This window comes from Pedobacter sp. KBW06 (assembly GCF_003852525.1).
Classification (GTDB): Bacteria; Bacteroidota; Bacteroidia; order Sphingobacteriales; family Sphingobacteriaceae; genus Pedobacter.
In genome coordinates this window covers 329,538-387,208 of record NZ_QAJL01000005.1, presented here as the reverse complement: position 1 = coordinate 387,208, position 57,671 = coordinate 329,538, and the positions used below count along the sequence as shown (strand labels likewise).

The following is a 57,671-nucleotide window of genomic DNA, read 5'->3' as shown; positions in this document are numbered from 1 at the left end:
AGCGATTCCAGGCGCTCAATGATGACCGGGGTTTGCGGGGATTTCTTTAAGCTCAGCGCATAAATGTTATTCATGGTATTGAATAAGAAGTGCGGGTTGATCTGTGATTTTAAAAAGCTGCCCTCCAATGCAATTTTCTGGGTTTTGTATTGCTCCAGTCGCCGGATTTCTTCCTGATGGCCGTAAATGTCAACAAAGTAATAAAAAGCGATGAATGCGGTAGAGAAAAAAATGTACATCATTGCTTTTCTCTTCATGTGTACCAAAATCTCAAATTCAGGTCTGGAACTCATGACCGGGATATTGCTGATCAGCAATTTTGTCAGCAGGATATAGGCCATAAAACCAATCAGGAGCGCGATAAAAAGGCGGGCCCAAAAAATATATTTAGGTTTTTTTTGATATTGGGGAAATACCCAAAACAGCATCGTATAAGATTGAAACAATACCGTAAACATAAAAATAGCGAGCGTAAACTGGGCATAGGGATCAGGAAACAGCGGATTGTTAAAAATTTCTCCCTGAACCATCCTGTAATAGTTGAGGGCAAAGAAAAGCCCCCAGAATAGCAAATGAAATATCCACTTGTAATTAGAAAATATTTGAGAAAACTGTTGCTTAAAAGCAGGGGTCATCTAGTATCGGATTAGTTTCGGCCGGGTAAAGTTATAATAAATTTACTTCCTTCATTCTCCTTACTTTCAACAATAATACTTCCTTCGTGCTTTTCAATGAAATCTTTGCACAAAACGAGACCTAAACCGGTACCTGTCTCATTGTTTGTTCCCAAACCGATCATCTTTTTTTCAATGCGGAAAAGATTAGTCAGGGTTTTATGACTCATGCCCACGCCATAATCAATCACAGAAACGCGGACAGATTCCTCGCCATTACGCTCATTAACCAGGAGCTCTGAATGAACTTCCACGCTTCCAAAATTCGGGGTAAACTTGATCGCATTGGACAAGAGGTTCCGGAATACGGTATGGATCATATCAGCATCGGCAGAGATCGTCAGGTGTTTTGGAATAAGATTGATGATTTCGATGTGCTTATGGGCCGCCACGATTTTTAATACATCAACACTCGTTTGCACCGTATCATGTACATTGAGCAGCATGGGCTTGAAATTCAGCACGCCTGCCTGATTGGTAGACCATAACAAAACGTTTTCCAGCAATTTAGAGCTGTTGTTGAGGCTGTTCTGCAATAAAGAGTACATCTGCTGACGCTCTTCCAGATCGGCCTCAAACAGGCCTTCTTCCAGGAATTTGGTCAACGCGATTGCCGAATTAAGCGGCCCCCTGAGGTCATGCGCAAGAATCGAAAAGAACTGGTCTTTACTTGCATTGGACTCTTCCAGTTTCAGGTTTGATTTAGAGAGTTTTTCATATTGATGCGCCAATACCAGTTTTTGGGATTTGATCAGGCGGTCCTGTCTGAAACGCGTCATGCTGTTGTTCCAGAAGATATAGCCAATGGCATAAGCGACTGCAATCACACAAAGTCCGTCTATTGCGGTGAGCACGATTTCATTTTGGTCTGGCTGGGTGAGGAATACACCGTAACAAAAACAAATATAAATGCCCAGCAGGTAAAAGAAGAGGTATACAGGACGGATCAGTAAAGTCGCTGCATTTAAAAGGCAGGCGAGTAAAAAGGTGATGATGGTTTTGTCTAAGGCCTGATCATACACCGAGCAAAGTGCGCCGCCGCTGGCAAAAATAAAAAATACCAGGTGAGGGTACAGGATCGTTAAAAGCTGATGTTCTTTCTTGGTATGTTTTAACCATATCCCGCTAAGGAACAATACCAGGCTGGCCAGTCCCATATAAACGTTAACGAGAAAGAAGCCATTGATGGGGCCCGTCGATACTGGTTTAATGCTGAAATTTCCGTAGCTGAAATATAAATGGATGATAATGGCAATGGGAATAAATAATCCGGTAATTAAGATTCCCCTGCTGAGATTAGCGGTTCTAACCTCGTCTTCAATGATCATCTGTTCAAGAGCGGGTGTTTTAAAACTGTAAAAAAAGGAGAGGAGAGTCTTTGCCATTGGATACTGCTAGCAAATTTATTCTTTTATTTGACAAATCGCTAATCTTTTGAAAATGAGTTATTCACAGATTTTATTTCCATATTTTGCAAAAGGCACCATTCGCTATTTTATCTAGAAATATTTAAATATAAATAAAATATTTGCCTTAAATAATGCAGATTCTGATTACTTAAGGCAATCCTATGTCTTTTTAAATTAACTTGTCTATTGAATTCCAAATAATTCTCAGGCTGGATAGTATGACAATCACAGCAACACCGATAAACATTTTCTTAATCGGAAGCTTTCCAACCAGACGGGCAGCGATGGGCGCAGCAACAACACCACCGATGATTAAGCCCAATATAGATTGCCAGTGACTCACACCGAGAATAAAGAAAAAGGTAATCGCACTCGCCATGGTGACAAAAAATTCCGTTAAGCTCACCGAGCCGATCACATACTTGGGTGTCCGTCCTTTAGAAATCAGCGTAGAGGTTACCAAAGGGCCCCAGCCGCCACCACCAAAGGAGTCCAGAAAACCTCCCGCACCGGCCAGCCAGCCTGCACGTTTTACTTTTTGAGGCTTTGGTTTTTCCTTAAAGGCATTGCTTAAAATTCGAATGCCCAGTGCAAGGGTATATATAGAGATCACAGGTCTGATGTACTGAGAAAAAGCTTCGCCGGCATAACCCAGCAACAATGCCCCTGCAATTGCCCCCAATACGCCGGGAATCAGCAGGGTCTTGAATAGTTTTTTATTTACATTCCCGAAACGATAATGACTAAAACCGGATGCACCACTGGAGAACATTTCTGCGGTATGGATACTGCCCGAGATAACGGCAGGGTTTAGACCTCCGGATAACAGCAAAGTGGTAGATACCACACCATAGCCCATTCCAAGAGCGCCATCTACCATCTGAGCAAGAAAACCAACCAGGAGCATCCAAAGGAACTTTTCGTCCATCTCTGCATAGACCTCTTTTCCGAAAGCCACTACAGTTTCATAACTGAGGTAGGTGCTGATGGCAAATCCGATAAATAAAGCCGCAAGAAGGAAGAGGCAGAAGTAAGCGATGCGTTTCCACTTTTTTTCCTGAGATCTGCTTTGCGATAAGGTCAGGCCAATATCGTTGTCTTTTAAACTCATTGTTGTTGTTCTTTTGAAAATTTGTTTTAGCTCAGGAAGTTTATAGGTTAGCTGTGGCGTCTGTTAACACGCTACAATTAATGTCTATAGAATTAGTAGGCAATATTATATTAACTTTCTGAATAAACAAAATTATTTAGAAAGATTCTCCCGCATTTCTTTGATAATGCCCCGATTGTCCCTTATCATTGCTTTTTAATCTGCCTGTTTTTATGATAAAATCAATTTGTTCCATCGGCATTACCCTGGCCATCTGCCTGTTGTTTTCCGGAATTTCTTATGCGCAAAGCAATGATCCGACCTTAGCCTTCCACCGGAAAAAGATCGATTCTCTGGATCAGAAATTGATAGCGGTTTTAGCGGAGCGGGAGCGGGTGGTAAAAGAGGTGGGCATTTATAAAATGAAAAATAACATCCCTGCACTTCAGAAAGGGCGGTTCAAACAAATCCTGGAAAAGAACATCAAAATGGGAGCAGAGGGAGGCCTTTCCGCAAAACTGATCACCAAAGTGATGAACGCCATTCATGAAGAGAGTTTAAGAATTGAACGTGCAGTAAAAAAAGAGGAAACACCATGAAAAGAATCAGTGTATTAGCAGGAGTACTGTTGTTTAATCTCGCAGTTCATGCACAAAAAAGTGCATTTCCGGGTCGTTATAACGGCTCTAAGATGGAGATTGCACAGGAAATCATGATTTTGCCGGATGGCCGTTTTTTGTTTTCCCTGAGCTATGGCTCTGTAGACCGCATGATCGTAGGAAAGTGGACGGAAGCGGGAGGGAAGCTGAGTTTAAAAGAGGAAAAAGCAGTCTCCGAGCCTTTTCTGATCTTCGGCAGGCACAACGACAAAGCAGAAAAAGGGAAACTTTTCACCTTTAAAGGTTATGCGGAAAATACTTCGGTTGCGCTGAGCTTTGAGGATGCTTTTGATGCAAATGCCTTCCAGCTTTTACACCTCAGGGATCAGTCGACTTTTAGCAGGAGCAATTCCCTGAACATAACTTCCAGACCCGTAAATAAATTCTTCCTTTCTAAAGGCGTTTACGGCCCCTCAGAAGAAGACAACAATGTGGTTTACACCTTTGTACCCGCTGCCAGCTGGAACGATTTTATCTCGTATTATAATCCTCAGGCAGAAGTGCCTCCGGTTAACTTTCAGGCCGTGTTAAAAAACGACAGTCTGTTTTTAGCGGAAGAAGGTAACGGAGAAAGCTATTTTGGAGTAAAAAAAGAATTGTCCAAAGAGATCAACCTCAAAGAATTTGACCGCTATTTTTTAAATGCAGGAGTACCCGATTCCTTGTCTTTACCCGATAGTACCGGTGACCGCCATAGCTATCACCAGCTGAAATCGACGGAAAACTTTAAGTCAAAATTGAATATTCCTGACCATGACGCTTATTTTAAAAGAGAAGATGAAGCCGGAGATCCGGTAACTGATCAGGTGCAGACAACCACTGTTCCGGAGGTATCCATACCTGCCCCGCCAAAAGCGACCGTTCCCAAGAAAAAGACGATAAAAAAAACAGTTAAGAAAAAGGCCCTTTAAAGGGCCTTTCGTTTATGGTTAAGATGCTTTGGAAATCAGCAGCCGGGTTTTATTCTGAAACCTGAAAAACAACAGGATCGAAGCCGTCAGCAGGCCAAAAGTAAGGCCATACCAGATTCCATTGACACCTAAATCAAGCTTAATGCCCAACAGGTATCCCAATGGGATTCCAATCACCCAGTAAGCAACAAAGGTGATAAAGGTGGGAACATTGACATCGCCAATTCCCCTTAAAATGCCCAGTCCAACCACCTGAGTCCCATCAAACAATTGAAAGAACCCGGCGATAATCAGCAATTGCGCGGCAATATTGATCACGGCACGATCCTCAGTATAAATGTAAGGAAGCAGGTTATTGGCCACAATAAATAAAATGGCCGTCACACTCATAAAGAGAATGATCACATGATAACTCGCTATGGCGGATTGTCTGAGGTCATTGAAGTTTTTCTTCCCAAAGTTGTTGCCTGTTTTTATGGTGGCTGCTGAAGCAATTCCACTGGCCATCATATAGGTCACAGAAGCCAGGTTAATCGCCACCTGGTGCGCGGCCTGTTCTACCGCACCAATCGTTCCGATCAGGATGGCCGCACCACTAAATGCACTGATCTCGAAGGAATATTGCAGGGCAACAGGTGCACCGATTTTGACAATTTTAAGTGCCCTTACTTTATCAAAGAAGGTCAGCTTAAAGCTTTTGATATAGGCCTTGAAATAAGGGGACTTCATCACATAGATGGACATCACTGTGGCCATCAGGCAACGGTCGATCAGCGTACTTAAACCTACTCCATTAACACCCATTGGCGCAATTCCAAACATTCCTTTCACGAAGATGATTCCGAGAATGATGTTCAGCAGGTTTCCCCAGATGGAAACAAACATGGCCTGTTTCGTGAATCCCAATCCTTCGGCAAACTGCTTGAAAGTCTGGAAAATCATCAGCGGGATAATGGAGATGGCAAGGTAACCCAAATAAGGTTTGGCATAGGCCACCACTTCAGGAGATTGTCCGATATGGTCAATCACGAGCAAGGTTCCCAAATGGACGAAACCATAGAGCAGAAGCGAGGTCAGGAAATTGATAATCAGACTGTTTGACAGGAGTTTCCCGCATTCCTCGTAGTTTTTCCTTCCATTTTCCTGGGCCATCAATGGCGTTAAACCATAAGAGATTCCCATTCCGATCACGAGGATGAGCATGAAAAGACTGTTTACCAGCGATACTGCCGCGAGTTGGATCGTTCCGGCAAAATGCCCAACGATTACACTATCAGCTAAATGGACAAGTGTATGCCCCAATTGTGAAACCACAATAGGCATAGCCAGACGTAGGTTGTCTGAATAATAAGGTTTATATTTTGAATAAAGTTTACTAAGCATTTTTGCAAAAGTCGGCATTTCCGACTTCATTTTTAGGGGATGTAAAATAATTTTACATCCAGTTGTTATTGTATTGACGTGAAATATTCTTCTTTTTCAGAGGAATGAGGCTGGATGACACCGCTAATGATCAGGCTAACCAGTACTTTCTGTGCTTTTTTATAGGAACTCCGGGTGATCTTGCTGAACTCCTTCAGGGTGATGCGTCCTTGCTGACCAAGGTATTCAAAGAGTTTCTTTTCATCATCCCGGTAAGTGATCAGCTGTCCGTTGGGATCGCCGCTTTTCTTGATCACATCGACAATGATTTTACTGGCCAGTAAGCTCTTGTCCTGCACCCTGAAATAGACCCACCATTTCTTATTTTCATCTAAGGCATAATGGGGTTTCGTATCACTTGGATGAATGGTCACCACGAGTACCAGTTTATCGTCTACATAGATCTCCTCGAACTCGGGTTCTATCGCCGGCCGGCAAAACTGATGCGCAGATTTGGTAATCATGTACCGCTCTTCATCTTCGGATTTTACCCCTTTGATGCTGCCGTCGTCGGCCACGCCAATGAGCAGCTGTCCTCCTTTATTATTGGCAAAAGCAACGAGGCTTTTCGCGATTTTTTCATTGCTGTTAATGGTTTTCTTGAAATCCAGGGTAGTTCCTTCGCCTTGCAGGATGAGTTTCTTGATATTCATTGGACTGTGACTTAAACATACAATTTAATAAGCAATGCGTGGTTCTTCCCCCTGATGCAGGTTCCGGACATACACTTCATTCATGACCGTTGCGCAAAGCTCGCCCTGCGCATTGGTAATCTCCATCGGATAAGCTTTTACAAATTTACCCGCAGTATTTAACGCTTCAATGGCCTCATTCAGCATATCGTCGCTAACGGTAATGGTAAAAAATAAATCTCCCCGTCCTGGCTTCAGGTATTGGATAGAAGCACTTTTTAACCAGACCCGTACTTTAAATCCCTCACGTTGAAGCAACTGATCAAACAACAGGGCGTAAAAAGGATCTGTAGCGGCATAAATGGTCCCTCCAAAGATGGAACCGTTATAATTTTTATTGAAAAGGCTCTTATTGATCTTTACATCCACTCCCCGAAAACCTTTATGGAATTTCTTTACCCATATACGCTGGAATAACAAAGGAGGGTAAAAACAAAGGCCCCATTTAAGGGTTTTTTCTGATACAACCATGATGCTTAAATATCAGAAAGTTTATTGAACTATGAAATTTTAATGTGGTTAGTAAAGTAATTTTTTAGTAAATTAGAGCTATGTATGTATATGACACCGTTACTGCCGCTGTTTCAGATCTCGAAAAAAGAGGTTATGAATATGATTTCACTTTAGGCCCTGATTATATCGAATGTAAGGCCATCGATATGCAGCTGATGCCGGAAGAGTTTGAGATCGATGAATTCTATCGTTTTGAAGGAATGAACGATCCTGCAGACAGCGCGGTGATCTATGCGATTTCCTCGCCGGTGGGCAACCTGAAAGGGGTAATGATCGATGCTTATGGGGCCTATGCGGAAAATGTCTCTCCCGAACTGCTGGATAAACTGAAAATGCACCACGATTAAACAGCAATAAAAGATACTTAAAAAGGTTTTATAAAGAGTGGCCAGGTCTGATGATCCGGCCATTTTTCATTTAAATCAGAATATTTTTCATGGGTAATTAAATTTGTTTGTACTTTCAGTCCACCAACAAACCTCCAAATGACTACTGAAAACAATAACAAAAGCGTATTTCTCCTGGTACTGGTCGCAGCTCTCGGTTATTTTGTCGACATCTACGACCTTCTTTTATTCCTGATCATAAAAAACAAAAGCCTGGCTGCGCTGGGCGTTCCTGCTGATAAAATTACCGAAACCGGACTGAGCCTGATGAACTGGCAAATGGCAGGTTTGCTGATCGGAGGGTTTTTCTGGGGAATCCTGGGTGATAAGAAAGGCCGTTTATCTGTACTTTTTGGTTCTATTCTGATGTATTCCATTGCCAATATTGCCAATGGCTTTGTCACCAGTATCCCAATGTATGCGGCATTACGTTTTATTGCCGGTATTGGACTTGCCGGGGAACTGGGAGCGGGCATCACCCTGGTCTCAGAGAGCATGAGCAAAGAAAAGCGTGGCTATGGAACGATGCTGGTGGCAGGAGTGGGCCTTAGTGGTGCTGTTGCAGCCTATGTTGTCGGTGATCTTTTTGAATGGCGCAATGCTTTTTTTATTGGTGGCGGACTGGGCATCGTGCTTTTATTACTGAGGATCGGTGTTTTTGAATCCGGAATGTTTAAGAACATGGCAAAAAAGGAAGTTTCCAAGGGCAATTTCATGATGCTGCTGACGAGGAAAAGAGGATTCAAATACCTGAACTGTATCCTGATCGCCGTGCCGGTCTGGTTCGTCGTAGGGATCCTGATCGGAATTGCCCCGGAATTTGGAAAGGCTTTACATGCAAAAGAAATCTTTGACAATGGGAAAGGGGTGATGTTTGCCTATATCGGGATTTCTCTCGGAGATTTCCTGACGGGTGCCCTGAGCCAGGTTTTTAAAACGCGTAAGAAAATTGTCTTTATATTTTTGACCCTGACCTTTGGCAGCATGCTTTTATACCTGCTGAGCAGCGGATGGACGGCTACAAAATTCTATATTTTCTGTTTAAGTACGGGGATCTTTACCGGATACTGGGTGGTATTTGTGACCATGGCCGCTGAACAGTTCGGCACCAACCTGCGGGCTACGGTAACCACTACTGCCCCAAATATGGTGCGGGGCTCACTGATCCTGGTGACGATGCTGTTTCAATGGCTGGCAGGAAGCATGGGAATTGTAAATGCAGCGCTATGCGTGGCGGTGATTACCGTGGGCATGGCTTACATCGCGCTTTATCACCTGGAGGAAACTTATGGACGGGACCTTAATTTCATCGAGGAATAGTGTCAAAAAAATGTACTATCTCAACTTTTGGGCGGAAGGCGCTTTTTTAAAGGTTAACTTTGAGCTTAAGTTTTAAAGAAAATGGGGTTTAAAGATAAAGTAGTTGCCGCTTACCAGAAAATTCAGGATACGATTTGCGAAGGTCTGGAACAGGCCGACGGAAAAGGACGTTTCGAAGAAGAATTATGGAGCCGCGACGGTGGTGGTGGCGGCAGAACCAGGATTCTGCAGAATGGAAATGTAATTGAAAAAGGCGGCGTGAATTTTTCCGCTGTACATGGTAAATTACCAGATGCCATTAAAAAGGCTTTTAAGATCGAGAGCGATGATTTCTTCGCTACGGGCGTATCTATTGTTATGCACCCGAATAATCCTTTCGTGCCTATCATACATATGAATATCCGCTATTTTGAGATGGATGATCAGACGAGGTGGTTTGGCGGGGGAATAGACCTGACACCGCATTATGTAATTGATACGGATGCACGGTTTTTCCACCATTTGCTGAAACAAACCTGTGATGAATTTGACAGTGGTTTTTATCCTAAGTTTAAAACGCATGCGGACGATTATTTCTTCATCAAACACAGAGAAGAAACCAGGGGCGTAGGTGGCATCTTTTATGATAAACTGAAGCCTGAAAATACCGGGATGGATTTTGACAGGTTACTGGAATTCTCGGAGGCTGTAGGAAATACTTTCCTGCCGGCTTATACCGAGCTGATCGACAGAAACCGGGATACAGACTTCAGCGCGGAAGAACAGGAATGGCAATACCTGAGAAGATCGAGGTATGCCGAGTTTAATCTGGTCTACGATGCAGGAACAAAATTTGGCCTGGAAACCAACGGGAGGATTGAATCCATCCTGATGAGCCTTCCTCCAATGGCGAAATGGGTGTATAATTATCAGCCAATTCCCGACAGCCCTGAAGCTTACACCCTGAGTAAGCTGAAAAAAGGCATTGAATGGGCTTAATTCGCCTTTTTATACCCGAAATTTATACGACAAAATTTTTCCACAATGCGCCTTAATGGCGCATTTTTTATTAAATTCGCAAGGTTATAAGAATACCACGTTTAAATCGTTCTTAGGGAACATTACTATTTATGGCAGAAGATTTAGAAAATCAAGAAAACGACAAAATAATTAAAATCAATATTGACGAGCAGATGAAGTCTGCTTACATCGATTATTCGATGTCGGTTATTGTATCAAGGGCTTTACCCGATGTTCGTGATGGATTAAAACCAGTACACCGCCGTGTTTTATACGGTATGCTTGACCTGGGGCTTGCAAATAATAAACCTTATAAAAAATCTGCCCGTATTGTTGGGGAGGTATTGGGTAAGTATCACCCGCATGGTGACTCCTCTGTTTACAATACCATGGTTAGGATGGCTCAGGAATGGAGCTTAAGGTACCTGATGGTAGAAGGACAGGGTAACTTTGGATCGATCGATGGTGACTCTCCGGCAGCAATGCGTTATACGGAGGCCCGTTTCCAGAAGATCGCAGAAGATATGCTTGCGGACATCAACAAAGATACGGTAGATTTCCAGTTAAACTTTGATGATTCCCTGCAGGAACCAACGGTTCTTCCATCAAAAGTTCCAAACTTACTGATCAACGGATCTTCAGGTATTGCAGTAGGTATGGCCACGAATATGCCGCCACACAACATCACTGAAACCATCAATGCAACGATCGCTTACATCGAGAATAACGAGATCACGATCCCGGAACTGATGAAACACATCAAAGCACCGGATTTCCCTACAGGAGCCATCATTTATGGTTATACAGGAGTTCAGGAAGCTTTTGAAACTGGCAGAGGCCGTATCGTAATGCGTGCGAAAGCAGAGATCGAAACCAATAAAGACCGCGAAACTATTATCGTTACTGAAATCCCTTATCAGGTAAATAAAGCAATGATGATCGAACGTACCGCTGAACTGGTAGGTGAGAAAAAACTGGAAGGAATTTCTAACATTAAAGATGAGTCAAATAAGGATGGTATCCGGATCGTTTACGAAATTAAACGTGATGCGAATGCCTCGATTGTATTGAATAACTTATTCAAACAAACCGCCTTACAGACCTCATTCAGTGTGAATAATATTGCGCTTGTCAATGGCAGGCCGCAAATGTTAAACCTAAAAGACCTGATCCGTCATTTCGTTGACCACAGGCATGATGTAGTGGTCCGCAGAACCAAATTCGAATTGGCAGAAGCGAACAAAAGAGCACACATCTTAGAAGGTTTGCTGATCGCTTTAGATCATTTAGATGAGGTAATTAAATTAATCCGTAGTTCTGAGACTCCTGAGGAGGCAAGAACAGGTTTAATGGAGAAATTTGGTTTGAGTGATATTCAGGCCAGAGCCATCTTAGACATGACCTTACGTAGGTTAACAGGACTGGAACGCGATAAGATCAAGGATGAATACAATGAGTTGATGAAACTAATTGAACATTTACAGGCGATCCTGGATTCAGAAGAGCTAAGAATGCAAATCATTAAAGATGAGCTGGTAGAGATGATGGAGAAATACGGAGATGAGCGTAGAACTCAGATCGTACATTCTGCAGAAGACATGAGCATGGAAGACTTTATCGAAGATGAAGACGTAGTGATCACGATCTCTCATGAAGGCTATATCAAACGTACTCCGGCTACAGAATACCGTACCCAGGGCAGAGGTGGTAAAGGTTCTAAAGGAAGTGATTCGAGAAATGAAGATTTTATCGAGCATTTACTGGTAGCTTCCAACCACAACTATATGTTGTTCTTTACAGAATCAGGACGTTGTTTCTGGTTAAGGGTTTATGAAATTCCTGAAGGATCAAGATTGAGCAAAGGTAGAGCAATCCAGAACATCATCAACATTCCTAAGGAAGAGAAAATCAAAGCATACATTAAGGTAAAGAACTTGAAAGACCAGGAGTACCTGGAAAACAATTACATTATCATGTGTACTAAAAAGGGAACGATTAAGAAAACCTCTTTAGAAGCATATTCAAGACCTCGTGTAAACGGTATCAATGCCATTAACATCAACGAAGGAGATCAGTTATTAGAGGCGAGCTTAACGACCGGTTCAAGTGAAATCGTGATGGCTTTACGTTCCGGAAGGGCAATTCGCTTCAATGAGGAGAAGGTTAGACCAATGGGCAGAACGGCTACAGGTGTAAGGGGAGTTACCCTTGCGCATGAGCAGGATGAAGTAGTTGGCATGATTGCTGTTGATGATCCTAATGTAACGATCCTGGTAGTTTCAGAAAAAGGTTACGGTAAACGTACTGATATCGAAGATTACCGCGTTACTAACAGAGGTGGTAAAGGTGTTAAAACCATTAGCGTGACTGAGAAAACAGGTGCTTTGGTAGCCATCAAGAACGTAACGGATGCAGATGATTTAATGATCATCAATAAATCCGGTATTGTTATCCGAATCGTTGTAAGTCAGTTGAGGGTAATGGGAAGAGCAACTCAGGGTGTTCGTCTGATCAACCTGAAAGGAAACGATGAAATCGCTTCAGTAGCTAAGATTGAGCATGAAGATGAAGAAGTGGAAGAAACGTTGGAACTGGACCTTAATGGCGAAAGCGTAGTGGTAACTGATGCCCTGGCAACAGAAGAACTTGCTGCTGAAGGAGAAGAAGAGGAAGAAGAGGCGGAGGAAGAAGACGATGACACCGAAGAAGAAGAAGAAAATTAAATTTTTGACCATAAATTAACAAGATGAAAAAAGTACTTTTTAGTATGTTATTGGTAGGTGTAGCCACCTATGCAAATGCGCAAAAAAGTGAAGTAAACGAAGCGAAGAAAGCATGGGCTCTTTTGGCAATTGCGAAGTCAGAGACTTTAGCTGATAACCTTAAAACGCTCAATACAGGCTTGGCGCACACCGACAAGGCGATTGCGCATGAGAAATCTAAAGGAATGCCTGAGGCATGGTCTTACAGGGCTTTGTTCGCGTCCAGAATTGCATTGGTAGACTCAGTAGATATCAATAATGCTAAAGCAAATCAGAAAATTGCGGAAGAAGCAATTGTTCAGGCTAAAGCGGTAGATACTAAAGGTGATGAGAAAGACAACATTCAGCAAGCTGAAGTAAACGTGAGCAACGCGTTGAGAAACAGAGCGATCTTTGCTTTTAACAAAAAAGATTTCGCTTCTGCTTTAGATGCTTTCAATGAAATCACAGCTAAAAATCCTCAGGATACTTCTATGTATGTAAATGCTGGAGTAACGGCTAAGGAATTGCAAAACTATCCTGAAGTTGTTAAAAACTTCAAGAAAGCAATTGATTTGGGTTACAAAGATTCTAAAGTGCTTTACTCTGAAATCGTGAATGTTACTTTCGATAAAATGAAAGACAGCGTAGCAGGTTTGGCAATTTTGAAAGAAGCAGGAAGCAAATTCCCTGATGATTCTTATTTTATCGGTTTGGAGACTGACCTTTACATTAAGTCGGGCGATATCGCTAAATCTCAGGAGATGTTAAACAAACTGATTGCTAAAGATCCTAAGAATGCAATCTATCAGTATTTAATGGGTGATACTTATTACAAACAAGCTTTGGCGATACAAACGCAAAGAAATGCTTTAGATCCTAAGAAAACTAAAGAATTCAATGCACTTGGTACAAAAATGACTGGCCTTATTGACCAATCAGTTCCATTCTATAAAGCAGCTTTGGCATTAGATCCAAAAAATGAAAACGCATTGGAAAACCTAAAGATCATTTATGCATTTAAAGATGACAAAGTGAACTATGAGGCTACCAAGAAAAAAATAGATGAATTAAAAGCAGCAGCGAAACCTTAACCGGTCTAATTGCGATTAAAAAGGAGGGGTAATTTTTATCCCTCCTTTTTTTTTATAAGTTTGTAAGCAGAACACGTTTTTATATGAGGAAGATCTATTTATTTAATGCTGCATTTCTGATTTTATGGAGTGCCAACCCTGTTTTTTCACAGACCAGTCAATTGCAGATCGCCAGAAACAGCGTAGGAAAACTGCAAATTGCGATCGGTAATAAGGAGGATGCAAAAAAGCAGTTAAGTATATTAGGAGAAGGGATTAAAGCTGCAGAATCAGCTCAGAATGATAAAAAGACAAAGAAATGGCCGGAAACATGGGCCATCAAAGCTTACCTAAGCTCTTACGTTTCTATCATTGACACAGATGTACCTAATTCCGACAGGTACTATAACCTGGCCATCGAAGCCATAGACTCGGCAAAAAGACTGGACAAATTTCAGGCAAATTCCCAGTTAATATCCGCTTCAGTTTACAATGTCAACATCAAGAAACAGGAAAAAGGCAATATAGCCTATGCGAATAATGATTTCTTAACCGCTTATGAGCTGTTAAAGGAAGTCAGCGATTTTTTTCCAAAGGATACCACATTAGCCATCAATACCGGACTGGCAGCCCAAAATATTCAATCTTTTGATAAAGCCCTGGCTTATTTTAAAAGAGCAAAAGACAATGGCATCAAAAATCCGGTCGTATTTCAAAAACTGACGGGCATCTATGCTTCGAAATTTGAAAATGAACTGGCCATAAAAACACTGGAAGATGGGATAAAAGCCAATCCTTACAATGTTTTCCTGACCAACGACTATATCAACCTGCTGTTGGATACGGAAAAATACAGCGAAGCCATCAAGGTTATAGAATCAACTTTAAAAGTCGAAACCAATAACAAACTGTTGTATTTCCTTTACGGATACCTGTATCAGAACAATGGGAACAATAGTACTGCAGAGCTTGCCTATAAGAGAGCATTAAAGATAGACGAGAATTATTTTGATGCGCTTTATCAGCTGGGGCTTGCTTATGTCAACTCGGCCAACGAAGCATTGAAATCCCGGAAAAGCGAAGGAGCTCCAACATTCAGTTCTTATATCAACAGAGCAGAAGTAGCCTTGTTACAAGCGCATGAAATTAATCAGAATGACAAATCCACCGTGCAGCTGCTGATTGACATTTATACCCGAAAAAACAGACTGGATAAAGTTCAGGAGCTAAAAAGTAAACTGGAAGAATTCTAAGCTTTCCAGGCTCCGGATATAAATATTTTTTGTTCGCACTTAAAATATTTATATCTTGATTGCATTCTATTGAAACGTTTTAGCATTACATAACTTAGCTGATTTCATTATGCAATTCAACCGCTGTACCGCATTTTTATGCCTGATTACGCTGTGGTGTCTAACCATGGCCCAGGCTTTCGCTCAAACCCATAAGACGGAGCCTGCTGCTGCGCTTTCCGGACCTTCCAAACAACAATATGAGTTAAACAGCGGCTGGTTGTGCAGGAATGTAAAAGAAACCAGTGGGACCGGAGCGGAATTGTCCCGCCCGGATTTTTCCGTTAAAAACTGGATGCCTGCTACGGTTCCGGGCACCATATTGACCACCTTACTGAATAACAACAAAATTCCTGATCCTTTTTATGGAATGAACAATACAAAGATCCCGGATGTATACCATACCGGAAATGATCACTATACGTATTGGTTCGTCAAGGATTTTGAGGAAAAAGCCATGGGCAATGAACAGGTATGGCTGGAATTCAGAGGTATAAATTATAAAGCAGAATTGTTCCTTAACGGCAAGAAAATAAACAGGGAAAAACTGGAAGGAATGCATTTGCGCCACCAGTATAACATTACGGCTTTGCTGGCTGCCAATGGACGTAACCGCCTGGCAGTGATCGTATCCCCACCGGATTTTCCCGGGGCACCTAACGGAGGGCAAGGTGGAGATGGAACAATTGCCCGTGGGCTGACCACACAATATACCGCCGGCTGGGACTGGATTCAGCCAATCCGGGACCGGAACACGGGAATCTGGGATAAAGTAAGCATCGAAAAGACCAGGGTGGTAAACCTGAAAAACCCGCACATCGTCACACTAGTACCGGGAAAGCGTCTTCCGGAAGGACCGCAACAGCCTGCAGTAATTAAGGTTTCTGCGGAGCTGGAAAATCCGACATCCGGAACCGTGACCGGCTTTCTGCAATATAAACTCGCCGGTCAGCTGATTCGTAAAGCCGCAACTTTACTGCCCAATCAGACAACGACGGTGTCCTTACCAGATTTCATCCTGCAAAATCCAAAGCTCTGGTGGCCAAATGGCTATGGAAAACAGGATCTATATGCAGTCAAACTGAGCTTTGTATCCAATTCCAGCGAATTGATGGATGAAGAAAGTGTCAATGTGGGTGTCCGTCAGATCGACAACATCTGGAATGAGCATACCCGAAGCATGGGGGCCTATGTTAACGGACAAAAGATTTTTATCAAGGGTGGAAACTGGATCATTTCGGATGCCATGCTTCGTTTCAGCGATGCGCGTTATGATGCAGAGATCCGCTATCACAAAGACATGAACCTGAACCTGATCAGGATCTGGGGTGGTGCAATTACGGAAAGACCTGAATTTTACAATGCCTGCGACAAATATGGTTTACTCGTATTTCAGGATTTCTGGTTCAGTGGAGATTGCAACGGACGTTGGGTAGACCCAATGAAAAAAGACGATCAGTGGACCAGAAGAAACTATCCGGACAACCATAAGCTTGTGCTCACAGCCGCCGAAGATCAGATAAAGATGATCAGAAACCATCCTTCACTGGCATTCTGGTGTGGAGGAAATGAAATTACACCTCCGGATGATATCCTGCTTCCATTAAGAGATGAGATCCTGCCAAGACTGGACGGCACAAGGAAGTTTTTCGATTTCTCAAACAGTGATGAAATGTCATTTAATGACCTTGGAGGAAATGGAGACGGACCTTATGGCATTCAGGACCCGAAGAGTTTCTGGGGAAACAGGACCTTTCCCTATAATTCGGAAGTGGGCTCAGTGGGCGTTGGAGATTATGTTTCCCTTCAGCGGTTTATCCCTGAAGAAAACCTGAACGCCCCACAGTTTAAAGGTAAAGTGGATTCCGTTTGGAATTACCATAGATATATTGGATATGATGAACACATTGATCCTTATGGAAAGCCTAAAAATGCCAAAGATTTTGCGATGAAAGCGCAACTGGTAAATTATGAGCAGTACAGGGCCTTGATGGAAGGTTATTCTTCACATATGTGGGATTGGTATACAGGTTCCATCATTTGGAAAACGCAAAACCCATGGACTGCACTTCGCGGACAGATGTACGATTATTACCTGGACGTAAATGCCTGTTTATATGGTTTAAGAAAAGGAGCTGCACCTTTACACATCATGATGAACCCTCTGGACAGCATGATCAGTGTGGTTAACAATGGTTTTAGCACCCGTCGTAACCTGATGGTGCAGGCGAGTGTATATGACATGGAAGGGAAGGATTATTTTTACAGTCAGGCTTTTAATGAGGTAGGTGCATCTTCAGTAAGAAAACTCTTCAAGATGGACGATTTTCTGAAAAAGCTGGATAAAAAGGAGGGGGTCTTTGTTTTGTTGCGTATTTTGGATGGTCAGAAAGCCATTCTCAGTGAAAATATTTATTGGCTTCCGGGAAAAGATGGAAACTACAGTGGTTTACAACACCTGAAAAATGCGGCACTGGAGGTGAAAGCAACAGTCCTTGCGAAAGGTAAAATAACGGTGAGCCTGAGCAATGCAGCCGGAAATCCGGTAGCCTTTTTTAACCGTATTGCCCTATTGAACAAGGAAACAGGCAAGCGGATTTTACCGGCTTTTTTTGATGACAATTACGTAAGCGTTTTACCCGGGGAAACGAAAAAGATAACAATAGAGTATACAGATGAACCTGGCCTGAAGAAAGCGCTGGAAATTTACGGATGGAATGTACAGGAACAAAAAATAGACGTTAATTAAGCATGACAGATTATAAATTAATAGCAGCAGAAGCTTGTTTACAATTTCTTAAACCAGGACAAACCATAGGAGTGGGGGCTGGAAGCAGTATTTCCCATCTGATCGGATTCATCAGTCAGCATCCCGAATTCTCTGAAAGCCTGGTTTTTGTTTCTTCGTCTTTTAAAACGAGAAGTTTATTGCAGGAAAAAGGACTCAAAGTAACGTTGTCGTCGATGATCAATGAACCTCTGGACATTTATTTTGACGGCTGTGATCAGTTTGATGAAGAGCTGAATGCACTGAAAAGCGGTGGTGGCATCCATACAAGCGAAAAGATTCTGGCCGCTATGGCGGAAGAGTTTATTTTAGTCGGTGACGATTCAAAAATGGTGTCAAAACTGGATCATACGTACCCTGTAGTGGTAGAATTGCTTCCTGAAGCCCTTACAGCGGTGCTAAACCGCTTAAAATCAGCTTATCCGGGCGCAAGTATAAAACTCCGGACAAGTGAGCAAAAAGACGGCTTAGTGATTTCTGACAATGGAAATCTGCTGGCCGATGTGCTTTTTGAAGAATTACCGGAGATTGCTGGGCTCAATTCGAACATCAAAATGATTCCAGGAGTTGTAGAACATTCTTTATTCTACAAGATGGCAACTAAAGCTGTCGTGGCTGGTAAACAAGGAATCAGGATTATAAATCGCTAAAAAAGATCAGGCTGTACAATTTGCCTAAATAATAAAGCCAGCTAAGTAGTTTAGCTGGCTTTATTATTTTATCTAATGTCCAACAGGATTCTTAAATACGCGTATACATGAAGAGGGTTAGATTAAAGTAATTAATGCGTTCTGAAAATGGATAGATTAAAGCATAGGGTAGGTATTCAATAATACTACTTAACATAATATTAATTATGAGACAATAGTCATATTACTAATTCAGAGGGGGATTTACCTTGAAAACACCAAACTAGACTTGCGAATATGGTGTGGGAACCAAAAACGTATTGCTGATTTTAGATATGGTATTTGCATACTGAGGATCTGACACCAATTTTTTCCATTCAGGATCTGCTACAAAAGCCGACCATCCTTTATCACGTTCTTCCATACTGTTACAGGTGATCAGATATGTGAGTCTGGGCAATTTGTCGCCGGCGATCACTTCGCCACAGAATACAGGATTTAATTTCGCTCTTTTAAAAATTGGAAATTCTCCATCATGGAACATTTTAATTTTTCTCCTTACAGCATCTTCACTATAGCCTTCGTAGGTTCTCAATTCAAATATCCGGGATTTACCTGCAGGAACAACGATTTTAGGCCAGCCGTCAAAAGCCAGCATCAGAGATGTCGTAAAACGGCTGTATAAGGATTTATCAGCAGAGATGCTGTTGTATGTAGCACTATTTCTATTGTAATCTGAGTCGGCTTTGACTTTTGTATTCACCGAAAGGTAATTTTCAAATGAAGAATACGTGATCAGCAGATAAAATTTTGCAGGTTCAGACGGCGTCCAGTCCTTAAAAACACCGACTTTTTTTACGCCAAATTTATTCAATGCAGGAATGAGTGCGGTCTTAAAATAGTTTTCCAGCTGTCCCTGGTCGGCCCCAAACCGCATTTCATATTCACGCCACTCATATACTTCTTTTGCTGTGGTTTGCCTATCCCCTGCCGCTATTACAGGGTTACCGGCTACTGCTATACCTGCGGTAACTAACATGGAGGATTGGAGGAATTTCCTGCGTTGCATAGTGATTATGGTTTTGAAAAGTAAATTGATTCGTATGACAATGTTTTCAGAACAAAGGACTTAGATGTAATAAATATATATATAATATTCCATTTCAGAAACTTTAGATTTACAGACATTTGATTATTTTCCTGTTAAACTGCAACGAAACGTTTTAAATGGTGTCTTAATACATAGATTCAATAATTAGGTACTACGCAACCCTTAAAAAAAATGATAAATTTCCGATCCCTTTTCAGTATCTGCCTGCTTCTGATCAGTTTTTGCGCTAATGCTCAGCAAAACTTCGAAAAACTGCTAAAAAACACAAACTGGATACAGGATGGTTATGACAGGTGCTTAAAGATCGGTGATTCGACCCGCTACACTTATTACAACATCAACAGTGTAGCTTGTAAAGCTTTAGTTGAAGGCAAACTGAGTGAAAGGTTCAAAATCATTTCATTAAAGAAAAATGAACTGATTATGAATCCCGGAGGGATTGTAAACTATGTTTTTAGGCGGGTTAAAGCTTTACCTTCTATGTGTAGTCGTCCTTCCGCTCCTGCAAATTCCTACGAAAAGAACTTTAAGGTATTCTGGGAAACCTTTGATCATAACTATGCTTTTTTCAAAGAACGAAACCTGAATTGGAAACAGGTGTACGACGAATACCTGCCAAGGGTAAAGAAAATAGGCACTCAGAAAGAATTCGCTGATATGCTGGTAGAAATTCTCAAAAAAATCGGCGACGGTCATATCAGGATGGAAATTCCGGATGCGCTGAAAACGAAAGCAGTTGCAGCAGCAGCTTCCGAAATCAAGCCCGTTGCCCCGGTTGTAAAACATACGTTGAATGATGTGCTCAAAGACCTGCAGGATGGATATTTGGATGATGCCCATTCCTATAATAACGGCGTCATCAGCTGGGGAAAGTTAAAAGACACACAAATGGGATATATCCTTATTAAGGACATGAACGGTTTCGCCAACTATATTTCTGAAACAGAACAACAGCTTCCAGGTTTTGCCAAAAATTACGACAAAATCAAGGCATCCAGACCAGCACTCGATCAATTTGATGATGAAGACCGGGGCGTCAAAATGATCATGGAAAAAATCTTAGCTGACATTGGACAATCTGATTCCCTGGTGATCGACCTTCGTTTCAATGGTGGCGGGTTGGAAACGGTAGCCTTGAAGTTGCTGAGCTATTTTGTGACGGAAAGTAAGCATGTGCTCTCTGTAAAAGCAAAAACTGCACAAGGCAGTACAGCGATACAAAAATACTTTTTGCAGCCGGCAAATGCCGGTTATAAAGGTAAAGTCTACCTGATCACCGGTCCCAATACCGCAAGTGCGGCAGAAATTTTCAGCCTGGCCGCCAGTCAATACCCGAACATCAAAACCATAGGTTCGAGAACTGCCGGGATCTTTTCAGAAATCTTATGGAAAGAACTTCCCAATGGATGGGAATTTAGCCTGTCTAATGAAACTTATATGGATCCAAAAGGAAAAACTTATGAAGCAACAGGCATTCCGGTAAGTTATGAAATGAACTACCCAGGAAACCGGCGGGATTTCTACAACGGTTTCTATACCGGAAATCACTTTGCCGACCTTGCACTGGACAAAATCTCCGAAAAATGAGCTAAAAAAGGCCTGATTTTATTGACTCAAAATCAGGCCTTTAGCGCCCCTATTCCAAATCCTCAACCTATAGCCCCTACTCTACGCAAAACACGCTTAAATCTGATGTTTACAAATTGTTAACTTTTTGACAAAATTTCTATATTTATTGACATAATTTATATTATTTATTTTTATTAAATAATTAATTATATTAATATCATATTATTTAGTATTTTGCGTTTTTATTAGAAAATAAGTAAATCATCCACCTTCCCCTATGAAAAATCATTATTTTCTCTTTTTTATGTTGACAGCGATGTTTATCGCATGTAAAAAAGCGCCAAAGCTGGCAGAAAAGACAGACCCTCCAGTGGTGGTTGTCCCAAAAGATACCACTAAAATTGTTTCCACTAAGACGATGAAAATCGACTCCATCCGTAAAGCTTTTGCACTTAGAAGCAGCAAAAGCATTTTTAATACCATTTCAGACAGCGTTTGGAAGGATAGCACCGGAATCACCTTCCTCGTAGAATTGAGGGATGGCGAGACCTCTTCTACCTTCAGTTTAGGTCCGGTTGTTGATGAACGTCAGCTCTTTCCCGGCTCATTGATCAAAGGAAAATCATTAGATGACTTTAGCTTTACCCCATTAACAGGATATGTCCTGGCACCAGTAACGATATATTCAAGTGATTACAGTTTTGATATTCTCGAAAATGTAAATGCCTCAAAGAAAGTAATCGATGATTATATCAAAAAACAACTGGAACGTGCCGGATCCAAACAAATCAATTCAGCCCAATACAGCAGTGGACAGCCTTTCGGAAATTATGGCGAAATATCTTTGTTCTCCTACTATAGCTGGGACTTCTCCAGCCTCCTGAACCTTAAACCCGGAGAGCACAGGAAGATCAAAAAGAAAAACGGCCTCTATTCTACGGTGACCCTGTCCTTATTCAGTGTTACGGCAGAAACACCTATGACCGGGCATTTCTTTGGTCCGGGAGTTAACCCCGCCAGCGTTCCGGATCATCCTCTGATGATCATAGATGTTACCTATGGCAGATCCGCACTGATTGCCTTTGAATCCGATGCCCCATATAACGACATCCAATCGGCATTTAACCGGATGATGAATAAAACGGCAACAGCGAATGACCTTAGCTTATTTCAAAATGCAACCATCACAACTTTTGCACGTGGTTTTAAACCTGATGATATGAACCAGCTTAAAAATGCGAAAGGCGCGGAGCTGGTGGAACGATATCGGATAATGGTCGAAGCCGGAGGCAACAGATCCGCTAATGAATACGGCGTTCCAATACAATTAATTCTAGGTAAAGCGTCGGAGATTAGTGCCCCGTTTTTTAAGCACAAATCTAAACACCGCCTTGATTACCCGATCAACTAATCTTAAATGTAGAAAAACATTCGTATTCCCCGGGTAATCATTATCCGGGGAATACTTTTTTTAGATCAGAAGCAAACTCAGTTAATATTCTGACAGGTTTTTGTTATTTTGCATCAAACAAAGTTTTATGCAGATTTTACAAATCATGGCATAGTTGATGATTATACCACTAATTTTACGCTATGTTTAATCGTCCAATCAGGAGTATTCAGGATTTCTTATTAAGTACATATTTTGCGGATGGGCTTCGGATTACCTTTGGGGTGCTCTGCCCCTCCCTCATTCTCGCTCAATTTGGAATGCTTCAGTATGGAATGACCTTATCCTTAGGGGCTTTGTGTGCCAGCATCGTAGATACTCCCGGGCCGATTGTCCACCGGAGAAATGCAATGCTCATCACCACTGTCCTGATTGCAATGATGTCTATTTTGGTAGGCCTGACAAATGCTAACGTCTATTTCATTGGAACCCTGCTGTTTATCCTCAGCTTTGTCTTTTCCATGTTTTTCGTCTATGGATTGAGGTCGGCGGCAATTGGAACGGCTGCATTGCTGGTTATGGTGCTAAGTATTGACGACATCAGGCCCTGGAAAGAGGTTTTAGTCTTTGCTTTACTCATTTTTACCGGCAGTATCTGGTACACCCTGCTGAGCTATTTTGTCTACAGGATCCGTCCATTCCGATTGGTGCAGCAGACACTCAGCGATTCCATACATGAAATCAGTGAATTTCTACGTGCCAAAGCTAAATTTTATCATCAGAATACCGATTACGACGAAAACTATGCAGACCTGCTGCAGTTGCAGGTCCTGGTTCACGAAAAACAGGATGCCGTTAGAGAAGTATTGTTTAAAACCAGGGAGATTGTCAGAGAATCAACGCCGGAAGGACGTTTTCTTTTATTGGTCTTTGTGGATATGGTGGACCTGTTTGAACAGGTCATGTCTACTTATTATAATTACCAGCAATTGCATGACCAGTTTGATGAGTCCGGAATTTTAGTCCACTACGAGGCAGTGATCAGAAAGATTGCGGCAGAGCTGGATGAAATTGCATTTGCGCTTAAGACAGGTGGCACGCCCAGTCCGCCTGCCGCCCTGATCGAGGATGTCTCTAAACTGAGAAAAGAAATCACCGATCTGGAAAGCAAAAACATCGATGGCAAATACAATACTTTAGGCATTATTGCCCTTAAAAATATTGAAGTCAATATTGAGAACATCCTTTCCAGGGTAAGGACCATCAATGGTTATTTCAATAAGAAAGAAAAGAAAAATCTTAAACCCAGGGAGATTGATGTGGAGCGTTTCATCACGAGACAGCCCATCGATTTAAAAATCCTGCTGGAGAATTTGACCTTTAGCTCTTCTATTTTCAGGCACTCACTGAGGGTGGCAATTGTGATGCTGATCGGCTTTGTGGTGGCAAGGATGCTGAACTTTTCCCACAGCTACTGGATCTTGCTGACCATTCTCGTGATCTCCAAACCCGGCTTTAGCCTCACTAAAAAGAGGAATTACGAAAGGCTGATTGGAACCGTTGTCGGTGCATTTATCGGGATGGGCATCCTGGTCTATATCCATGATAAAAATACGCTCTTTATCATTCTGCTGTTTTGTATGATCGGCTGTTATAGCTTCCAGCGGAAAAATTATGTGGTCAGTGTCTTGTTCATGACGCCCTATATTCTGGTGCTGTTTGATTTCCTGGGCATGGGAGGATTGTCTGTGGCGAGGGAAAGAATTTATGATACCCTGATCGGCTCAGGAATTGCGCTGCTCGCCAGTTATTCTTTATTCCCCAACTGGGAACATCAGAAACTGAAAGAAGCCATGCTCGATACACTGAAGGCAAACATGAACTACTTTGAACAGGTGACCTTCCTGTATGCAGACCAGGTGCATAACCTGACCAATTACAAGGTGGCGAGAAAAGAAGTCTATGTGACGACCGCCAATCTGGCTTCTCTTTTTCAACGCATGTTTTCCGAGCCGAAGAGCAAGCAGTTGCTGATGGCAGAGCTTCATCAGTTTACGGCTTTAAATCACCTGCTGTCTTCCTATGTCGCAACCTTATCCTTATACAATAAGGAACATTCCTATCTGATCAAAGATTTTGAAGACCTGAAACCGGTGGTCAACAATACCACCTATCTGATGAACCTTTCAATAGAAGTGCTGTCCAACCATACCAGTACGATCAGCAATGTTCCTTTGATCAGGCAGAATATCGACAGTGAGCAGAAAGCCCAGGGCAATGAAATGATCATTCATGAGCAGTTCGACCTGATTCAGAAAGTGGCTTACGACATCTTTAAGCTCTGCGAAAAAATTAAAATCTAAAACTTTAATTCCATCAGGATTGTTGTTCTTCTATTAACAGCATTTTAAATTATGGAAAAAATATATACCGCATCCGTTACCGCAAAAGGTGGACGTGATGGTCATATCAAATCAAGCGACGGAACGATAGAATTCGATTTAAGAAAACCAAGAGAAATGGGCGGACAAGGTGGGGCCACCAATCCGGAGCAATTGTTTGCAGCAGCCTGGGGTCCCTGTTACCTGGGTGCACTGGGCGCAGTAGCGGCACATGATGGTGTCGACGTTTCGGAAGCTACAGTAGAAGTACATGTATCCTTCAATAAAGATGACAATGCCTTTGCATTGTCTGCGGACCTGGATGTACACATTCCCGGAATCACCACAGATGAAGCACAGAAACTGGCAGACAAAGCACATCGTGCCTGTCCTTATTCCAAAGCAACAAGGGGGAATATTGAAACCCGTGTAACCGCGATATAGAAAAGCGGATATAAAAAAAGAGCCCGGATTTTGATCCGGGCTCTTTTTTTATGCTGTAGTTTCTACAGGTTTCTGGAGTGTATTTGCAGGTCTGCCATTTTTAAAAGCTTCCCTGGTTTTCAGTCCGAGTATTTCAAACATCTTCATGTCGTCGGCAAAGTGCGGATTTGGTGTCGTCAGCAATTTATCACCGGCAAAAATAGAATTTGCTCCGGCCATGAAACAGAATGCCTGCTCTACCGTGCTCATTTCATTTCTTCCTGCGGATAAACGTACCACCGATTTAGGCATGATGATCCTTGCGGTAGCAATCATCCTGACCATCTCCCAGATTGGAATTCTGGGTTGGTTTTCCAGCGGGGTTCCTGCTACAGGAACCAAAGCATTGATCGGTACGGACTCCGGATGTTTAGGCAGGTTGGCCAATGTGCGCAACATCGAAACGCGGTCTTCATCCGTTTCACCAAGTCCCACAATTCCGCCACTGCAAACCGTTAATTTCGCTTTGCGGACGTTGTGTAAAGTGTTTAGTCGATCGTCATAAGTTCTGGTAGAAATGATCCTTTTATAGTCATCTTCAGAAGTATCCAGGTTGTGGTTGTACGCGTATAATCCGGCATCAGCAAGGCGTTGTGCCTGTGATTCAGTTAACATACCTAAAGTACAGCAAACTTCCATATCCAGTTCATTTACAGCTTTCACCATGTCAATTACACGGTCAAAATCCCTGTTGTCGCGTACTTCGCGCCATGCAGCGCCCATACACAAACGTGAAGCGCCTCCGGCTTTCGCCCTTTCTGCAGCTTCAACTACCTGATCTACTTTCATTAGAGCCTGAACTTCCAGACCGGTATTGTATCTTGCAGCCTGAGGACAATATGCGCAGTCTTCGGCGCATCCGCCTGTCTTTATAGATATCAATGAGCTGATCTGAACTTCAGAATAATCCTGATTTTCACGATGTATGGTGGCAGCTTCGTAAACCAGGTCCAGAAAAGGTTTGTGATATATTTCTGATATCTCCTCTTTGGTCCAGTTGTGTTTTGTTGGTTGCATATAGATTGTAAAAAATTAAAGTAATAGTTTGCTTGCTAATCCCAGCAAGAGCAAAAATCCGAAAACATCTGTAAATGTTGTAATAATTATTGAAGAAGCAATGGCCGGATCTATTCCAACCCTTTTTAATACCAGGGGAATGCCCGCTCCGGTAACCCCTGCAATCAGCAAATTACCCGTCATAGCCAGGAAAATAACGACGCCAAGCAAGGGATTGCTGTCAAAAAAAATGGCAAAAAGAAATACAATTAATCCGGTAACAGCCCCGTTGATCAGGCCTACGGTAAACTCTTTTAATACCGTGCGGTAAGCCTGGCTGTCGGTCAGGTCATATAAGGAAATCCTTCTTACCGTAACGGCGAGTGCCTGTGTGGCTGCGTTACCACCCATTCCGGCAATGATGGTCATGTAAGCAGAAAGCACCGCGATTTTCTCAATCGTAGAGCCAAAATGACGCACTACGGCAGAGGCCAGAAATGCAGTACCCAGATTGATGATCAGCCAGGGCAAACGGGATTTTACCGCTTCCACCCAGTTACCACTCAGTTCCTCATCTTCAGAAACCCCGGATATTTTCAGGATGTCCTCCGTATTTTCATCCTCCATAACGTCGATCACGTCATCAAAGGTGACCCTTCCGAGTAACTTCATGTCGTTATCCACTACGGGAATACTCGTAATGTTGTATTGGGAAATCAATCTCGCTACTTCCTCCTGATCGGTATCAGGGTGAACCCATGCGACTTCTGCCTTTACCAGCTCAGTGATGTGTACGTTTCCCTTCGCCTTGATGATGTCCTTTAAGGAAACGATTCCCTGAAATACATTCTGGTCATCAATAACAAATATGGTATAGAATTCTTCGATCTCTTCACTCTGGCGAATGATCTCATCGATTGCATCCTTTTTAGTTAAATTCAGGTTTACCCGGATAAACTCCGTGTTCATCAAACCACCCGCAGTCTTTTCGTCGTAGCTTAACAGGTTCCGGATATTCGAGGCATCATCCTCGCTCAGGTCTTCTAAGATTTCCTTTTGCTCGTGTTCCTCCAGCTGGGAAATGATGTCTGTTGCATCATCATAATCCAGCTCTTCCACGATCTCCGTCCGTTTATCCGGGTGGAGTTGTAAGAGCAGTTCCTCCGGATGGGATTCTTCATGCATTTCCGAGATGACCTCGGAAGCAATCTCAACCGACAGCAGGTTGATGATTCTCTGCCTGTCTTCACTTGTGAGGCTTTCAAACAGTATTGCTATTTCCGAGGCATGGTATTCCTCAAGAATAACTTTAAGTTGTTCATCATCACTATTTAAGGCGTTCTTGATTTTAGATACGTCTGTTTTGTCCAGGTCGAAAGATTGCATGCGTAGCCAAAGTTACAATAATCACACTTATTTAAACCATCCTTTGCGCCAGAAATATATGATTTGTAAAACCGCAATTGCAGCCATTACGATCATCGTATACAAATAGCCATGCTCCTGATAGAGCTCCGGCATATTCTTTGGCAGTAATTTATGGGTTACCGGATCTTCAATTGCAAAGTTCATTCCATAAATCCCTGCGATAAAAGTGAGCGGAATAAATATGGAAGAAATAATGGTCAGCACTTTCATGATTTCGTTCATCCTGTTGCTGATGATCGAAAGATACATGTCTATATTACTGGCAGAAATCTCTTTTAAAGATTCGACAATGTCGATGATCTGGATACAGTGGTCATAAGCATCGCGGATATAGATTTTCGTGTGGTCCGGAATCAAATGGGTATCACTTCTCAGGATATCGTTCAGCTTGTCGCGCTCTGGCCAGGCTACCCTCCTGATGTTGATCAGGTTTCTTTTGATCAGCTGTGTATCAAACATCACCGTCTTATCCGGTTTATCAAATAAGCGGTCTTCGATATTGTCCAGTTCGTCGCCCCAGGCACCCAGGATTTCGAAATAAGTATCAATGATCATGTCCATCAGCACATACATGAGGTAACTGCTGCCACCGGTCCGGATATTGCCCTTTCCTATTTTCAGGCGGGAACGTACCGGCTCCAGGCAATCTTCATAGTGCTCCTGGAAGGTGAAAAGTGCATTGTCGGTCAGCAGGAAGGAATATTGCTGGTTGTCCAGGTTCTGATGTTCATCCAGCTGCAGCATCCTGCTCACGGCAAAAACATGGTTGTCGTATTCTTCCTGCTTTGGCCGCTGATAGGTTCTGGTGATGTCTTCCAGAATCAATTTGTTGACTCCAAAGTCCTTAGATAACGTCTCGAATAAGGTCAGCGACTTAAATCCTTTGATCTCCACCCAAAAAGTGTAATTTTTGTCGGTAAGGATCTGTTTAAGGTTGCTGATGTCATTTAACTCCTGAACTTTATAACTTTCCGCATTGTACTGATAAAGATTGATGACCGGCTTTACCGCCTTCTCATCAATATAGATCATCCCCGGACTGGATCCGGCATGTGGTAAGGCATAATGCTGACGTTTTTTCTTGTGCTTTGGAGGTTTAGCCATACTTTATATATAGTTTTTAGCTTGAGGGCCCTGGTTAAACAACAAGTCTACGATGCTTAAGTTTGGCTTAAATCCTTCCCTGTCGTCAAAGACCTGGAAGTAAGGCTTAAACTCTCCTTCCGCCTTTTTAAACAAGGTTCTGCCACGGAAATCAAGCTCCGCAGGGATTTCATGGTATTCTGTGGTCATTTCAAAGCTGGCTGTGGTCTTTAACTGTTTAAACAGCCATTGAAGTACCTCCAGGTTATAATCGAAAAGGAAGTCGAATTTCTGATGGTAAAATTTAGAAAACTCGTCTTCATAGTATTCAAAATAGGCAGAATTGCGGTAACAACTCTCCAGACTTTTCCAGTGAAGGCGCTGCCAGTTAAAGTCATTACTGATTTTTACATCTTTAATTTTGGTATGTACTTTTTCTCCGCGGATCACCGGAACAATCAGGTCCAGGCTCCCGTTCGGGGAGTAAATTGTTGCCCTGTTCCTGAAAGTCTGTTTCGGGAAGTGCTCCTCTTTTTCCATCAGGAACTCATTTCCTGAACGCTTTAGTTCCTTAAAATAGCTGACTGGCGGAAGATAAAAAAGGGGGAATATAGCTAAACTTTGCATCTGATAATTTATGTTTGCATTCTTAATCCGCCAAAATAATGATAAAAAAAAGCTTTTCTCATATAGGAGTAGTTTTTTTAAACATTTTATCCCTTCTTCCTATGCCGCTGTTATACCTGATATCGGCCATGGGCTACTATATCCTGTATTATGTGGCGGGCTACAGAAAAAAGGTGGTGCGGGAGAACCTGATCAACTCCTTTCCTGAAAAGCCACTGAAAGAGATCATTGCGATCGAAAAAGAGTTTTTCAGGTACCTGTCTGACCTGACTTTTGAAATCATTAAAATGGCTTCGATCTCTGAGGAAGAGCTCAAAAAGCGGCTTAAATTCACCAACCTGCATCTGATTGAGGCCTATTTTGAAAAGGGCGAAAGTGTTTTGGCCTGCACCGGGCATTACGGCAATTGGGAATGGGGAATGATGTCTTTAGGATTAAACCTCTCGGAAAAGGCTTATGTAATTTATAAACCCCTAAATAACGGTATTTTTGACGATTGGTTTCTTAAAATGCGCAGCAGGTTTGGCAATACCGGAGTTCCGATGCGGCAAACGCTGAGGGTGCTCAGCACAGCGAAGGAACAGCCGAGCATATTTTGTTTTGCAAGTGACCAGAGCCCTGTTCGTGGGGAATCGCATTATTGGATTGACTTTTTAAACCAGGATACAGCCGCATTGCTGGGATTGGAAAAGATTGCGATACAAACCAAAAGACCCATCTTTTATTTTAAGTTAAAGTACATTAAAAGAGGATATTATGAAGTGGATTGTGTGCCGATCTGCCCTAAACCGGAAGAAACAGAAAAGCACGAGATTACCGATACACATTTCGAATTTTTAGAAGATATTATTAAAGAGAAACCGTCATACTGGCTATGGAGCCACAGACGATGGAAAAACAAACGAGAATACGTATAATGACAGACGCAAGTGTAGCAGTAGTGATTTTAAATTGGAATGGAAAGCTTCTGCTGGAGAAATTTTTACCCGGTGTAATTCAATCAGAGTACCCGAATTTACAAATTGTAGTAGGCGACAATGCTTCTACAGACGACTCAGTAGCCTTTGTAAAGGCCAATTACCCAGGAATTCGCGTCATTGTGAACGATAAAAACTATGGTTTTGCCGAAGGATACCGCAAACTGCTGGAACAGGTAGAGGCCGATTATTATGTATTGTTGAATTCTGATGTTGAAGTGCCCGCAAACTGGATTATACCGGTGATTGAGCTGATGGAAAAGGACGATAAAATTGCGGCTGCACAACCTAAAATAAAATGGCAAAAGGACAAATCAAAATTTGAATATGCCGGAGCAGCAGGCGGTTACCTGGACCTGCATTGTTTTCCATTTTGTCGCGGGCGGTTGTTTGACACCGTTGAAGATGACCATGGACAATATAATGATGTAAAAGAGATCTTTTGGGCAAGCGGTGCGGCTTTATTTATCAAAAGCAAATGCTGGAAAGAAGCAGGCGGACTGGATCCTGATTTCTTTGCACATATGGAAGAGATCGACCTCTGCTGGCGACTCAAGAATCTCGGTTATAAAGTGATGTATTGCCCGGATGCGGAAGTTTACCATGTTGGCGGAGGAACTTTGAATGCAAACAACCCCTATAAAACCTACCTGAATTTCAGGAACAACCTGATCATTATGCAGAAGAACCTTCCTTTAGGTGACGCTTATTTCAGGATCTTCATCCGGTTTTTCATCGACTTTGTTGCCCTGATACATTTCCTGCTGCAGGGAAAAGTAGATTTTGCAATGGCCGTGAGTAAAGCTCATTTCCATTTTTTCAAATACTTCTCCGCAAATGCGAAGAAAAGAACGAACAGACAGGTCAATTACCAGGAACATACCGGACATTATTCTTCCAGTATTGTCTATGCCTATTTCATTAAGAAAATCAGGTTTTTCAGCGGACTGGGAATTTAAATCCGGCTTGTTTTTTACAGGTTTGGTACTGTTTCTCATTGGATAAACAGTACTAAACCCATCCATTCTTCTTTTGAAGAACTTTAGTTTTTCTTTTCCGGAACAAACAAGATCGCTCCGCTCCTGTTTGCTACCGTCACCAGTGCCTTATAGATGTAATCGCATACCAGCTTTTCTCCGGCAATATTGATCAGTTTTCTATCGTCTTCAGGGGTATGGTATTGTGGATGTCCACCGGTATGAAAGCCCAAAACAGGGATGTTCTTCTTGTAAAAGGAAACATGGTCCGAGCCTCCTACATCATAGGCATTTACAATCGGGTTGATGCCGATCTCCGGCCCAAGGCTTTTCATCAGTTCCATTCCCCCGTCAAAAGTAGCTGCGCCACCCATGTACAAATGTTTCTCGCTATTCATCCTGCCCACCATGTCCATATTGATCATCAGTTTAATCTGCGACAATGGCACCAGGGGATGTTCTGTAAAATACTTTGAGCCCAGCAAACCTTGTTCTTCTGCTCCAAATGCAATGATCAGAATGCTGCGTTTCAGGTTTGCTTTATTTGCAGCGAGTTTTTCTGCGATCTCTAAAAGTGCAGCCGTTCCGCTTGCATTGTCGTCGGCACCATAATGAATGGCAGTGGTATCTGGTTTTTTGGAAGAAGCCCCTCCCATTCCCAGGTGATCATAATGGGCTCCTATCACTATAAATTCGTTTTTTAACTGCGGGTCGTTCCCTTCAATATAGCCGATCACATTTTGAGTTTTGGCATATGGGGTATCTGTGACTCCTTTTTTAACCCTTATTTTCGCGGTAAATTCCTGCAGGTAACTGCCCTGATATGGCGCAATACCTGATTTTTTAAATTGTTTGGTCAGGTATTCCACGACTTTTTTATTCTCTGCCGTTCCCGGGAAACGTCCCTTCATCTTTGGTGATGCCAGGGTCCAGAGGTGTTCTTTAAGTTCTTTTTCGGTAATGTCGGCTTGCGCAAAAGCAGATGCACTTATGGCAGAGCATAAGGCAAACAAAATAATTTTTCTCATGATCTCTTTAGCTTTTCAACAGACTTTCTATGGCCAAACGATAGCCATCAAGGCCAAATCCGGTCAATACCCCTTTACAGTTTTTACCAGTCAGCGATACATGTCTGTATTCTTCTCTCGCATAGATATTAGATACATGAACCTCGATTACCGGCGTATTGATCGCTGCAATGGCATCGGCAAGTGCCACAGAAGTATGGGTATACCCACCTGCATTGATCACAATTCCATCATATGTAAAACCAACTTCATGTAATTTATTGATCAGCTCTCCTTCTACATTGCTTTGAAAATAATCGATTTCCAGAATGCTGTACATCGCCCTTAATTGTTCGATATACTCGTCAAAACCTAAACTTCCGTAGATTCCCGGCTCACGAATACCTAAAAGGTTTAAATTTGGGCCGTTAATAATTTGTATCTTCATTAGCTCAAACTTAAAGTTAAAAAGTTACAGTAGAAAATTTTTGTGTGATTAATAACCCTTACTTCCCTTCTTTTAAAGCGTATTTGAAACTGGAACGATCCCTTTCATCGAACTCCATTGAGGCCTATCTGAATGATGTTCAAAAGCTGTTTCAATACTTCGAATCCGTCAATAAAACACCTCATGTTAAGGAGATTACTGCGGGCGACCTGAAGTTGTTCATCTCCTGGATCAATGAGCTGGGAATGCAGGCTTCCACACAGGCAAGAGTGCTTTCGGGGATCAAATCTTTCTTTGGTTTTCTTTTACTGGAACAGATCATTGCAGAAGATCCTTCGGCATTGATCGAGACCCCAAGGCTGAGCAGAAAGCTTCCGGATGTCCTGAACATCGAAGAGATCAACGGATTAATTGCCGCCATAGATGCGGCAAAACCCGAAGGAATGCGAAACAAGGCCATTCTGGAAGTGCTTTACAGTTGCGGTCTGCGGGTAACGGAATTGATAAACCTGAGGATTTCCAATGTTTTTCCCGATGCAGAGTTTATCAAAGTTATTGGAAAAGGAAATAAAGAAAGGATTGTCCCCATCGGACAGTCGGCCCTGAAATACATCAAAATCTATCTGGAAGAAAGCAGGGTTCATGTTCCTGTACAAAAAGGACAGGAAGATTTTATCTTCTTAAACCGTCGTGGAAGCGGATTGTCCAGGATTTCAGTCTTTACACTGATCAAAGACCTCGCTTTAAAATCCGGTTTGAAGAAAAGCATCAGCCCACATACCTTCAGACATTCCTTTGCAACGCATTTGATTGAGGGTGGCGCAGATCTGCGTGCAGTACAGGAAATGCTTGGGCATTCCAGCATTACCACTACAGAGATTTATACCCACCTGGACCGCGATTACCTGAAAGGCATCATCACAGAATTTCATTCCAGAACTTAAACAGCAACCTGCTATAAGCGGGCACGAATCATGCGGTCTTTTCCCTGCATATCTTTTCTCAATTCAATGGAAATAAAAGATTTATCCTTTAACATCTGAATGGTTTCCTTAGCTAAATACTCATTGATCTCGAAGTACAAAGCACCATTTTTCTTTAAGTTGCGCAGGGCAAAATCAGCCACTGCTTCATAGAACAGCAAGGGCCTTTCGTCGGTAACGAACAAAGCCAGGTGCGGTTCATGAGCAAGAACATTCTGATGCATTGCTGCCCTTTCCTTTTCTGTAATGTAAGGCGGATTGCTCACAATAATGTCAAACTCAGTCCTGCTTTGAAAAGTTAAAATGTCGGCATGAATAAAGCTGACCTCGGTTTGATTGATCAATGCATTTTCTGAGGCGATCCGGAGCGCTTCTTCAGAAATATCAACCGCAGTTACGCTGGCATCTTTCAGGTGTTTCTTTAAGCTGATGGCAATACAACCCGTCCCCGTACCAAAGTCGACCACTACCTGCCCCTCTGCTTTTTCTTCCAGAATCCAGTCTACCAGCTCCTCTGTTTCAGGTCTTGGAATCAAAACCGCCTCGTTGACCTTAAAGACTGCCCCGTAGAAAAAAGCTTCTCCCAGCAGGTACTGAATCGGCTTCTGCGCCTTTAAACCTTCCAAAATGCTGATAAATGAACGGAGTATTTCCGGCCCCGGTTGTTTTTCCCAGTTTAACATCAGCTGGCTTCTCCTGAGTTGTAACAAGTGTTCTACGCTGATGGAAAAAATAGACTTAACTTCCTCTTCCTCATAAACATCCTTCAATTCTTCCTTAAAATGATGTAATAACTGGCTTAAATTCATGCCCTGCAAAAGTAAGTAAATCGAACAATATACCTTACTTTTGCTTCAATGACCGATGAATTATATATGCAAAGATGCCTGGAACTGGCTAGCCTGGGAATGGGTAATGTAAGCCCAAACCCAATGGTAGGTTGTGTCATCGTAAGCGAAGGGAAAATTATAGGTGAAGGATACCACCAGAAAATTGGGGAGGCCCATGCCGAAGTAAATGCGGTAAAAGCAGTATTTGAAAGGTACGGAAACGAAGCAGCGGCATTGTTGTTAAAAAACGCGACTGCCTATGTCTCTCTGGAGCCCTGTGCCCATTTTGGCAAAACCCCTCCCTGTGCCGACCTCCTGATCAGGCATGAGCTTAAGCGCGTCGTTATAGGAAACCGGGACCCCTTTGAAGCTGTAGACGGCAAAGGTATCGGGAAACTAAAAAATGCAGGAATTGAAGTCATTTCCGGTGTGCTTGAAAAGGAATGTTCCTGGTTAAACCGTCGCTTTTTCACCAGAATTCTACAAAAAAGACCGTACATCATCCTGAAATGGGCCAGAACGGCCAATGGTTTTTTTGCTCCTGTAGGAGACGAACAGCGCTGGATCAGTTCCCCGCTTGCTAAACGCCTGGTCCACAAATGGAGAACGGAAGAGGATGCAGTGCTTGTTGGAAAAAGAACGGCCATGGTAGACAACCCCCAGCTCAATGCACGCGAGTGGCCAGGCAGAAATCCTGTCCGCCTGCTGATCGACCGGAACCTTGAGGTTCCATCTGAACATCATCTTTATGATGATGCTGCTAAAACAATTATATTCAACGAAGTAAAGACAGATGTTGTTGGCAGTGTCCACTTCGTCCAAATGGAAGATATGCAGTATTACCTGCCTCAAAAGATTGCTTTTCAACTGTACCTGATGGACATTCAGTCTGTGATTATCGATGGCGGGGCGAACCTTCTGGATCAGTTTATCAGCGCAGGATTATGGGATGAAGCAAGGGTATTTACCGCTTCCATTTCCTGGCCGGATGGTGTGTTGTCGCCACAAATCAATGGAATGATCACAGAGACACAGCAAATTGGAAAAGACCAGCTGAGCATTTATCAAAATAAGCGTTAAACATGATCTATTTAATTATCAGTATCTGTTGCAGCGTAACCGTTGCCGTATTGTTAAAACTTGCCCGCAGGTATAAAATAAACATTCTACAGGCGGTGACCTGGAACTACCTCTTTGCCATTGCAATGAGCTGTTTCTTTTTTAAACCTTCTTTAAAAGAGCTATCCGGTGCTTCCTTCTCTCCTGTTTACCTGGGCCTTGGCGTTTTACTACCCGTAGTTTTCTGGTTTCTAGCTGCTTCGGTCAGAAATATTGGCATTGTAAAAACGGACATTGCACAGCGTTTATCCTTGTTTATTTCTATCCTTGCTGCCTATTTTCTGTTTGGAGACCATTTTAACACCCTAAAAGTCCTGGGCCTGATCCTGGGATTTCTGGCCATTATCCTCACCTTGTACCGGAAAACGAAATCCTCTGCCAATGCGGGCAGCTGGATCTATCCATTGCTGGTATTTGTGGGCTTTGGCGCAATAGATATCCTCTTTAAACAGGTTTCCCAGCTGAAACAAATCCCTTATACCAGTTCATTGATCCTGATCTTCGGTCTTTCCTTTATCATTTCCCTGATCGCCATTCTTTATCTTTCTGTGGTTAAAAAACAGAAACTGCAATTGGTGAACTTTCTTTGTGGCTGTATCCTTGGATTTTTCAATTTCGGAAACATTCTCTTTTACCTGAAAGCACACCAGGCCATGGCCAAGAGCCCATCTACGGTATTTGCCGCCATGAACATTGGGGTGATCATTTTAGGAAGCCTGATCGGCATTCTCATTTTTAAAGAAAAAATGAACAAGTACAATTATGCAGGCCTGGCACTTGCATTAATGGCCATCATTTTAATACGACTATCCCAGATATATGCTTTTTGACGATACCTACAGAACCATCACCAGTCCTTCCGAAGGCCTCTTTAAAGACCGTGGAAGTAAATTTCTCGGCTTTGCTTACCCGATCCGGTCAGAAGATGAAGTAAAAGCACTTCTTGCCCATCTTCGCTCGGAACATGGAAAAGCAAGGCATTTCTGCTGGGCTTTACGCCTCAGTCCGGACCGTGGCGTATTTAGGATTCAGGACGATGGAGAGCCTTCGGGGACTGCAGGAAGACCCATTTTAAATGCTTTACTCTCTGCCGACGTCACCAATATCCTCGTGGTGGTGGTCCGTTATTTTGGCGGAACCTTACTCGGTGTTCCGGGCTTGATCAATGCCTACAAAACTGCGGCTGTGGAAGCGATCCAGGCTGCGGAGGTGGTGGAAAGAACAGTGAACGATATTTATGAGGTTACTTTTGATTACCTGATGATGAACGATGTGATGCGCCTTTTCAAAGAGGAGCAGCTGAACATCCTGTCCCAGAATTTTGACAATTCCTGTACGATCAGGTTTGAAGTACGGAAAGCCAGTTTGAATGTCGTTTTAGGCAAGCTGGAAAAGATCGAAGGCCTGAAAACGGCCTACCTTTTTACTTCCTGATCGATAAATTCTAGGTAAACTCATCGTCGTTTCATAGGTTTGTGAGATCAATCTCCAAATTATGGGAAATAAATTATCTGAAGCAGATTTAATCATCAATCAGGACGGTACCATTTACCACCTGAACTTATTACCTGAAGACCTTGCCCATACGGTAATTACCGTGGGTGATCCGGACCGGGTTTCTGAAATATCCAAACATTTTGACCGCATAGAACTCAAAAAGGGAAAGCGTGAATTTCTGACACATACCGGTTATCTTGGCCAGAAGCGGATTACCGTGATCTCTACAGGGATCGGAACAGACAATATCGACATTGTCTTTAATGAACTAGATGCCCTGGTAAATGTTGATTTTGAAACCAGGGAAGTGAAAAAAGACCTGGTATCCCTGGACATCATTCGCGTGGGAACTTCCGGTGCCATACAGGCAGACCTGCCCATGGGCACCATTCTCGCCTCTTCTTTCGGCCTGGGGCTGGATGCTTTAATGAAGTATTACATCCATGAATTGTCTGTGGACGAGCGTCCGATTCTGGAAGCCTTCCATTCCCACGCCTCACACATCAAAGGAATTCATCCTTACCTGACTGCCGCTGACCCTGGTTTGTTAAACCGGATCGGAGGAGAAATGGTACAGGGAATTACCGTGACTGCCCCTGGATTTTATGCGCCTCAGGGCAGACAGGTCCGTGCAAAGAATGCGATTCCTAATTTCATCGAATTGCTGAATACTTTCCAGTATGGCAAATACAGGATCACCAATCTGGAGATGGAAACCGCCGGCATTTATGCACTGGCAAAAGCCCTCGGACATAAGGCGCTTTCGGTGAATGCCATTCTTGCAAGCAGGGTAAATTTTGAATTTAGTAAAACACCCGATCAGGTCGTGGATAAAGCCATCCGGATGGTCCTTGATAAATTGAGCTAAACTAGGGCTCATGGTAACGATTTGTGTTTGAGTCATTTTCAGAATTTTCAAACAAAACGTTGCTGATCGTGTTGATTTGGTAATATAGAACGAAGAATTATGTTTGGAATATTAAAGAATAAATTAGGGATTATAGCAGCAAAATCATTGTTAAGTGCATACGATACGGAAGAATTAGACGCAGGCAAAAGAATAGTTTCTATCATCGCGGGTGCTTATATCTTTCAAAGAGGCATAAGGGCCATTTCAAAACACCCTTTTCTTGGCATACAAGAGACTTTATTAGGTGGAATATTATTGTATAACGGTGCAGTAGGCATCAATAAAAAGATCATTAGAAAACCAACAGAGCTTTCTGATATCAGGAGAAATCAAATTCAGGGAAATGATCCGGACAGTGCTGTTCCGGCTTTCGTTTAAGGAATAGATAGGGCCGGAGGACCCGGCCGTATCAAACCTAAATTTTATACGACAAACGCCTGTCTATGAGCGATTATTGATCGTAACATGAATATCTGCATTATTTTTATAAAAACCATGAAATCCGCTAAAATTCTTAATTGATTTTAGCGGATTTTATGGTTTTATTCCTGTTGGTTGTAAATTATCAGCTTTTGGTTGATTAATTATAACCTATTTTGAATTTTTAGTCGGTTTTGAAGACATATAGAATGTTAATTTGCCACCTTTTACAATATCTTGATGTTTAATCATATTTCCCGTTAAGATATTTCCATTTAACAGTACTTTTTGTACATAAACATTTTTATCACTCTGGTTAATGGCATCAATACTAAAGGTCTTCCCTCCTTCCAGTTGTAAACTGGCAGACTTTACGGCCGGGCTTCCCAGTGCATACTCATCTGAGCCCGGAGAAACCGGATAGAAGCCTAAAGAAGAAAACATATACCAGGCGCTCATCTGGCCACAATCGTCATTTCCTCCCAATCCGTCCGGTGTCGGTTTGTATTGCATTTTTAAAATCATGCGGACCCTTTGCTGCGTTTTCCAGGGTTGACCCGCCCAGTTGTACAAATATGCCACATGGTGGGCAGGTTCATTGCCATGCACATATCCGCCAATAATCCCTTCTCTGGTAATGTCTTCGGTATCGGCAAAAAATTCGTCCGGAAGGTGCATGTTGAATAAGCTGTCTATCCGGGCGCCAAACTTCTGTTTTCCTCCCATTGCAGCCATTAAGGATTCCGGATCATGAGGTACAAAAAAGCTGTAGTTCCAGGTATTTCCTTCTATAAATCCTTGTCCGTGGGTGCTCAGTACATCAAAATCCTTTTTAAAAGTACCGTCGGCCAGTCTCGGGCGCATAAAGCCAATGCTTTTATCATATACGTTTTTCCAGTTCCCAGAGCGTTTCAAAAAGCTTTCATAAATGTCCTGCTTACCCAGTTTTTTAGCGATCTGCGCGATACACCAATCGTCGTAAGCATATTCCAGGGTATTCGAAACCGAGGTTCCGCTGCTCTCTGCGGGAATGTATCCCATATCAATGTATTTTCCTATGCCCTCATAATTACGGTGATTAGCAGTCGTAATACAGGCCTCCAGTGCTTTTCCGGCATCACCATCGTATACGCCTTTGATAATTGCATCAGCAAGGACAGAAACACTATGGTAACCGCTCATGCACCAGTTGTCGTTTGCATAATGCGACCAGATTGGCAGCATTTTCAAGGCACTCTGATCGTAATGGGCCATCATCGACTTCACCATATCGTTGTTTCTGGATGGCTGAATGAGGTTAAAGAAAGGATGCAAGGCCCTGTAAGTATCCCAAAGCGAGAAGGTGGTGTAATTGGTAAAACCATTAGCCTGATGTACGTTCTGGTCCAGTCCTTTGTATTGTCCGTTTACATCCCCATAGGTAGTCGGGTTGATAAAGGCATGGTACATTGCAGTATAAAAATTCACCTTATCATCTTCCGAAGCGTTGATACTGATCTTGTTCAGTTCTTTGTTCCATTCTGCCTGTGCCTGTGTTTTAACCTGATCAAAGTCCCAGCCCGGAATCTCTGTGCGCATGTTCTCCAGGGCATTGTCCTGACTTACCGGAGAGAGGGCGAATTTGATCTTAACCTGCTCCTGCTCATTGGTATTGAAGTCAAAATGCATTCTGATCCTTCTTCCTGCAATTTCAGGAAAGTTGTTGTTCTGGTCAAATTTCCGCCAGAAACCGCCATACACCTGTTTCTTATCAAAGTTTTTCTGTCCGTAGCTTTTGAAAGGCTTTGAAAAGGACATGGCAAAATAAACCGTTCTGGTTCTGGCCCAGCCATTCGTTTGACGGTATCCGGTGATCAGGCTGTCGTTGACCACCCTTACATACGTCCATACCGTTTTCTCATCATAATTGTAAATGCCCGACATCAGGTCGAGGATGATGTGCGACTCCGCCGATTTTGGAAAAGTATAGCGGTGCATCCCTACCCTTTTGCTGGCTGTTAGCTCGGCCTGGATCTGATGATCATCCAGTTTTACTTTATAATACCCTGCTTCTGCGGTTTCATTCTGATGGGAAAAAGCAGAGCGAAAGCCGCTTTTAGGAACATCGGCTGTTCCAGGGTTCATTTTTAAGGCACCTTGAGTAGGCATGATCAGGAAATCTCCGAGATCGGAATGCCCCGTTCCGCTAAAATGCGTATGGCTAAAACCGACAATCGTCTTGTCTTCATATTTATAACCTGCACAATATTTATAGACATCGCCATTGTACTTCCCGTTGAGTTCATAGGAAAGTGTGTCTGTATCCGGGCTCAGCTGTACCGATCCGAATGGAAGTGTTGCGCCAGGATAGGTATGGCCCATCTTCTGGGTGCCAATGATCGGTTTTACGTACTTTACCAGGCCCTGTTGTGCCTGAGTAGAAAGTGCGGGAAACAGTAAACAAAACAATAAAGCTTTCTTCATTTTCTGATTTGAAATTTTTTATGATAATCCTAAGATATAAATAATATGGAAAGAATCAGCTTTATTAAGTTGCTATAACGTTTAATCAGCACTTTAATCATTTCTCCTTTTTACAAGTAACTGACGGCAGAAATGAGAATGTATCAGTAAAAACCTTTATTTTTGCGTCAGAATAAATTATAATGAGTAAACTCGGTAGAATATTGGTAGCCATGAGTGGCGGGGTAGATAGTTCAGTAGCGGCAGTAATGTTACACGAACAAGGATATGAAGTTATCGGATTGACCATGAAGACATGGGACTATGCGACCTCAGGTACCAGCGGTAAGGAAACCGGATGTTGCAGCCTGGACAGCATCAACGATGCGCGTACTTTGGCGGTAAATTACGGATTCCCACACTATATATTAGACATCAGGGATGAGTTCGGTGATTATGTAATTGATAACTTCGTTGATGAATATCTTGCAGGCCGGACGCCAAACCCTTGTGTTTTATGTAACACCCATATCAAATGGGAAGCTTTATTGAAACGTGCCAACAAACTGGATTGCGAGTTTATCGCTACCGGTCACTATGCCAACGTAAGGCAACACGACAATGGCCGTCATGTGATCTCCAAGGGTCTGGACGAAAATAAGGATCAGTCTTATGTACTTTGGGGTGTTTCTCAGGAAAACCTGGCGCGTACAAAATTCCCTCTGGGATCTTTTGCGAAGGCAGATATCCGTCAGATGGCTTTAGACATGGGACAGGAAGAACTGGCTAAGAAAAGCGAAAGCTATGAAATCTGCTTTGTTCCGGACAATGATTACCGTGCTTTCTTAAAGCATAAAGTTGGCGATCTGGAAGACCGTGTTGCAGGTGGTAACTTCATTACCAGCAATGGAATGGTGGTTGGACAACATAAAGGATATCCTTTCTACACCATCGGACAGAGAAAAGGTTTGGGCATTGCCTTTGGCGAACCCATGTTTGTAACCCAGATCCTTCCGGAAAGCAATACTGTTGTTCTGGGAAGAGCAGATGAGCTGGAACGCAGAGAAGCTATGGTTAGAAATGTAAACCTGATTAAATATGAGCACATTTTAGAACCTATGGATAACGTGGTGACTAAAATCAGGTATAAAGATGCAGGAACCCTAAGTACTATTGTTCAGGAGAAAGATAAAATGCGCGTGGTATTTGATCATTCTGTATCTGCAATAGCACCGGGCCAGTCCGCAGTATTCTATGAAGGAAACGACCTTCTTGGAGGCGGTTTCCTTTGCTAATAGTTATGAATTTCCGGTTAGGCTCAGCTTAACCATCTAAATGATCTGAAATGGTATAAGGTGCGGCAGTTTGAATACGCTTGCCCTTATATCTTTCAAAATAATAATCCAGTCGGCCGAGGTTAATCCCGGCAAATCCTACCTGATTGATCGTCGTGATCTTTCCATCCAGATTCTGAATGTCTTCCGGCTGATCCATAAAAGTATGGGTATGCCCTCCAATGATCAAATCAATATTCCTCGTATTTCTGGCCAGGACCTGATCAGAATCCCTATTGCTGTCGTACCGGTATCCCAAATGAGATAAACAGATCACCAGGTCGCATTGAAGGTCGTTTTTTAACAGGCTTGCCATTTTATTTGCCGTTTCTACAGGATCCAGAAACTGTGTTTCTGCATAGTTTCGGTCTGCAACAAGGCCCTTGAGTTTGATCCCAATTCCAAACACCCCTATTTTTATGCCTTGTTTTTTAAAGATTTTATAAGGCTGTGTAGACTTGTTTAATAAGGTGTTGGAGAAATCATAGTTACTGCAGAGCACAGGGAAACTGGCATGGGGCAATTGTTTGTAAAAGCCTTCCAATCCGTTGTCGAAATCGTGGTTTCCCATTGTCGCCGCATCATATTTCATTTCAGACATCAGCTTAATTTCCAGTTCACCGCCGTATTTGTTGAAATAAGGTGTGCCCTGGAAGATATCTCCTGCATCAAATAACAGGACATTTTCCTCCTTTGCACGGATGGCATTGACCAGTGCAGACCGTCTTGCCGTTCCGCCCAGTCCCTGGTATTTAGAGCCGTCCATAGGGAAAGGTTCGATCCTGCTGTGTACATCGTTGGTATGTAATATCGTGAGCTTGACCAAATCTCCGGCCGCGATGGCATCAAAAGCATTTAAGTTCAGGGCAACTGCTGCAGCTGCCATCCCTCCCGTTTTAAGGAAGTTTCTACGGTTAATCTTTAGTAATTCTTCCATCTAATTTTGGGTTGATTGTTTTACCGGCGGCTTCATTTTCTTTAATATAGGTAACCAGTGCATCACGCATTCTGACGCCAACGATCTTTTTCTCAATTGGTTTTTTGAAGCTTTGTACATTGTCGCCACCTTCGGCAACATAGTCTGAAGTCAGGACCTTATAGTTTCTTGCCGGATCCAAAGGTTTTCCATTGATCATCACGTCTGTAGGCTGATCGTTGACAATTTTCATCCTCAATCCTGCAACCGGCTGACCACCGGTTCTGGCGATGAAATTGAGCAGGTTCTGTACGTCTGAAGGACTTAAGGTAAAGATCACCATTTCGTTCTCAAAAGGCATGACCTCAAAAATATTAGACATTTTCACCTCTCCTTTTGGGATATCCACGCGGATGCCACCATTGGTGGAAGGCATAGCGAAATCAATTGCCGGATCGTATTTAAGGGCTTCGTGGAGTAAAGCATCAGAAAAGAAATTTCTCAGCAGGTTCTCAGGCACCTTATCATTTTTGCTCATCAGCACGTCGGAATGTCCGATTACCGTGTTCATCTCCTGTTCCATCTTTATTTTATAAGGAAGGTAGGTTTTGATCAGGGTGCTGTCGACAGCGCGTTCATTGTTCATCTTGTACTCCGCACGGTTGCTTTTTACCAGTTTGTAATGGCTACCGCAGGAAATCAAAAAGAAAGGAATGGCAGCTAATGCCAGGTATTTTCTCAATGGTTGGATATACTGCATAATTATTTCAAAGCCCAAAGTTAACTTAATCTATGCGTTTTGGGATTAAAAAAAAGAGAAATCCCGGTTAAGGATTTCTCTTTTGATGTCTAAAAAGAAAAAATTGACTACAGGTTTTTAGTCAGCTCTTCGCTCATAGGTGTTACTTTAGATCTGAAACGGTGAACCAATTGTCCTTTTTCATTGATCAGAAATTTCTCGAAGTTCCAGTTGATGTCTCCTGTGAAATCAGGGTTCTCCTCTGAGGTCAGGTATTTGAACAATGGATTGATGTCCGTTCCTTTTACGCTTACTTTTTCACTTAATAAAAAGGTAACGCCAAAGTTCTTTTTACAGAAATCCTGAATCTCAGCATTGGTTGCCAATTCCTGTCCGCCGAAATTACCAGCCGGGAAACCAATCAATACTACATTTTTACCATATTGTTTGTGCAATTTTTCCAGGGCCTCATATTGTGGCGTGTAACCACATTTCGAAGCGGTATTCACAATCAGGATTTTCTTTCCCTTAAATTTAGAAAGCTTTACTTCCTTGCCATCAATGGTTTTGAAGCTGAAGTCATAAATGCTTTTTGCCGGTGGAGTGAACATCAGGCTCAGTAATATTAATAATGTATTCATTTTTAGTTTTTTTATAATGTATAAACGAAGTTAAGCACAAAAAGGTTTATTATATATAATTAAATAGTAAAGATGTGAGGTGCTTTAACAACTTCGGAGACAAAGCGAAAACGGATTCGTCTCCAAACTCTTGTCCATAGGAATTATAGCTTTTCAACTTCTTCAATGGAAAGGCCGGTAGTTTTGGCAATCAATTCAGCTGACAAACCTTCTTTTTTGAGATTTATAGCGATTTCGAATTTCCCTTCTAGTCTCGCTTTTTTCTCCGCGTAACGAATACCGGCATTCCAGTCAGATTTTGCTTTTACATCCGAGTGGTACAATTCGCGTTCTTCTTTGGTCATTCTACTCATTTCCGCAATTGGCTAGCTATATTTGTCATTCTGTTCAGTTTAAATGAACACAAAATACTGCAGATAAAACCGAAAAACCTGAGAATCCAAAACAAAGTTTCTGAGCTCAAAAAGCTGGATTTCAAAACAATACATTGAAGTACAGCGCTTAGCTTACGCAGCAATAAACACTATCTGCAAAGCCATACCCGGATAAGACAGCGTGTCCTAAGAGACAATCAGGCGCCTATCATACGAAGCTGTTTTTTTCTTATTTTTAATCAAAAAACCAAATATCAAATGAGTAGTTCTGCCTTAATATTGTTGATCGCAGCTGCGATACTACACGCAGTATGGAACCTGATCACCAAACAAGTCAATGGCAAACTCGCGTTTTTCTGGTTAATCTCTCTGTTTTCGGCCATCATTTACCTTCCCCTACTGATCTTTCAATTGGTCAGCAGCCCAATTCAATATACAGGCAGTTTATTTCTTTTTGGGATTATCAGTGCGTTATTACATCTTTTTTATTTTGTAGCGTTACAACTTGGTTATCGAAAAGCTGACCTCTCGGTCGTTTATCCTGTTGCAAGGGGTGCCGGGCCGGTATTTAGCATTATAGGCGCCATACTGATCTTTGCCGAGCGGCCGGGAATTATGGCCATCCTGGGTAGCCTGCTTATTGTCTGCGGGGTCGTACTGATGACCGGGCTTAAAATCAAAAAAGACGTTGCAATACTAAAGGGGTTCTATTATGGAATGCTGACCGGCTTTTTAATCTCTACCTATACCTTATGGGATAAATTCGCTGTGGTCACACATCATGTCTCTGCGGTTTTCATCACTTTTGCTTCCATTGTACTTCCTTTAATCGTCTTATTGCCAATCCCTATCCGAAGGTCAGAGGAGGTGTTACTGGAATTAAAAAAGCATTGGAAGCAGGGACTGGCGGTGGCTGTTTTCCAGCCTCTATCCTATTTGCTGGTATTAATTGCGATGAAAACGACGCCACTCAGCTACGTCGCACCGATAAGAGAGTTGAGTATTGTATTTGCCGTGTTTTTTGGTGCCAACCTCTTAAAAGAAAAAGACAGCAGGAAACGAATCATAGCAGCACTAATCATCCTTACCGGCATATCAATCCTGGCAATTGCTTAGATCATTTAGTGAAGCTATCCATTAGTCTCATAGACAATATTGCCTGTTCTGCCGAACATGGGTTTTCTGCCTGGTCCAGGAAATAAGCCGTTACTTTTTCAATCATAGGTTGCTGTACATGTTCCAGTGCCTCGAAAGCAAAGACCTCTGTTTTTCCCTCTTTGCTCAGCGTCACCTTATTCCCAAATACAGGAAAGCTGATCCTTCCATTGGAACCTATAATTTCACAAACATCCTTTTTATCCTGTTCAGAAACAGAGAAACACCAGGTGCCCGTAAAAACTACTCCATTCTTAAACAGAATCTGTCCGGTCACCAGATCATCTACTTTTGCCCTGCCCGACTGGTTCAGGGAGAAACCTGCAGACTGGTCAAATTCCCCAAAGAAATAGACCATCAGGTCCAGCTGATGAGGCGCCAGGTCATGAAATAGACCTCCACCGGAAATGGCGGGATCTAACCTCCAGTTGCTCTCCACATTGGCAATCAGGTCTGATTGCTGAGGTTGCAACATCTGCAGGCTGGCAAAACGAACATCACCAATAACGCCCACTTCAAGAAGTGCTTTGATCTTTAAAAACATTGGCTGAGCCCGGCGGTAATGTGCAACCGTAAGTTTGGTGTTGTATAACATCGATGCTTCTTCCATCCTCAACCCGGATTCCGCATTTAATGTCATTGGTTTTTCTACATAAACAGGCTTTCCGGCAGCAAGGGCAAGCTGGCAGTACGCTTCATGCTGGGCAGGTGGTGTTGCAATGTAAACCGCATTTACTTCAGGATCATTGATCAGCTCTTCCACATCAGCATACCATTTTGGTACCCCATGTCTGAAAGCGTAATCTTCTGCCTTTGCCGCGTCTCTGCGCATCACTGCTACCAAAGAAGAATTAGGAACTTTATTAAAAGCAGGACCGCTTTTAACTTCTGTAACATCGCCACAACCGATCATTCCCCATTTAATTTCCTGCATATTTCACGTAGTTTTCTCAGCGAAAATACGAATATCACCCAGAATTAAAACCTGTTTTAACGTTTCAGTTTTAACAAATAGATATCTGCCTGCAGCTGATCGCTGTCGTTATCTTCACACAGCAGAAAGGAGATTTCATTTTTTCCTTTATGCTGTAAAGTTAATCCTTCAAATTTGTGCCGGTCGGAGATTTGCCGGCTGAAGTCTATCTTCATTGTTTTGAGGTCGATCCGACCAATGATGCTGCCTAAAACCTCCCCGTCATTATAGGTAGAGTTGGTGTTTTCGGCTGCCGCAAGGAAGTAGAGTTTATCGCCCAGTGCAATGGCATCTGTAAAGCCTGTGCGAATACCTTTGATCTCAGGAAGCGCTAAGCGATTGAACGTAATTTTAGCCTCAGTGCTTAACTGCCTGCCAGACACGGTAAAAACAATATTTTGTCCGGAATTGCCATTTCCACGGTTAAAGAAATACCAGTTCTCCCCGGTATGTGCCACCCCTTCAATATTGAAATTTTCAGCGCTCAGGCCAGCGAGCGTCTGCATCGCTTTATACAAAGCGGATAAATCCTTAACCGCCGTTATTTCTTTTGTGCTTGCATTTAGCTGAACCATTTTGGTCCTGTTTTCCGTAGAACCGGATCCAAAGAGATAAAATGAACCGTCGTAAAAGGTAAGGGCTTCAAAATCTGGTTTGAGCTTCTTCGCTATATTCTCCGCAGGATTTTCGCTTAAGGCATATCGTTTCAAGGCAGATGATTTGAGCTCATATTCATAGAAATAAGCACTATTGTCGCCAATAACATGTAAGGAATTGTCTTTTAAAAACAAACCGGATGCAGAACCTATTCCAATAATCTGGAACAACAGCTCAAGTGTGAACCTATACATTGTCTAATCTAAAGTTTTTAAAATTTTTGCCGCATTGCTGTTGTTTGGGTTTAACTTCAAAGATTTAAGGTAGTTTTCCTTGCTGAGTTTTTTATCGCCATTGGCGAGGTAAGCCTCCCCTAAACTATCATATACATCGTCATTTTCTGGATAAAGAAAAGTATTCACTTTAAACAGGTCTATTGCTTTTTGTATCTCCTTGCTGCGCAGCAAGCGATAACCCATATCGTTGATGTACCGCAGATCGACCAACTGATAATCAGGATGCTCTTTTTTCATTTGCTGATAAGCAGCCAGGGCCTGATCAAACTGTCCTTCGAGGATGAATTCATAAGGAACTTTTTCTTCCGCTTTCAGCAAGGGGTTGATGTATTTAACCTTGTCTGTTCCCCATACAAAAGCAAGGTGTTTTACCTGATCGGCGGGGTTAACCACCACTTTAACCTTATAGTCGGAACTGCTTAAAGTCACAAAAGTATTTTCTTCAATTTTAAATAACTGCTCAGGTTCTTCCGAGTTTTTCCTCAAAAACAGCTTTCCTCCCTCCTCATAGATTCTCATCAGGTCATACCTGTCTGTCCGGTACCGCCCGGACATGTATTGAAGATTTTCTTTGCTGATCTCCAGTTTTTGATAAGCCGGTGGTACATAATCTGGCCAGTGATAAGCCTCAGCCACCGAGCGGATCAGCTCATCAACCAGCGGAGGCTGGTTGCCATTGGTCAGGATCACCACGCCATCTCCACTGTCTTTGGCCGCTGTAAAACGACTCGAGAAACCCTCATTCCAGCCGCCATGACCAAAGTAATGATCATTTCCTTTCTTTTCCAGGAAGATGCCCAGGCCTTCAAAATCTTCAATAAAAGGACTGACCATTTTAATTGCCATCTCCTGGGAAAGCACCTTTTTACTTTGCCCTTTGATGGTCAGCTGTAAATCTATGGCAAACTTTGCAAGGTCTTCTGCCGTGGTCCATAAGCCTGCAGGAGCCATTTCAGGATAAGTATGCCTTTTCCCTCCGGTCTCTTTGCCATCAGGAAGATATCCCGTAGCGGCAAACTTCAACCTGTCTGCCGGTAAAGGCTGACTATAACTACTGTTCTTCATCCCCAACGGGCCCAGTACCATTTCATTCATGATCTGCGGAAAAGGCTTTCCTTCCAGGTCGATCAGCATTTGCTGCATCACACAATAACCCCCACCGGAATACCTGAAAGTCCCGCCCGGTACTTTGTCAACACGGATGGGCGGAGAATTTGCCGGCTTTTCGCCGTTAAGCACCTGTATTAAGCTGGGTATTTTTTCAGAAACCTGGTAGCCTGCAAAACCACCTACGGTAAGTCCGCCGCTATGGCTTAGTAAATGTCTGATATTCACTTTCTTTTCTTTGGTAAATTCATTATCCGGAAGCTTCCATGACTGGAGATAGCGGTTCACGTCTTCCGCTTCGTCTATCTTTCCAAGCTCAACTTCCTTTAATGCGGCGTAGGCACTGACAGGTTTGCTGATCGAGGCGGCCTGAAACAAGGTCTGGTTCGTTACAGGCTGTTTACTGCCGCGGTCCATTACCCCGTAACTCTTTGCCCAAACCACTTTTGAACCTTTAATCACAGCAATACTCAGTCCGGGGACACCATAATGTTTCATCCTCCCTTCAATTGTCCAAACCGGGTCTCCCACAAAACGATTGGCAGTTCTCAATCCGTTTTCTACTTTTTTTATCTCTGCCTTCGTCCTGCTATCGTATTGTGCATAAATAGTTGAACATTGTAAGAAAATGAGCAGGAATAAACCGAATACTGAAGTGTTTTTTTTCATCTTTGCAATAATTGTGATAACTCGCTGTTAAAGAAAGTAAACTATGCCAATATAACCAATTTAGCTTAAAACAGACAGACAGTGAATCCCATTAAAACAGCAATTGTGGATATTTGTTGATATATATTATTACTCAATATCACTATATTCAATTCATATTTGATACTTAAGATTAAAAATGACGACTAAACCCACTTTTTGGCAACGTATAGGCATTCAGGATTGGTTCTTAAATGACAACGGTCCCAAGTCATCTGCCAAGTTAAAGCCACTTACGCCCAATATCGTTTATAAATACATCATCCAGCAATTTCAGGAATCTATTGCTGAACTCTCCTTCGCGGAACGCATTGTCTTTTTTCATGAATTTATCATTTGCCTCAATGCAGATGATTACAGGGAATTTGTAGACAACAAAAAAGGCATATTAGGACTTGTTGCGCAGGAATCTGTAGATAACTTCTACGTAATCCTGAACAAACAAGCCGCTACCGGAAAAAAAGTAGAACCCTCCAGCAATAAATGGGTTTTCCGCTTTGTGTCCCATCCGGATTACCGTCGCGGGGACATCAGCTTTATCGGTAAACTATTGCCAGACAGCAACCTGAAAGACGAGAACCTAAGGGTTACTTTTATTCCAAGACAAACAGGCCTGGCCCAGACTTTTGACATGGACAATGACCTGTTGAAAGACTTTATCTTTTACAGTGAGGGCTATTATGAGATCCCTTATATGGCCGACTTAAAAATGCCGGATAAAGCGCCTGTGGAAAACAAAAAGACAAACGTTCTGGCCCGTTTTGAAACCACTTTGCCCAATAAAGCCTATGCTGGTCAGAAACTGGAATACCTGATGAGAGCAGAAGATATTGTCATCTCCGGAAATGAAGAAACAAGTGAAGGCGCACATATTTTCAAGATCCCCTCAGAATGGGTCAACAGCCCTCACCTTAAGATCCATTACAACAATGCCGAAGATAAATTCTACCTGGCCTCTTTTGGAGAAAAAACAATAGTAAATGAAAACCTGGTAGAACGCAGCGATATCTATGGTCCGAAATGGATCGAACTTCCCCTGAATTCCAGGATTATACTTAACGGAATCATCGGCATCAATATTTTTAAACCCTGATATATGTCGCATGCTTTATCAATAGCGTTATTAGTACTCTGTGTGGTCTTGCTGATCGCACATTTCAACGACATTAAAAACTCGCCCAAATAGAATGGAGAATAATTATTTTGGAATAACTGACACTGGAAAAGTTCGTGACAATAATGAAGATACCTTTATTGCAGAACGCACATCAGACAACGACTTTGTAATTGCCTGTGTTATTGATGGTGTTGGCGGATATTCAGGCGGCGAGATCGCAGCAGACATTACCAGAAAATCGATCCTTCATCATCTGGCCCATCCTCAAGGGGATTTGCCCGGCCTGATGAGGGAAGCAATCCTTGCTGCAGATGCGCAGATTATCCTGGAAAAACAAAGGGTAAAAGGACATGAAAACATGGCCTGTGTACTCACACTGGCAGTAGTTGACCTTCATAAAAACAAACTTTATTATGTACATGTGGGCGATACGAGACTATATCTTCTTCGCGACAATTCCCTAATAAAGATTTCTAAAGACCAGTCTTTTGTAGGCTTCATGGAAGATTCCGGACGACTTACGGAAGAACAGGCGATGCAACACCCTAAACGTAATGAGATCAACAAAGCCCTTGGCTTTGGCATGGGAATGGCCGGTCAGGAAGATTATCTGGAAACCGGGGAGTCCCCTTTCCTTCCTGGAGATCTGCTGTTGCTGTGCAGTGACGGCTTATCGGATATGGTCAATAGCCAGGAAATGATCCGCATCTTAACAACAGACAATTCCATAAGAGAAAAAGGTGCGCAGCTGATCAATGCGGCAAATCAAAATGGAGGCCTGGACAACATTACGGTAGTATTGGTGAAAAATGACAAGCAATCGCAGGTCCATGAAGCCACCAAACCTGCTGCAAAATCTAAAAAGACGAACCCGGTTCCTGCAGTGGTAGAAAATGCAGCGCTTCCGCCAGCCCGGCCAGTCCAAAAAAGCAACAGGAATACGGTTGCCCTGCTTTCCGGGCTCTGCCTGATTCTGCTGGCTGCCTGTATCTATTTATTTTGGCAAAAACACCAGTTGTCGACACCTGTTCAGCCCGTTAAGACTGTTCACAGCAGAAATGCTCAGGAACTAAAACTTCAGGATGCCTTAAACAACCTGAAAGGAAATACCCTGACTTTAACGGATTCTATGTTCAAATCACCGGTCATACTGACTGAATCTTTACATTTCACTAAAGACTCTCTGTTCCTGATTGCTAAAAATCAGATCGTTATAAAAAGCGACTCTACCTTTCGCGGAAATGCGATGATCATCCAGCCGGCAAGTACTTATGTCTACCTGGAGAACATCACTTTTGAAGATTTCAATACGGCCATTTCCTCTCAAAACAATGCATTGGTGTTAAAAAACGTTCAGTTCAAAAACTCACCGAATGCCATACAGACGATTTATGACCTGCCGGCAAAAGGATACATCAACGGAAAGATCTCCAGGAGTACTTTTAAAGCTGATTCTATTCCCAATACGTACAAATAACAAATATGGGAGAAAGCACACCTACCACCGGAAGCAGAAAAACGGAGCGTAAGCTCATCCTATTGGCGTCAATCATATTAGGAGCGCTGTTCGTTACGCTTTTCGGGACGCTGCAGAAAGGTTTTGTCGACGTAGATTCCAGATTGAAAAATGGAACGATGGTCAACATCAACGATAAAAACCCCGGTCAGCTCATTAAAACACTTTTGGAAAAAGGTTATTATTTTGAGGATAAGAAAGACATTGCATTAATTTCGGCGGTCGTAAGCAAGGGAAGCAAATCCTTTAAAGAACCGATCGATAATGTTGGGGAATTGAATAAACGCAGGTTTTTTATTGATGCGGATGAAGCCTTTCAAAAAGGCGGACAAAACTTTAAAAAGAGGGTCCTTGATTCCCGCGCGTTGCTGGGCTATACCGGTGAGGATTCTGTGCTTTTCAAAAAAGAAAGCCTCAACCCAACCGCCATGAAAGCGGAAATAGCGGTCAACCAGGGACAATACGATATTTCCGGGAAAGTAATCGATACTGCCGGGAAGCCGGTATCAGGGGTCCTGATCAAACTGCAGATGATTTTGCCACAAGACAGTACCGATAATGACCTGGAACAGGCAAAACCAGCATTAAGAACCTATGCCAGAACGAATGCAGAAGGCTATTTTGCGTTCAATAAATTACCGGATGACCAGGCATTTGCCATCCTCCCTATGCAACCCGGATATCAGTTCGGGAAATCACAGGGCGTACAGGAATTGCAAAAAGACGTTAGTTTTGTCTTTAAACAAACCCCACATAGCATCCGGCTTTTTTCTGCACGTGATTTTAAAATCCTGAAAAAAGAAAAGTCCCTGATTGTACGAAGTATGGCGGACTATAACCAATGGTACTGGATCATTACCGGCTGCTTTTTCCTTGGATTTTTTCTGCTTCACCTGGTGATGAGCCTTAAATTTCCGCAGGCAGATCAGTTGATCCTTCCCGTAGTGATGCTCATGACCGGCTTGTCGTTCATTACCCTGCTCAGTTTGCAGGACCCGCTCAGAGATCGTTTTCTGGCTAAAGATACCCTGATGTTTTTTGGAATGGGGATCCTTGGCATGTGTGTACTGCTGTTTATTAAGTTCCGCAAGTTTACGGTTGATTCCCGCATTTACAGAATGCTGGTGATCCCTAAAAACACGGGCAAAGCCAATGGCTGGCAATGGGCAGGTATGGCATTAGCGCTCCTGACATTGACCATCGTATTTGGAACCGGTCCGGAAGGCAGTGGCGTAAAAGTAAACCTCTTTGGTGTACAGCCGAGCGAAATTGTCAAATATGCAATTATCCTCTTTCTTGCCGGGTTCTTCGCGAGCAATGAAAAATTCATTACAGAATACCGGACCTGGAAAAAACGCTGGTATTTCTTCTCTTTTGCACTGGCAGCAATGGCCATCGCCATTTTACTATACCTTGTGCTGGGAGATCTTGGACCGGCAATGGTCATCTGTTTTACCTTTATCATTCTCTTTTCTTTCTCCCGTGGGGATTTTATGATGATGCTGATTGCCATCATCACTTATACCTTAACTGTATGGTTTTTGAACATCTGGCTGGCCAGTCTGATCACGATATTACTGGTGGCCCTGGCCATGCTGCTGAATAAGAAAAGAACGAGCGAATCTGCCATTATGATCATGATGGTCATCGCAGGCTTCCTGCTGATCGATCAGATTCCTTACCTCGATAAGCTCATCCCCGGACCGGTAAACCGCCTTACGGAACGTAAATCGATCTGGCAGGATCCATGGAACAATGAAGTATACGGAGGTGATCAGGTAGCAAATGGAATCTGGGCAATGTCTGTAGGCGGCATTACGGGCCAGGGAGCAGGTGAAGGTTTTGCAAAAAGCATCCCGGAAGCGCATACCGATATGATTCTTCCGGCAATAGGTGAAGATTTCGGATGGGCAGGTATCGTAGGGGTCTTTATCCTTTTCCTGGTCTTTTTAAACCGTGCCATTAATATAGGCCGGCAAACCGGGACTCCTTTTCTATTCTATTTATGTTCCGGCATCGGCATCAGTATGTTCGCTCAGTTTTTGCTGATCGCAGGAGGATCAACAGGTGCCCTGCCTTTATCGGGAGTAGCCCTCCCCTTTATCAGCTATGGTGGTTCCTCGCTGGTCGCAAATATGCTGGCTGCAGGATTGCTGCTATCGGTTTCTTCCATCCGTGGAACAGCCGTTCAGATGGAGTTCATTACCAAACAGCAGGATAAAAATCTTGTTCCCGCGCTTTTATCGGCCAGCATTGCAGTGCTGCTGCTTACCATAACGGTATCCCGGTACATCGCCAACAACGAAAAATGGGTAGTGCAACCTGCCCTGGTGGCAGACCGGAGTGGCTTGCGGATGTTCAGTTATAACCCCCGTATTGCCATCCTTATGAACAAACTGGAAGCAGGTCAGCTGTACGATAGAAACGGACAGGTACTGGCTACAAGTAACCCGGACCTGATTAGAAAACAGGAAGGCCTGTTGAATGAATCCGGACTGAATTACAACCTCGATTCTGCAATGCATAAAAGGGTAGACCGGTATTATCCTTTTGAAGAACAGGCTTTCTTCTGGGTTGGTGATGCCAATACCGGAGTCTTCAACGGAAGCACGAACGGCTATTTTGCCGAATATGAGCATGCTGCCGAATTGAGGGGTTTCCATACGCCAACGAGCTCTTTTAACACCATCGCCAACCGATATCACGAAGATCGTTTTCTTCCAAGAGGGGTAAAAGAGATGACGGTGAGCAAAAGAGATTATAAAGCATTGGCCCCGCTCCTGCTGGCTGGTGTAAACAGTGATGAAGTTGCGGCCTTTAAAAAGAGAAACAGGGATGTTAAACTCGCGGTTGATGCGAGGCTACAAACGGCCATCCAGCATTCCATTGCCACTGATGATTCTTTAAAGAAGAGCCGTGTATCTGTGGTGATTATGGAGGATGAGACCGGCGATGTACTGACCTCTGCAGTTTATCCTTTGCCAACGGTTAAGGACTGGGATTTACTCACCATGACAACTGCCGAACAGAACAGGTTATCGGGATGGTATACCAATACCGATCTTGGCTTTACCTATGCAACACAGCCGGGCTCTACGGCAAAGGTATTGACCGCCATGGCTGCCTTTAACAAACTCGGACTTGCAGCGGCCAATAAAACATATACGGTCAGCAGTGCTGAGCGAATCCGGACAAAGGGCATTGAGCCTGATGAAACGGGAACGATCAATATGGAACGCGCATTGGTCAAATCAAACAACGTTTATTTTATCAAACTGGCCAATCAGGAGCAGTTGCAGGAAGATATGGCGGCTTTGTACCTGAAAACAGGAATGTTTTTAAGAGGTGTGGGCGGTTATTATTATAATAAAGGAGCCAACAACGAAAAGCAGGAAGAAAAATGGCTGACCTATTGGAAGAAGACGGAGTTTAATACCAAACCAAAATACGATCCGGCCAATATCAGAAAGACCCGTGCCAAAGGAATCTCCGGAATGGCCTGGGGACAGGGCGAACTGATTGCCACCCCTGCCGCAGTTGCCAGACTGGCTTCCGGAGTGGCCAATAAGGGCGTCATGGTTCCCAATCGCTTTGTATTGAAAATCAGCGATTCCTTAACCGGAGTTCAGCCTGGAATTAAACTGGCCAACGATCCTAAGTATGCCGCTTTACTCACAGAATATATGGTAAAACAAAGCATCAATAAGTCTTATACCTTAGGGCTTAAGGTTGCAGGAAAAAGCGGAACACCGGAAAGGGTTTGGAAAGCAGCAAGGATCAACGACGGCTGGTACGTGTTTTTTGCGCAGAAGAAATCCGGCAAAGGACATATCGTGGTTTGTATCCGGATAGAGTCAACCAGAGGCTCAAGCAGAGCAGTATTGCTGGCGGGTAAACATGTGGTGCCTGCCCTGCTGAAACTGGGTTATGTGAGTGATTTGGAAGAAGCAAAGACAAAGGTCGTTAAGGCCAAAACCATTAAGAGCGCAAAAACGGATAGTATCGCTCCTCCGGAAGCGCCTGAAATAGAACAATAGATTAATAGAAAAGATTAAGAAAAGATACATGAGCATGTTTAACCTATTTGGAAAAGAACCATCAGAAAAACCTCAGGACGTAAAAGCAGTGAGAGAGGCACTTCTTGTTTTTATTAAGCAGGAATTGCAAAAACTGGAAGGTGGAGAAGGAAAACATATAAAAGGATTTCAGCTGTTCATTGCCTGTCTTCCGGTAGAAAAGTACTTGTATGAATCTGCTGTTTTTATGGAGGAAGAAGGCCGCTTCAGGAAGGAAGTTCAACGGCTGGCGGATGACTTTGCCATTGATCTGCCTGAGCACTGGACGATAGAAAGTCTGTTCGTTCCGGAACTTCCGGCAGACCTGATTAAGATGGCCAGCCTTGAAGTGGGATTGTATATTAAAACTCCGGAGCATGCCATTGTGCAGCATTCTGAAACCGCAAAGATCAGGGTCCTGAACGGAGAAGCAGAGCAGGCGGAATACCTGATTACATCTGCGGATGGAAAGATCAATATCGGAAGAGAAAGGAAAGTGCAGGATGCAGAGGGTTTTATCAGGGAAAATAAAATTGCTTTTCCCGACTCCAGCAGCAATGAAGGTAATAAATACATCAGCAGACAACATGCACATATTGAGTGGAATAAGGAAGCAGGGGCCTTTATTTTATTTGCCGACGAGGGCGGCGTTCCACCAAGAAATAAAGTAAAAATCAGATCTACAGCGGATCATAACCCGGTTAAACTTACCTTTACAGAACTTGGACACCCTTTACAGGAGGGGGACCAGATTATTTTGGGCGAATCGGCGGTGTTAGAATTCAGTTATGTTTCAAACCCTTCATAAAACGACAATCATACCATGAGCAAAATATTTACCATAGCAGAGGGATTAGAGAATATGGG

51 protein-coding genes (2 of these 51 cut by a window edge) are annotated in these 57,671 nt (G+C 42.8%); 29 read left to right on the top strand and 22 right to left on the bottom strand.

Annotated elements, in window-relative coordinates:
• The 3 genes from DBR43_RS27835 to DBR43_RS27825 all read right to left on the bottom strand — a co-directional run.
• Positions 1 to 635 carry the 5' portion of a sensor histidine kinase gene (locus DBR43_RS27835; protein WP_124586607.1) on the bottom strand. Its footprint begins 454 nt before the window's first position, so only the first 635 of its 1,089 coding nucleotides appear in the window; the start codon lies at positions 633 to 635; its stop codon lies off the left edge, out of view.
• Between the two features lie 11 nt (positions 636 to 646).
• Complete coding sequence (locus DBR43_RS27830; protein WP_124586606.1) at positions 647 to 2,059, bottom strand: sensor histidine kinase; 1,413 nt, start codon at positions 2,057 to 2,059, stop codon at positions 647 to 649.
• 193 nt (positions 2,060 to 2,252) lie between these two features.
• A complete protein-coding gene (locus DBR43_RS27825; RefSeq protein WP_124586605.1) occupies positions 2,253 to 3,194 on the bottom strand; it encodes a sulfite exporter TauE/SafE family protein in 942 nt (313 codons plus the stop codon).
• Positions 3,195 to 3,406: 212 nt separating this feature from the next.
• Between DBR43_RS27825 and DBR43_RS27820 the strand changes: the two genes are divergently transcribed.
• Positions 3,407 to 3,772: a chorismate mutase gene (locus DBR43_RS27820; protein WP_124586604.1), complete on the top strand. Its 366-nt coding sequence runs from the start codon at positions 3,407 to 3,409 to the stop codon at positions 3,770 to 3,772.
• Positions 3,769 to 4,743, top strand: coding sequence for a hypothetical protein (locus tag DBR43_RS27815; RefSeq protein ID WP_124586603.1), 975 nt, complete (start codon positions 3,769 to 3,771; stop codon positions 4,741 to 4,743). The genes DBR43_RS27820 and DBR43_RS27815 overlap by 4 nt, the downstream gene beginning before the upstream one ends.
• 18 nt (positions 4,744 to 4,761) lie before the next feature.
• Here DBR43_RS27815 and DBR43_RS27810 read toward each other — a convergent pair whose 3' ends face one another.
• From DBR43_RS27810 to DBR43_RS27800, 3 genes are all read right to left on the bottom strand, one after another.
• Positions 4,762 to 6,126 (bottom strand): MATE family efflux transporter, encoded by a 1,365-nt coding sequence (locus DBR43_RS27810; RefSeq protein ID WP_124587008.1) that lies wholly within the window; start codon positions 6,124 to 6,126, stop codon positions 4,762 to 4,764.
• 65 nt (positions 6,127 to 6,191) lie between these two features.
• Positions 6,192 to 6,818, bottom strand: a complete 627-nt coding sequence (locus DBR43_RS27805) for a helix-turn-helix domain-containing protein (RefSeq protein WP_124586602.1) — start codon at positions 6,816 to 6,818, stop codon at positions 6,192 to 6,194.
• Positions 6,819 to 6,842: 24 nt separating this feature from the next.
• A complete protein-coding gene (locus DBR43_RS27800) occupies positions 6,843 to 7,328 on the bottom strand; it encodes a DUF4442 domain-containing protein (protein WP_124586601.1) in 486 nt (161 codons plus the stop codon).
• 80 nt (positions 7,329 to 7,408) lie between these two features.
• Here DBR43_RS27800 and DBR43_RS27795 point away from each other — a divergent pair, with 80 nt between their 5' ends.
• The 8 genes from DBR43_RS27795 (at position 7,409) to rpiA (ending at position 18,619) form a co-directional block, all read left to right on the top strand.
• Positions 7,409 to 7,717 carry a phosphoribosylpyrophosphate synthetase gene (locus DBR43_RS27795; protein ID WP_124586600.1) on the top strand — a complete coding sequence of 103 codons (309 nt, stop codon included), beginning with the start codon at positions 7,409 to 7,411 and terminating at the stop codon, positions 7,715 to 7,717.
• A gap of 138 nt (positions 7,718 to 7,855) precedes the next feature.
• The gene (locus tag DBR43_RS27790; protein ID WP_124586599.1) at positions 7,856 to 9,076 is read left to right on the top strand and encodes an MFS transporter; all 1,221 of its coding nucleotides are present in this window, start codon (positions 7,856 to 7,858) and stop codon (positions 9,074 to 9,076) included.
• 81 nt (positions 9,077 to 9,157) lie between these two features.
• The gene (hemF, locus tag DBR43_RS27785) at positions 9,158 to 10,054 is read left to right on the top strand and encodes an oxygen-dependent coproporphyrinogen oxidase (protein ID WP_124586598.1); all 897 of its coding nucleotides are present in this window, start codon (positions 9,158 to 9,160) and stop codon (positions 10,052 to 10,054) included.
• Between the two features lie 131 nt (positions 10,055 to 10,185).
• Entirely contained in the window at positions 10,186 to 12,798 is a 2,613-nt protein-coding gene (gyrA, locus tag DBR43_RS27780) for a DNA gyrase subunit A (RefSeq protein ID WP_124586597.1), read from the top strand.
• A 23-nt stretch (positions 12,799 to 12,821) separates the two neighbouring features.
• Entirely contained in the window at positions 12,822 to 13,910 is a 1,089-nt protein-coding gene (locus DBR43_RS27775; protein WP_124586596.1) for a tetratricopeptide repeat protein, read from the top strand.
• Between the two features lie 83 nt (positions 13,911 to 13,993).
• Positions 13,994 to 15,142, top strand: a complete 1,149-nt coding sequence (locus tag DBR43_RS27770) for a tetratricopeptide repeat protein (RefSeq protein ID WP_124586595.1) — start codon at positions 13,994 to 13,996, stop codon at positions 15,140 to 15,142.
• A 109-nt stretch (positions 15,143 to 15,251) separates the two neighbouring features.
• The gene (locus tag DBR43_RS27765; protein ID WP_233603243.1) at positions 15,252 to 17,930 is read left to right on the top strand and encodes a glycoside hydrolase family 2 protein; all 2,679 of its coding nucleotides are present in this window, start codon (positions 15,252 to 15,254) and stop codon (positions 17,928 to 17,930) included.
• Positions 17,931 to 17,932: 2 nt separating this feature from the next.
• Entirely contained in the window at positions 17,933 to 18,619 is a 687-nt protein-coding gene (gene rpiA, locus DBR43_RS27760) for a ribose 5-phosphate isomerase A (RefSeq protein ID WP_124586594.1), read from the top strand.
• 262 nt (positions 18,620 to 18,881) lie between these two features.
• Here rpiA and DBR43_RS27755 read toward each other — a convergent pair whose 3' ends face one another.
• On the bottom strand, positions 18,882 to 19,667 hold the full coding sequence (locus DBR43_RS27755; RefSeq protein WP_124586593.1) for an NIPSNAP family protein: 786 nt from the start codon (positions 19,665 to 19,667) through the stop codon (positions 18,882 to 18,884).
• A 213-nt stretch (positions 19,668 to 19,880) separates the two neighbouring features.
• Between DBR43_RS27755 and DBR43_RS27750 the strand changes: the two genes are divergently transcribed.
• From DBR43_RS27750 to DBR43_RS27735, 4 genes are all read left to right on the top strand, one after another.
• A complete protein-coding gene (locus DBR43_RS27750; RefSeq protein WP_124586592.1) occupies positions 19,881 to 21,296 on the top strand; it encodes a S41 family peptidase in 1,416 nt (471 codons plus the stop codon).
• Between the two features lie 259 nt (positions 21,297 to 21,555).
• Positions 21,556 to 22,689, top strand: a complete 1,134-nt coding sequence (locus DBR43_RS27745; RefSeq protein ID WP_124586591.1) for a hypothetical protein — start codon at positions 21,556 to 21,558, stop codon at positions 22,687 to 22,689.
• 182 nt (positions 22,690 to 22,871) lie between these two features.
• Complete coding sequence (locus DBR43_RS27740; protein WP_124586590.1) at positions 22,872 to 25,031, top strand: FUSC family protein; 2,160 nt, start codon at positions 22,872 to 22,874, stop codon at positions 25,029 to 25,031.
• A gap of 51 nt (positions 25,032 to 25,082) precedes the next feature.
• Complete coding sequence (locus tag DBR43_RS27735) at positions 25,083 to 25,493, top strand: organic hydroperoxide resistance protein (protein WP_124586589.1); 411 nt, start codon at positions 25,083 to 25,085, stop codon at positions 25,491 to 25,493.
• Positions 25,494 to 25,541: 48 nt separating this feature from the next.
• On the opposite strand, the gene bioB is transcribed toward DBR43_RS27735, so the two are convergent.
• From bioB to DBR43_RS27710, 4 genes are read right to left on the bottom strand one after another with little or no spacing between them, the layout of a single operon-like run.
• Positions 25,542 to 26,549, bottom strand: a complete 1,008-nt coding sequence (gene bioB / locus DBR43_RS27725; RefSeq protein WP_124586588.1) for a biotin synthase BioB — start codon at positions 26,547 to 26,549, stop codon at positions 25,542 to 25,544.
• Between the two features lie 15 nt (positions 26,550 to 26,564).
• The gene (gene mgtE / locus DBR43_RS27720) at positions 26,565 to 27,914 is read right to left on the bottom strand and encodes a magnesium transporter (protein WP_124586587.1); all 1,350 of its coding nucleotides are present in this window, start codon (positions 27,912 to 27,914) and stop codon (positions 26,565 to 26,567) included.
• 27 nt (positions 27,915 to 27,941) lie between these two features.
• On the bottom strand, positions 27,942 to 29,060 hold the full coding sequence (gene corA / locus DBR43_RS27715; RefSeq protein WP_124586586.1) for a magnesium/cobalt transporter CorA: 1,119 nt from the start codon (positions 29,058 to 29,060) through the stop codon (positions 27,942 to 27,944).
• A gap of 3 nt (positions 29,061 to 29,063) precedes the next feature.
• Entirely contained in the window at positions 29,064 to 29,666 is a 603-nt protein-coding gene (locus tag DBR43_RS27710) for a WbqC family protein (RefSeq protein ID WP_124586585.1), read from the bottom strand.
• Between the two features lie 101 nt (positions 29,667 to 29,767).
• Here DBR43_RS27710 and DBR43_RS27705 point away from each other — a divergent pair, with 101 nt between their 5' ends.
• Positions 29,768 to 30,583, top strand: a complete 816-nt coding sequence (locus DBR43_RS27705) for a lysophospholipid acyltransferase family protein (protein ID WP_233603242.1) — start codon at positions 29,768 to 29,770, stop codon at positions 30,581 to 30,583.
• Entirely contained in the window at positions 30,583 to 31,602 is a 1,020-nt protein-coding gene (locus DBR43_RS27700; RefSeq protein WP_124586583.1) for a glycosyltransferase family 2 protein, read from the top strand. Before DBR43_RS27705 ends, DBR43_RS27700 begins: the two co-directional genes overlap by 1 nt.
• A gap of 83 nt (positions 31,603 to 31,685) precedes the next feature.
• Here the strand turns inward: DBR43_RS27700 and DBR43_RS27695 are convergent, their stop codons facing one another.
• Both DBR43_RS27695 and aroQ read right to left on the bottom strand, forming a co-directional pair.
• The gene (locus DBR43_RS27695) at positions 31,686 to 32,648 is read right to left on the bottom strand and encodes a M20/M25/M40 family metallo-hydrolase (protein ID WP_124586582.1); all 963 of its coding nucleotides are present in this window, start codon (positions 32,646 to 32,648) and stop codon (positions 31,686 to 31,688) included.
• A 7-nt stretch (positions 32,649 to 32,655) separates the two neighbouring features.
• Positions 32,656 to 33,075: a type II 3-dehydroquinate dehydratase gene (gene aroQ, locus DBR43_RS27690; RefSeq protein WP_124586581.1), complete on the bottom strand. Its 420-nt coding sequence runs from the start codon at positions 33,073 to 33,075 to the stop codon at positions 32,656 to 32,658.
• 44 nt (positions 33,076 to 33,119) lie between these two features.
• Here aroQ and xerD point away from each other — a divergent pair, with 44 nt between their 5' ends.
• Entirely contained in the window at positions 33,120 to 34,019 is a 900-nt protein-coding gene (gene xerD / locus DBR43_RS27685; protein ID WP_124586580.1) for a site-specific tyrosine recombinase XerD, read from the top strand.
• 11 nt (positions 34,020 to 34,030) lie between these two features.
• On the opposite strand, the gene prmC is transcribed toward xerD, so the two are convergent.
• The gene (prmC, locus tag DBR43_RS27680; protein ID WP_124586579.1) at positions 34,031 to 34,867 is read right to left on the bottom strand and encodes a peptide chain release factor N(5)-glutamine methyltransferase; all 837 of its coding nucleotides are present in this window, start codon (positions 34,865 to 34,867) and stop codon (positions 34,031 to 34,033) included.
• Between the two features lie 48 nt (positions 34,868 to 34,915).
• Here prmC and ribD point away from each other — a divergent pair, with 48 nt between their 5' ends.
• The 5 genes from ribD to DBR43_RS27655 all read left to right on the top strand — a co-directional run bounded on the left by ribD (position 34,916) and on the right by DBR43_RS27655 (position 38,792).
• Positions 34,916 to 35,968 carry a bifunctional diaminohydroxyphosphoribosylaminopyrimidine deaminase/5-amino-6-(5-phosphoribosylamino)uracil reductase RibD gene (gene ribD, locus DBR43_RS27675; protein WP_124586578.1) on the top strand — a complete coding sequence of 351 codons (1,053 nt, stop codon included), beginning with the start codon at positions 34,916 to 34,918 and terminating at the stop codon, positions 35,966 to 35,968.
• A gap of 2 nt (positions 35,969 to 35,970) precedes the next feature.
• Positions 35,971 to 36,837, top strand: a complete 867-nt coding sequence (locus DBR43_RS27670; protein WP_124586577.1) for a DMT family transporter — start codon at positions 35,971 to 35,973, stop codon at positions 36,835 to 36,837.
• A complete protein-coding gene (locus DBR43_RS27665; RefSeq protein ID WP_124586576.1) occupies positions 36,827 to 37,441 on the top strand; it encodes an IMPACT family protein in 615 nt (204 codons plus the stop codon). Before DBR43_RS27670 ends, DBR43_RS27665 begins: the two co-directional genes overlap by 11 nt.
• 61 nt (positions 37,442 to 37,502) lie before the next feature.
• Positions 37,503 to 38,372, top strand: a complete 870-nt coding sequence (locus DBR43_RS27660; protein ID WP_124586575.1) for a nucleoside phosphorylase — start codon at positions 37,503 to 37,505, stop codon at positions 38,370 to 38,372.
• A gap of 99 nt (positions 38,373 to 38,471) precedes the next feature.
• Positions 38,472 to 38,792, top strand: a complete 321-nt coding sequence (locus DBR43_RS27655; protein ID WP_124586574.1) for a hypothetical protein — start codon at positions 38,472 to 38,474, stop codon at positions 38,790 to 38,792.
• Between the two features lie 213 nt (positions 38,793 to 39,005).
• On the opposite strand, the gene DBR43_RS27650 is transcribed toward DBR43_RS27655, so the two are convergent.
• Positions 39,006 to 41,297 carry a GH92 family glycosyl hydrolase gene (locus DBR43_RS27650; RefSeq protein ID WP_124586573.1) on the bottom strand — a complete coding sequence of 764 codons (2,292 nt, stop codon included), beginning with the start codon at positions 41,295 to 41,297 and terminating at the stop codon, positions 39,006 to 39,008.
• Between the two features lie 182 nt (positions 41,298 to 41,479).
• Between DBR43_RS27650 and mnmA the strand changes: the two genes are divergently transcribed.
• Complete coding sequence (gene mnmA, locus DBR43_RS27645; protein WP_124586572.1) at positions 41,480 to 42,571, top strand: tRNA 2-thiouridine(34) synthase MnmA; 1,092 nt, start codon at positions 41,480 to 41,482, stop codon at positions 42,569 to 42,571.
• A 28-nt stretch (positions 42,572 to 42,599) separates the two neighbouring features.
• Here mnmA and DBR43_RS27640 read toward each other — a convergent pair whose 3' ends face one another.
• The 4 genes from DBR43_RS27640 to DBR43_RS27625 all read right to left on the bottom strand — a co-directional run bounded on the left by DBR43_RS27640 (position 42,600) and on the right by DBR43_RS27625 (position 45,250).
• Positions 42,600 to 43,547: a bifunctional metallophosphatase/5'-nucleotidase gene (locus DBR43_RS27640; RefSeq protein WP_124586571.1), complete on the bottom strand. Its 948-nt coding sequence runs from the start codon at positions 43,545 to 43,547 to the stop codon at positions 42,600 to 42,602.
• Positions 43,525 to 44,286, bottom strand: a complete 762-nt coding sequence (locus tag DBR43_RS27635; RefSeq protein ID WP_124586570.1) for a 5'-nucleotidase C-terminal domain-containing protein — start codon at positions 44,284 to 44,286, stop codon at positions 43,525 to 43,527. Before DBR43_RS27635 ends, DBR43_RS27640 begins: the two co-directional genes overlap by 23 nt.
• A gap of 107 nt (positions 44,287 to 44,393) precedes the next feature.
• On the bottom strand, positions 44,394 to 44,906 hold the full coding sequence (locus DBR43_RS27630) for a glutathione peroxidase (RefSeq protein ID WP_124586569.1): 513 nt from the start codon (positions 44,904 to 44,906) through the stop codon (positions 44,394 to 44,396).
• Positions 44,907 to 45,049: 143 nt separating this feature from the next.
• The gene (locus DBR43_RS27625) at positions 45,050 to 45,250 is read right to left on the bottom strand and encodes a hypothetical protein (RefSeq protein ID WP_199757145.1); all 201 of its coding nucleotides are present in this window, start codon (positions 45,248 to 45,250) and stop codon (positions 45,050 to 45,052) included.
• A gap of 288 nt (positions 45,251 to 45,538) precedes the next feature.
• On the opposite strand from DBR43_RS27625, the gene DBR43_RS27620 reads away from it, so the two are divergent.
• The gene (locus tag DBR43_RS27620; RefSeq protein WP_124586568.1) at positions 45,539 to 46,396 is read left to right on the top strand and encodes a DMT family transporter; all 858 of its coding nucleotides are present in this window, start codon (positions 45,539 to 45,541) and stop codon (positions 46,394 to 46,396) included.
• Between the two features lies 1 nt (position 46,397).
• On the opposite strand, the gene DBR43_RS27615 is transcribed toward DBR43_RS27620, so the two are convergent.
• The 3 genes from DBR43_RS27615 to DBR43_RS27605 are packed head-to-tail and all read right to left on the bottom strand — an operon-like array spanning position 46,398 to position 50,077.
• Positions 46,398 to 47,369: a Gfo/Idh/MocA family protein gene (locus DBR43_RS27615; RefSeq protein WP_124586567.1), complete on the bottom strand. Its 972-nt coding sequence runs from the start codon at positions 47,367 to 47,369 to the stop codon at positions 46,398 to 46,400.
• Positions 47,370 to 47,425: 56 nt separating this feature from the next.
• The gene (locus tag DBR43_RS27610) at positions 47,426 to 48,259 is read right to left on the bottom strand and encodes a DUF6929 family protein (protein WP_124586566.1); all 834 of its coding nucleotides are present in this window, start codon (positions 48,257 to 48,259) and stop codon (positions 47,426 to 47,428) included.
• Positions 48,260 to 48,262: 3 nt separating this feature from the next.
• Positions 48,263 to 50,077: a serine hydrolase domain-containing protein gene (locus DBR43_RS27605; RefSeq protein ID WP_124586565.1), complete on the bottom strand. Its 1,815-nt coding sequence runs from the start codon at positions 50,075 to 50,077 to the stop codon at positions 48,263 to 48,265.
• A 178-nt stretch (positions 50,078 to 50,255) separates the two neighbouring features.
• Here DBR43_RS27605 and DBR43_RS27600 point away from each other — a divergent pair, with 178 nt between their 5' ends.
• The 5 genes from DBR43_RS27600 to DBR43_RS27580 form a co-directional block, all read left to right on the top strand.
• Positions 50,256 to 51,209 carry a hypothetical protein gene (locus DBR43_RS27600; protein WP_124586564.1) on the top strand — a complete coding sequence of 318 codons (954 nt, stop codon included), beginning with the start codon at positions 50,256 to 50,258 and terminating at the stop codon, positions 51,207 to 51,209.
• Positions 51,210 to 51,303: 94 nt separating this feature from the next.
• Positions 51,304 to 52,710, top strand: a complete 1,407-nt coding sequence (locus DBR43_RS27595; RefSeq protein WP_124586563.1) for a PP2C family protein-serine/threonine phosphatase — start codon at positions 51,304 to 51,306, stop codon at positions 52,708 to 52,710.
• 5 nt (positions 52,711 to 52,715) lie between these two features.
• Positions 52,716 to 56,786, top strand: coding sequence for an FtsW/RodA/SpoVE family cell cycle protein (locus DBR43_RS27590; protein WP_124586562.1), 4,071 nt, complete (start codon positions 52,716 to 52,718; stop codon positions 56,784 to 56,786).
• A 34-nt stretch (positions 56,787 to 56,820) separates the two neighbouring features.
• Entirely contained in the window at positions 56,821 to 57,612 is a 792-nt protein-coding gene (locus tag DBR43_RS27585) for an FHA domain-containing protein (protein ID WP_124586561.1), read from the top strand.
• Between the two features lie 15 nt (positions 57,613 to 57,627).
• On the top strand, positions 57,628 to 57,671 hold the 5' end (the start) of the coding sequence (locus DBR43_RS27580; RefSeq protein ID WP_124586560.1) for a serine/threonine protein kinase. 1,504 nt of this gene lie beyond the right edge of the window; the window shows 44 of its 1,548 coding nt (coding positions 1-44); it begins with the start codon at positions 57,628 to 57,630; its stop codon lies beyond the right edge, outside the window.

Bases quoted from the DNA above. Each gene is read 5' to 3' on its own strand.
- DBR43_RS27830 (WP_124586606.1), bottom strand. From the start codon at position 2,059: ATGGCAAAGACTCTCCTCTCCTTTTTTTACAGTTTTAAAACACCCGCT.
- DBR43_RS27825 (WP_124586605.1), bottom strand. From the start codon at position 3,194: ATGAGTTTAAAAGACAACGATATTGGCCTGACCTTATCGCAAAGCAGA.
- DBR43_RS27820 (WP_124586604.1), top strand. From the start codon at position 3,407: ATGATAAAATCAATTTGTTCCATCGGCATTACCCTGGCCATCTGCCTG.
- DBR43_RS27815 (WP_124586603.1), top strand. From the start codon at position 3,769: ATGAAAAGAATCAGTGTATTAGCAGGAGTACTGTTGTTTAATCTCGCA.
- DBR43_RS27810 (WP_124587008.1), bottom strand. From the start codon at position 6,126: ATGCTTAGTAAACTTTATTCAAAATATAAACCTTATTATTCAGACAAC.
- DBR43_RS27805 (WP_124586602.1), bottom strand. From the start codon at position 6,818: ATGAATATCAAGAAACTCATCCTGCAAGGCGAAGGAACTACCCTGGAT.
- DBR43_RS27800 (WP_124586601.1), bottom strand. From the start codon at position 7,328: ATGGTTGTATCAGAAAAAACCCTTAAATGGGGCCTTTGTTTTTACCCT.
- DBR43_RS27795 (WP_124586600.1), top strand. From the start codon at position 7,409: ATGTATGTATATGACACCGTTACTGCCGCTGTTTCAGATCTCGAAAAA.
- DBR43_RS27790 (WP_124586599.1), top strand. From the start codon at position 7,856: ATGACTACTGAAAACAATAACAAAAGCGTATTTCTCCTGGTACTGGTC.
- hemF (WP_124586598.1), top strand. From the start codon at position 9,158: ATGGGGTTTAAAGATAAAGTAGTTGCCGCTTACCAGAAAATTCAGGAT.
- gyrA (WP_124586597.1), top strand. From the start codon at position 10,186: ATGGCAGAAGATTTAGAAAATCAAGAAAACGACAAAATAATTAAAATC.
- DBR43_RS27775 (WP_124586596.1), top strand. From the start codon at position 12,822: ATGAAAAAAGTACTTTTTAGTATGTTATTGGTAGGTGTAGCCACCTAT.
- DBR43_RS27770 (WP_124586595.1), top strand. From the start codon at position 13,994: ATGAGGAAGATCTATTTATTTAATGCTGCATTTCTGATTTTATGGAGT.
- DBR43_RS27765 (WP_233603243.1), top strand. From the start codon at position 15,252: ATGCAATTCAACCGCTGTACCGCATTTTTATGCCTGATTACGCTGTGG.
- rpiA (WP_124586594.1), top strand. From the start codon at position 17,933: ATGACAGATTATAAATTAATAGCAGCAGAAGCTTGTTTACAATTTCTT.
- DBR43_RS27755 (WP_124586593.1), bottom strand. From the start codon at position 19,667: ATGCAACGCAGGAAATTCCTCCAATCCTCCATGTTAGTTACCGCAGGT.
- DBR43_RS27750 (WP_124586592.1), top strand. From the start codon at position 19,881: ATGATAAATTTCCGATCCCTTTTCAGTATCTGCCTGCTTCTGATCAGT.
- DBR43_RS27745 (WP_124586591.1), top strand. From the start codon at position 21,556: ATGAAAAATCATTATTTTCTCTTTTTTATGTTGACAGCGATGTTTATC.
- DBR43_RS27740 (WP_124586590.1), top strand. From the start codon at position 22,872: ATGTTTAATCGTCCAATCAGGAGTATTCAGGATTTCTTATTAAGTACA.
- DBR43_RS27735 (WP_124586589.1), top strand. From the start codon at position 25,083: ATGGAAAAAATATATACCGCATCCGTTACCGCAAAAGGTGGACGTGAT.
- bioB (WP_124586588.1), bottom strand. From the start codon at position 26,549: ATGCAACCAACAAAACACAACTGGACCAAAGAGGAGATATCAGAAATA.
- mgtE (WP_124586587.1), bottom strand. From the start codon at position 27,914: ATGCAATCTTTCGACCTGGACAAAACAGACGTATCTAAAATCAAGAAC.
- corA (WP_124586586.1), bottom strand. From the start codon at position 29,060: ATGGCTAAACCTCCAAAGCACAAGAAAAAACGTCAGCATTATGCCTTA.
- DBR43_RS27710 (WP_124586585.1), bottom strand. From the start codon at position 29,666: ATGCAAAGTTTAGCTATATTCCCCCTTTTTTATCTTCCGCCAGTCAGC.
- DBR43_RS27705 (WP_233603242.1), top strand. From the start codon at position 29,768: ATGCCGCTGTTATACCTGATATCGGCCATGGGCTACTATATCCTGTAT.
- DBR43_RS27700 (WP_124586583.1), top strand. From the start codon at position 30,583: ATGACAGACGCAAGTGTAGCAGTAGTGATTTTAAATTGGAATGGAAAG.
- DBR43_RS27695 (WP_124586582.1), bottom strand. From the start codon at position 32,648: ATGAGAAAAATTATTTTGTTTGCCTTATGCTCTGCCATAAGTGCATCT.
- aroQ (WP_124586581.1), bottom strand. From the start codon at position 33,075: ATGAAGATACAAATTATTAACGGCCCAAATTTAAACCTTTTAGGTATT.
- prmC (WP_124586579.1), bottom strand. From the start codon at position 34,867: ATGAATTTAAGCCAGTTATTACATCATTTTAAGGAAGAATTGAAGGAT.
- ribD (WP_124586578.1), top strand. From the start codon at position 34,916: ATGACCGATGAATTATATATGCAAAGATGCCTGGAACTGGCTAGCCTG.
- DBR43_RS27670 (WP_124586577.1), top strand. From the start codon at position 35,971: ATGATCTATTTAATTATCAGTATCTGTTGCAGCGTAACCGTTGCCGTA.
- DBR43_RS27665 (WP_124586576.1), top strand. From the start codon at position 36,827: ATGCTTTTTGACGATACCTACAGAACCATCACCAGTCCTTCCGAAGGC.
- DBR43_RS27660 (WP_124586575.1), top strand. From the start codon at position 37,503: ATGGGAAATAAATTATCTGAAGCAGATTTAATCATCAATCAGGACGGT.
- DBR43_RS27655 (WP_124586574.1), top strand. From the start codon at position 38,472: ATGTTTGGAATATTAAAGAATAAATTAGGGATTATAGCAGCAAAATCA.
- DBR43_RS27650 (WP_124586573.1), bottom strand. From the start codon at position 41,297: ATGAAGAAAGCTTTATTGTTTTGTTTACTGTTTCCCGCACTTTCTACT.
- mnmA (WP_124586572.1), top strand. From the start codon at position 41,480: ATGAGTAAACTCGGTAGAATATTGGTAGCCATGAGTGGCGGGGTAGAT.
- DBR43_RS27640 (WP_124586571.1), bottom strand. From the start codon at position 43,547: ATGGAAGAATTACTAAAGATTAACCGTAGAAACTTCCTTAAAACGGGA.
- DBR43_RS27635 (WP_124586570.1), bottom strand. From the start codon at position 44,286: ATGCAGTATATCCAACCATTGAGAAAATACCTGGCATTAGCTGCCATT.
- DBR43_RS27630 (WP_124586569.1), bottom strand. From the start codon at position 44,906: ATGAATACATTATTAATATTACTGAGCCTGATGTTCACTCCACCGGCA.
- DBR43_RS27625 (WP_199757145.1), bottom strand. From the start codon at position 45,250: ATGACCAAAGAAGAACGCGAATTGTACCACTCGGATGTAAAAGCAAAA.
- DBR43_RS27620 (WP_124586568.1), top strand. From the start codon at position 45,539: ATGAGTAGTTCTGCCTTAATATTGTTGATCGCAGCTGCGATACTACAC.
- DBR43_RS27615 (WP_124586567.1), bottom strand. From the start codon at position 47,369: ATGCAGGAAATTAAATGGGGAATGATCGGTTGTGGCGATGTTACAGAA.
- DBR43_RS27610 (WP_124586566.1), bottom strand. From the start codon at position 48,259: ATGTATAGGTTCACACTTGAGCTGTTGTTCCAGATTATTGGAATAGGT.
- DBR43_RS27605 (WP_124586565.1), bottom strand. From the start codon at position 50,077: ATGAAAAAAAACACTTCAGTATTCGGTTTATTCCTGCTCATTTTCTTA.
- DBR43_RS27600 (WP_124586564.1), top strand. From the start codon at position 50,256: ATGACGACTAAACCCACTTTTTGGCAACGTATAGGCATTCAGGATTGG.
- DBR43_RS27595 (WP_124586563.1), top strand. From the start codon at position 51,304: ATGGAGAATAATTATTTTGGAATAACTGACACTGGAAAAGTTCGTGAC.
- DBR43_RS27590 (WP_124586562.1), top strand. From the start codon at position 52,716: ATGGGAGAAAGCACACCTACCACCGGAAGCAGAAAAACGGAGCGTAAG.
- DBR43_RS27585 (WP_124586561.1), top strand. From the start codon at position 56,821: ATGTTTAACCTATTTGGAAAAGAACCATCAGAAAAACCTCAGGACGTA.